This is a genomic window from Spiroplasma chinense (genome assembly GCF_008086545.1).
Lineage (GTDB): Bacteria > Bacillota_I > Bacilli_A > Mycoplasmatales > Mycoplasmataceae > Spiroplasma_A > Spiroplasma_A chinense.
This window is the reverse complement of sequence record NZ_CP043026.1, coordinates 1,153,432-1,211,102: the sequence shown is the minus strand read 5'-3', so window position 1 is coordinate 1,211,102 and position 57,671 is coordinate 1,153,432. Positions and strand designations below refer to the sequence as shown.

Sequence of the window (57,671 nt, the reverse complement as noted above, 5' to 3'; positions counted from 1 at the left end):
CAAAGAATTAGAAATATAAGTAATCCAGCAACACCAAAGCCTCCAATTACATTTGAAGGGTCTCAAGGTATTTCGGGTATATGAATATTCTTATTAGTCTTTTCTATCGTATTAACTGCGGTATTCTTAATCGAAAACATCGTCCTATTATCACTTTCAATTAAGAAAAAGAAAAATAATAATAATTAATAAACTATTCTAAGGAACACTTGTTCCTTTTTTTGTATTAAAAAAATTTATTTCACATTACTTTGCTAAAATAAATATAGAACTAAAAAGCAAGTAGAATGTAAGGGAATTTGGTGAAAAGCCAAAACTGTACCAGCAACTGTAAAGCGGATCTCTTGTCTTGATACCATTGAACTAAATTTAAGTTTGAGAAGGTGACAAGAGAGAAGAAACTAAGTCAGGATACCTATTTTACTAGATAATTATTAATCTTTCACTGGCTATGGAGGATAATATTTATTCATAAGGAAATAAATATTAATTAGCCACGATTTAGATCGTGCTTTTTATTTCTACAAATAAGATAACAGGAGAAAAAAATATGAAAAAAATGCTTAGTATTTTAGTCTCTCTTTCAATGACAAGTGGAATCGTAACACAAGTTATTTCTTGTGGAACACCAAATAATGAAACGTCAAAAACCATTAATACAACTGATGGTTTGATACTAACTAGTTACAACTCTGTAAGTAACGCTAAAGAAACTTATGAGAATGCTTATTTAAAATGAACCACTTTTACACCAAGTGTTGGTTCTTATATAAAAAGTTATATGCTAACAAACTATACAGTTAAAGCTAATAAAGAAAAAGTGGCCAACAAAACTGTAGAATTAAGCGATGTTAAAGAAGAAATATTTGACATATTTAATTCAAATTTAAGAGTATATGGTTTTTTAGATAGTGATTCAAACTTTAATATCAATGATTTTGATTTTACAGAATTTACATTGGTAGGAGATTTAGAATCTCTCTACAATGGTCCTGGTTCAGAAGCGGATTATAGTTATTTGAAATTTAAAGTTAATATAAATTTCAAAGGTAGTGATAAAACTTTTACAGTAAAAGGTGGAATAACAGATTGAAATTTTGATCCAATAAAAGATTTGGATGCAAATAACTTCAAATCAATTATTGATAAAGTTGTTGAAGCTGGATACATAACTGACTGGACATATGGTACTGGTGCACCAATTAATCAAAGTGTATTTATCACTTTGGATTTTAATGGAGCTAAAAAAGATCCTAACAATTGAAGTTGTTTAGAACTTCTTGATGAAGATAAAAACGGTTGTGATTGAGATGAAGATCAATGAATCTCAACAGAAACAGTTAAGAAACTAAATACTGATTTTATTTCTTCAAGATTAAGAACTGCAGGTATCATTGATGAAAAATTAAGTCTAAATTACAATTTTTTAGAACTTGATGTTGCCAGTGCAATGTCAAGTTGAAATACTGGTGGTAAACCAACTTTAAGTAATGATGGAGAAAAAATATGATTTGAAAAAAAATATGATTTTGGAGTTCACTCAGTATTGTTTAAATCATATTTCTATTGACCAAATGTAGAAGATTATAGATTAGAAACTTGAGGATCATACCTAAAGTCAAACATAATTTATTAGGAGGAAATATGAAAAAGCTAAAAATAATAACTAATATTTTAATAGTTTCAAATGTTATTTTAGCTATTTTATTTTCCTTGTTTGTGTATAAATTTTATTCACTTAAAGGACAAATAAGAGAAAGTGCAGTAGGAAGTACTTTGCATTATCAAGCCTATGATTCAGAAAATAATTTGATTCTAGACAAAGAAGTGAATGATGTAGCTGGTCTTAACTTATACGAAGTCTTAAAGAAAGATGAAGAAGTGAAATTTAAGTTTACGATGATAATTGCAATAAAAGGATTAGAGCAAGAAGATGGTCCGGGTGCTAGAGCATGATTCATTTATTCTGAAACGCACTCCGCATGCAAAAACGCAGTAGGTCATTTTTGTGGAGAAGGTGCAGGGACAATGTATTTAGGAATGACAAATTCGTTTGTTTTTAAATATGAGGTTTACGGGACTAGTATAGATGAAGAGTAAGAATTTTTCTCATGCATATTCAATAGCTTTAGTTGCAATGTATGCCTCAATGGTTTTTGCAACAAAAACTATGATAGCTTTCATTCCTAATGTTGAAGTTACAACTCTACTATTATCTTTTTCTGTCATAATTTTTAATTATTGAAAAGCACTTCTAATTACTATTGTATTTTGTACATTAGATGTATTAATGTGAGGTTTTGGTACTTGGTATATTACTTACTTAATTTTATGACCAACCCTAATTACAATGATTTTTATTCTACGAAAAACTAAAACACTAAATTGATTTACCTTTGTTTTAATTAATACTTTGTTTGGTTTTATGTTTGGAACACTTGACGCCACAGTCAATTTAATTTTTTTTGACTGAAGTGTTTTTTACGCATACTGAATTAAAGGATTAATTTTTGATGTAATTCACGGATGTTCAAATTTCTTAGTAGCATACTTTTTATACAAACCCATTTACAATGTATATAGAAATGACTTGGCAAGGTACTTATAATGAAAAATATATTAGAGATTAAAAAGTTATACAAAGATATAAGAAATAAAAAAATTTTACATGATATAAACTTTGAAATTAAGGAAGGTGAGTTTGTGGGCTTTGTTGGTGACAATGGAGCTGGAAAAACCACAACCATCAGATTAATTTTTAATGAATTAAAAATTAATCAAGGAGAAGTTTTGTATTATGGAGAAAGTGTCTTTGAAAATCAAAATCTAAAAAATCTGGCTTTTTTTCCAGATTCAAATAATATACCACTTAACTTTACAGTTAATGAGTATATTAAATATATTTGTGAATTAAGTTTCTTACAAAATTATGAAAAGAAAATAAAAGAGTTATGTGAGTTCTTTAATTTTGAAAAACATGTTGATAAAAAATTTAAAGAACTTTCAGCAGGAATGAAAAAGAAAGCTCTTCTAATTTCAATTTTGGTTATTAAACCAAAAATGATTATTTTAGACGAGCCAACAGCAAATTTAGATGTTAAATCTAAAATCGAATTTATGAATATTTTAAAACTATTGAATGAAAATGGAATAACTATTATGGTTACAAGCCATATCATTGAAGAGTTAGAAAAAAACATAAATAAATTAATTTTAATTGATAAAGGAAAAATCCTTTACAAAGAAAAATACGATCCCAACAAAGAGTCAATTCAACAAATTTACTCTAAGTTGGTACCAAATGAAAAACTAGACATTGAAAAATTAAAGAATATAGTGGAGATAGAAAATGAAAGATAACCTTAAAATAATAAACATAATGTTTAAAGTTAATATGAAAAAGGCTTTGGTTGACTATACAATACTAATTACTATTTCTTTATTGATTTTAAATAATGTTGTTTTTCCAGTCATTATAAATCAAAATTACAGACAAGGTATCATTAGTGGTAACCTTAATGTAAAAATGACTTTTTATATTAAAACTACATTAGACATATTATTTTTAGCGCTTTTAAATTTATTTGTTATAAGTTTATTTTGAAAAAAACAATATGATGATGGAGTTCATAATGTCGAAAAAAGACTAGGTGTAAAAACAAGTTATATGTTTTTCTTGAGAATGGGTCTTTCAAAAATTATCACAGTTACAACAATATTAATAAGTTTTTTAATTTTTTTTACAATCTCTTCAATTATGGATAACACTCCTAAAGAACTTGTAAACACAAAATTTATAAGTGTTTTTGGATTTTATTATCTTGTAGATGTTTTGTTTTTTACAATTACTATGATTAGTATTTTAACAATTCATTATATAGCTGCAATGTTTGTTTCAATTTTTATACCGTTCATTTTAGTTTTAACTCCAATGTTTTATTCAAAAGGTTATACAAGTTCTTATGACAATGTAATGAAATATAGAGATGAACTAAAGTTTGTTGCAGCAAACATCAGAACAAAACTGGGTTTTGATTTTAATGATTTTCTTGAAAAAAACAACGAGTATAGTTTTTTTCAAGAACAATATAATGGTTTAGATATTAGGTGACATAACTCTCAACTTTATACTTGAGATTTATATGAAAGAGAATTTTATTTTGGTGATGTTTATTTCCCAAATATTGCAACTGAGTTAGAAAAGAATTCACCCGATATTTATTCTTTCTTTAAAAGCATAGATGATTCATTATACTCAGGTGAGTGACAAGAAAATTGTAATAAAGTGGATCTAATGTTTAATTATGGTAAAAGACGCGAAAAAGATAACATTTACTCAAAAGGAATTTGTGATATTAGCCGTTTTTCAAACTATCTAATATCAAAAAATATTGAAGATGGTAAATTCAACTCTCTTTTTAAATATATTTCAAATTCTGCTAAGGGAATACAAATCTATAACGAATTGGATGAAATTATAAGTTTTTCTCCAGGAACAAGATCTGGAACCATATTTGCATATGGTCATGTTGATGAGAATCAAGCCACAATAGATACAGTTGTTGCAAATGTTAAAACGCCAATGCAAACTGTTTTCAATTGATACTTTTTAAACCTATTAAAAAGTTCTTATGTATTTGATAATTATCAAGTAAAAGCAGTTGTTAATTTAGACAAAATTTTAGGAGATAAAAACTTAAAAAATAAAGTTGATATATTCAGGCATTTTGAAATTTTATGAGCTGGAAAAAGTTACACAAATCCAAATTATGATGATATTTGAAATCTAAGTGGAGAGTTAAGAAATTCCTTTTTAAATAGTTATTTAAAAATAGAATTACCAGATGCAATTGCAAGAAGAGATACTTCATTGCAAGCTCACAATTTTATTTTTACAAGTGAAACTTCTGAACTATCACAATCAGTTTTAGTAAAACAATCAGTAACTGTTGTTTATGAAGCTATGTTTATTACTTATTTCACTTTATTTTTAGGATTAAATTTTATAACATACTTTATCTATGAAAGGAAATGAAAGTAATGAATAAGAAAGGGTGCTTTCACATTTATTATGGGAATGGAAAAGGTAAAACTTCAGTCTTAAATGGGATGTGTTTAAGAGCGAAGGGTTCTAATATGAATGTGAAATATTTAAGATTCTTAAAAAATATGAAAACCTCTGAAAATGATATGTTAAGCAAAATTGGGGTAGAGGTGGAAAACTTCTATCACTTTTCTAAAAAATTTATCTGGGATATGAATCCTCAAGAGGTGGAAGAATTTAAGGTTGAATCATTAAAGGGTCTCGAAAGATTAGAGCAATTACTTCAAGATGAATCTGTAGATTTAATTTTAGTAGATGAGTTACTTGGAGTAATTGAAAATGGTTTCTTTGATAAAGAACATGTTGTAAAAATAATAAATAACAGAAAAAGCAATATTGAAATTGCAGTTTCAGGTAGAGTTATTTATGAACAAATGAGTGAAATTGCAGATCTTATAAGTGAAGTTAAAGAAATTAAACATTACTATGAAAAAGGTGTAACTGCACGAAAAGGAATTGAATATTAAAAAACGACTTTGAACTAATTCAAAGTCGTTTTTTTTGAAAAATATTTCTTGTATATTTAATAATTATCACACTTTTTAAGTGAAAAATTCAATCTTTTTTAAAAAAATAAGCAAAAAACTTTCAAAAGAATAAAAAAAGCAAAAAAAGTATGAAAAAAATTTTCATAAGTACTATAATTAAAAAGTAAAAGGAGATGCAAAATAATGGAAAACATCAAAGCATTGTTTGACAAAGCAAGAGAAGCTTACGAACAATATTCTACTTTTGACCAAGAAAAAGTAGATGAAATATTTAAAAGAGCTGCATTAGCAGCTAACGAAAATAGAATCTATTTGGCAAAAATGGCAAACGAAGAAACTTCAATGGGAATCGTTGAAGACAAAGTTATCAAAAACCATTTTGCCAGTGAAATCATCTATAACAAATATAGAGATCTTCAAACTGTAGGTACTTTTTACGAAAATAAAGCATTGGGAATTCAAAAAGTTTATGAACCAATCGGGGTTATTGGAGCTGTTATACCAACTACAAACCCAACATCAACAGCTATTTTTAAATGTCTATTGGCATTAAAAACTAGAAACGCAATTATAATTTCACCTCACCCAGGTGCAAAAAAAAGTACTATTGAAGCTGCAAAAATAGTTTTAGAAGCTGCAGTTAAAGCAGGTGCTCCAAAAGACATCATCGGATGAGTTGAAGAACCAAGCTTAGAAGGTACAGATTACGTTATGAAAAACGCAGATATCATTCTAGCAACAGGTGGACCTGGAATGGTTAAAGCTGCATATTCTTCAGGGAATCCAGCTATTGGGGTTGGGGCAGGTAATGCACCAGCACTTATTGATGAATCAGCTAACTTAGATACAGCTACTTCATCAATTATTCAATCAAACACTTTTGATAACGGGGTTGTTTGTGCTACAGAAAACTCATTAGTAGTTTTAGAATCAGTTTATGATAAAGTAATTAAACTATTTGAAAGCAAAAACACTTACATCGTTAGATCAGAAGAAGAAAAAAACAAATTCAGAAAAGCAATGTTTAAAGAAGGAAAATTCGGTCTATTAAACGCTGACTTAGTAGGAAGAAGTGCATTAAAAGTTGCAGAATTAGTTGGAATTACTGTTCCTGAAACTACTCGTTTTATCTTAGTAGAAGCAGAATCTACAGCACATGATGAAGCATTAGCTCACGAAAAATTATCAACTTATGCTGCAATCTTTAAAGCAAAAACTTTTGAAGAAGGAATCCAAAAATCAAGAGATATCTTAAAAATGGGTCCTGGACATACAGCATCATTATGAATTGATGCAGATAAAAACAAAGATAAAGTTGAACAATTTAAAACTTTAAACCCAGGTAGATTATTAATCAACTCACCTTCATCACTTGGAGGAATCGGGGATGTATATAACTTTGGACTAGAACCAAGTTTAACTTTAGGTTGTGGAACACACGGAGGGAACTCATTCTCACAAAACGTTGGACCAATGAACCTATTAAACGTAAAAACAGTAGCAGAAAGAAGGGAAAATATGCAATGATTAAGATTGCCTGAAAGAATTTATCATAAATTTGGTGCGTTAGAATTCGCATTTGACGACTTAAAAGAATGAGGAATCAAAAAAGCATTCATCGTAACAGATAAATTCATTAACCAATTATACGGAAAAAGAGTTACTACTCAATTAGATAAATTAGGAATTCAATACACTATTTATGATGATGTTGAACCAAACCCTATGTTATCAACTACTTCAAGAGGAGCTAAAAAAATGAGAGACTTCGCTCCTGACTTAATTATCGGATTTGGTGGAGGTTCATCAATGGATGCTGCCAAATTAATGTGATTAATGTATGAAAATGATGGAAAAGAAATTGACTTTAAAGACTTAGCAGTTACTTTTGCAGATATTAGAAAAAGAATTGTTAGATATCCAGCAACAAACAAAAAAGCAAAAATGTTATGTATTCCTACAACATCAGGAACTGGATCAGAAGTTACACCATTCTCAGTTATTACAGATGATGAAACTCACAAAAAATACCCATTGGCAGATTACTCATTAACTCCACAAATGGCTATTATTGACCCAGAATTAACATTAACAGTACCAAAAGGTGCAACTAACGCTCCTGCTTTAGATGCATTAACTCACTGTTTAGAAGCTTATGTATCAGTTATGTCAACAGAATACACTGATGGTTATGCTGTTCAAGGTGCAAAAAACATTATGGAATACCTACCAGCTGCTTACCACAATGGTTCAGAAGATAAAGAAGCTAGAGGAAAAGTTATGAATGGGGCTGCATTCGCAGGTATCGCATTTGCTAACGCATTCCTAGGAATAGTTCACTCATTATCTCATAAAGTTGGTGGATACCACGATGTAATCCACGGTGCTGCAAACGCAATTTTATTACCATACGTAATTAGATATAACGCAGCTTGTGTATTAGAAGGTGGAAAACAAGCATACTTCTCACAATACACAACACAAAATTCAATGGAAAAATATGCTCAAATGGCAAAAGAATTAGGATTAAAAGGAAAAACTAATGAAGAATTAGTGGATTCATTAATCGAAGCAGTTCAAAAATTAACTGCAGAAGTTGAATTAAAAGCATCATTCAAAGATTATGGTGTAGATGAAGCTAAATTCATGGAATCACTAGATATGATGGCAGAAGATGCATTTGATGACCAATGTACAGGGGCAAACCCAAGATATCCATTAATCGAAGACATCAAACAAATTTACATTGACGCTTACTACGGTAACGAAATTAAAAAATTTGCAAAATAATTTTTTAAACAAGATCAAACACTCTTTATAAAGAGTGTTTTTTTTGACTAATTTTAATCAAACCTTTTAAAATTAAAAACTATATTTTGTAAGAGTTATTAAAATTACCAATATTGCTATAAAGAACAATTTAAATAACTTTTACTAAAAAATTTGCTGAAAAAAAATACCAAATAAGGATTTGTGTGGTATTTTTTTTCATATTTCAAAATCTTTATTTTTTTTAGAATTTTTTTTAAAAAAGGTGAGAAAATAACTAATGAGGAGAGAGACATATGCGATTTAAACAATGAGACGGATTTGAATCAGGGCAATGAACCGATGAGGTTGATGTTAGAGGATTTATCCAACAAAACTATACACCTTATACTGGGGATGATTCATTCTTAAAAGGCCCAACTGAAAATACAACAAAACTATGAGACATGGTTATGGCTTTAACCAAAAAAGAAAGAGATGCAGGAGGTGTTCTTGATGTGGACACTGATGTTCCTTCAACTATTACTTCTCATGCACCAGGTTATTTAGATAAAAACTTGGAAAAAGTAGTTGGTGTACAAACTGACCAACCATTTAAAAGAGCTCTAATGCCATGAGGTGGAATCAACATGGCTGTTCAAGCTAACGAATCTTATGGATTTACAGTTTCTGATAGAGTAAAAGAAATCTTTACAAAATACAGAAAAACTCACAACCAAGGAGTATTTGATGCTTATACACCAGATATGAGAAAAATTAGAAAAAGTCATATCGTTACTGGTTTACCAGATGCTTATGGTAGAGGAAGAATTATTGGAGATTACAGACGTTTAGCATTATACGGAAGTAACTTCTTAATTGAACAAAAAATTCACGATGCTTCATTAATTGATGGAGAAATGACTGAAGAAAAAATTAGATTACGTGAAGAAATTACAGAACAAATCCTAGCTTTAAAAGACATTACAAAAATGGCTGCAAGTTATGGATTTGACGTAAGTCAACCTGCAGCAAATGCAGTTGAAGCATTTAACTTCACATACTTAGCTTACTTAGCAGCTATTAAACAAAACAATGGTGCTGCAGAATCATTTGGTAGAACTGCAACATTCTTGGATATTTACGTTGAAAGAGATCTAAACAACGGAACTCTTACAGAAGAGGAAGCTCAAGAATTAGTTGACCACTTAGTTATGAAATTAAGAATGGTTAAATTCGCAAGAACTCCTGCATACAACGAAATTTTCTCAGGAGATCCAGTTTGAGCTACAGAATCAATCGGGGGAATGGGAATTGATGGTAGAACTTTAGTTACAAAAAACAGTTTTAGATATATCCATACATTATCAAATATGGGTCCATCACCAGAACCTAACTTAACAATTCTTTGATCTCAAAGCTTACCAGAAGGATTTAAAGAATTCTGTGCTAACTACTCAATTCTATATTCTTCAATGCAATATGAAAACGACGACATTATGCGTGTAACACACGGTGATGATTACGCTATTGCTTGTTGTGTATCACCAATGCAAGTTGGTAAACAAATGCAATTCTTTGGAGCAAGAACAAACCTTGCAAAAACATTACTATACGCTATTAACGGTGGTATTGATGAAATTTCTAAAGAACAAGTATCTCCAAGATTTGAACCAATTCAAACAGGAGATGATGCTATGAACTTTGATGAAGTTTGAGCAAAATTCGACAACATGATGAGCTGAGTTGCAGATAAATATGTAAATACTTTAAATGTAATTCACTACATGCACGATAAATATTACTATGAAAGTGCAGAAATGTGTTTCTATGACACTAACGTGTACAGATTCTTTGCAACTGGAATCGCAGGATTATCAGTTGTTGCTGACTCACTTTCAGCTATTAAATACGCAAAAGTATTCCCTGTAAGAGATGAAAACGGAGTTGTAGTTTCTTATAGAACTGAGGGAGACTTCCCTAAATATGGTAATGATGATGATAGAGTAGATAGTTTAGCAAAAGAAGTTGTTAAAGTATTTATGGATAAAGTAAGATCACACAAAACTTACAGAGATTCACACGCAACATTATCAGTATTAACAATTACTTCAAACGTAGTATATGGAAAATCAACAGGAGATACTCCATGTGGAAGAAGATACCCTGAAGCATTTGCTCCAGGAGCTAACCCAATGCATGGACGTGACTGTTCAGGAGCTGTTGCTTCAATGGCATCAGTTTCAAAATTACCATTCAAACATGCAGCTGATGGAATTTCAAACACATTCTCAGTTATTCCAAACGCACTTGGAAAAGATGATGATATGGTAATCCAAGGTGACTTCTCAGTTTCAGGAGAAATCCCAGAAGATGCAAAAATCAAATAATTGTAGTATAATTAAACTATAAAAATAGTTACACGAAAGGAATGAAAATTATGGAAAATCAAAAAGTTTCAAAACAACAAAAAGAAAACCTAGTTAACATGTTAGACGGATATATGGGACACGGAGGGCACCACTTAAACGTTAACGTTTTAAAACGTGAAGTTTTATTAGATGCTCAAAAAAACCCAGACAACTATCCACAATTAACAATTAGAGTTTCAGGATATGCTGTTAACTTTGTTAAATTGACAAAATCACAACAAGACGAAGTTATCTCAAGAACATTCCACGAAAAAATGTAATTAGGAATTATAAACCAAGAGTGCCTTCAATAGGTGCTCTTTTTTTAAGGAGAAATACTATGAGTGAAAACAACAATAAAATCGGTTATTATAGCAGTATAGAAACCTTTGGAGCAGTTGATGGTCCTGGGGTTAGACTTGTAGTTTTTTTACAAGGATGTCTATTAAGATGTAAATACTGTCACAACCCAGAAACACTAGAATTTAAAAAAGATAAACCTATTACGGTTGATGAAATTATGGCTCTCTACAAAAAAAATCAATCTTTTTATAAAAATGGTGGAATCACTTTATCTGGGGGAGAAGCTACAACACAAATTGATTTTTGTATTGAAGTTTTTAAAGCGGCAAAAGCAAAAGGGATCAATACATGTTTAGACACATGTTTTGGTACTTATCAAGAAGTTGATAAAATCCAAGATAAATGAAAAGAACTTTTAAGTTATACAGACCTAGTTTTGGCTGACTTAAAACATATAGATAATGAAAAACACATCAATTTAACATCAAGACCTAATACAAATATTTTACAAGCTATTAAATTTCTAGATAAAAACGGAGCAAAAATGTGAATTAGACACGTTTTAGTTCCAGGGTGAACCGATGATAAAGAAGATCTTTACAAATTAGGAGAATTTGTAGGTGAACTTAAAAATATGGAACGTTTAGAAATGCTTCCATACCATAACATGATGGTTCCAAAATACGAAAATCTTAAAATGAAGTTCTATTTAAAAGATGTAGAACCTCCAACTAAAGATTATGTAAAAGAATGTAGAAAAATAATAGAACAAGGAATAATGGCAAAAAAATAATGGCGCAAGCCATTATTTTTTTGTAAGTATATGTGATAAACCAAAGAATATTAATTCTTCATCATAAATAAAGTTATTTTCATTCATTTCTTGTTTAAAGTGAATTGCATTTCCTCCGGTTATAACAGTTTTTTCAACTTTAAAGTCCTTGGTTAATTTGTCAATTAAGCCTTTTACCAAACATCAATGCCCATCAAATGCACCAATATCAATTGCATCCACTGTATTTTTTCCAATTAATTTTGAGGTTTTATTATATTCAAACTCTTTTAATAGAGAAGCATTACTTATAAGACCATTTAAAGAAGATTCTAATCCTGGAGCAATTACTGTTCCTACAAATTTCTTGTTTTGGATTAATAATAAGGTTGTTGCAGTTCCCATTGATACAACTATTCCGTTTTCAATGTTGTATTTATCAGTTGCTGCAAAATAATTTGCAATAAAGTCTGCTCCAACTCTATTTACATCATCCACTTCAAATAATTCACAATGTTCAAAGACAAAATCCCTAACATTAACAAGTTTTGCTTCTAAAGCACTTGCTATGGCTCTTATAAGTACGTTTCAATTGGGAACAACTGATGAGTAAACTACTGTGTCAATTTTTAACCCTTTTTGGTTAATTATTTCAATTATTTTTTTATCACTTGTATATTCTTCAGAATAAGTGGCAGGTCTAACTAAAGAGAATAATTCTGAGCCATTTTCCTCACAATATCTAAAGTCAGCTGTTGTATTTCCAATATCTATAAGTAAAATGCTCATTTTTTCATATCTCCACTAGAAATATTTTATCAAAATTTTAATATAAAAAAATTTTTTCTACACAAATATAATAAAATAAAGGGGTACTAGAAATCAGGTGAAGTTGTGATAGCAATATATCCAGGAAGTTTCAATCCCTTTCACCAAGGGCACTTAGAAGTTTTGAAAAAAGGACTTGCTCTTTTTGAGAAGGTTTATGTAGTAGTTACAAAAAACATTCTAAAAGAACAAGAATCTAATTTTGAACAAAGAGTAGAAACTTTAAAACAAATGATCAATGGTTTAGAGGGTTGTGAAGTTTTAATAAACGAAAACAAACTTTCAGCAGAACTTGCAAAAGAGCTAAAAGCAAGCTATATGATCAGAGGTGTTAGAGATGCAAAAGATTTCAATTATGAATTGGAACTTTCTGATGCCAATAAATACTTAAATAAAGAACTAGAAACCATAATCTTTATTGCAGATTCTGAAAGTAGAGAAATCTCTTCTTCAAGAATCAAAGAGATAGAAAGATACAAAAAAGGAGAATAGTTTTATGATGACTATTAATGAAATAAAAAAATCAATATTAAACTCAAATACTAAAAAAACAATCGTTTTTCCAGAAGGAAGAGAAGAAAAAATTGTAGAAGTTGCAAACAAAATGCAAGAAGAAGGGTTGGCTAACATAGTTTTACTTTTTGATAGTGAAGATGAAATAGCTAGCAACATTCACAAAGACATTGAAACAAGAGTTATAAAAGGAAATGTCGACAAAGAAATGTTAGAAACAATTTTAGAAATCAGAAAAGGGAGACTTGAAGAAGCAGAAGCTATTGAACTTGTTCAAAAAAGAAACTACTATGGTAGTTTAATGATGCAACTTGATAGAGCTGATGGTATGGTTTGTGGATTAAATTATACAACAGCAGATACTTTAAGACCTGCACTTCAAATAATAAAAACTGCACCAGATTACTCAATTGCATCTTCAGTTTTTATTATGACAAAAGGAGATCAAAACTTTTTATTCACAGACTGTGCTCTAAACGTAGATCCAAACCCAAAACATTTATCTGACATTGCCTTTATGGCAGCAGAATTTGCAAAACAATTAAATGTTAAAACTGTAGAAACTGTAATGTTAAGTTATTCAACTGCAGGTTCTGGAGCAGGACCTACAGTTGATAAAGTTGCAAAAGCTGTAGACAGATTAAAAGGTATGGAAAATGAGTCAATGATATTTGATGGAGAAATGCAATTCGATTCAGCGTTTGTAAAATCAGTTAGAGATAAAAAATATCCAAACTGTAAATTAACAAAAGAAATACCAGATGTATTTGTGTTCCCAGATTTAAATGCTGGTAACATTGGATACAAAATAGCACAAAGACTTGGTGGCTATGAAGCTGCAGGTCCATTTATTTTAGGTTTAAACAAACCAGTAAATGACTTATCAAGAGGAGCTACTGTTGAAGATATTTATCAAACAGCTATCGTAACAGTATTTCAAAGTTTATGTAAGGGAGGAAAATAATTATGATTTTAATAGTAAACGCAGGAAGTAGTTCAATTAAATTTAAACTATACTCAATAGAAGGTAAAACTCCAAATGCTTTAGTAGAAGGTTTGGCAGAAAGAATTACAGTTGATGGAGCTTTAACAATTAAAGTTGGAGATCAAAAACATGAGTTTGATGACAAGATGTCAGATCACTTAGAAGCTGTAACTTCAATCTTAAATAGATTTAAAGAATTAGAAGTTATTAAAAATGAAGAAGATATTAAAGGTATTGGATTTAGAATTGTTCACGGGGGAGACAAAGTTGTTAAGCCAGTTGAACTAACTGATGAAATGAAAAAAGTTGTAGAAGAAAATATTCGTCTTGCACCTTTACACAATCCTGGAGCATTAACTGCAATTAATGCATTTGAATCAAAAATGCCAAAAGCAAAATTGGTTGGATGTTTTGATACATCATTCCACCAAACAATGCCAAAAGAAAAATTCTTATACCCAACTCCTTACTCATGATACGAAGATCATGCTGTAAGAAAATATGGGATGCACGGAATTAGTTATGACTACATAACTTTAAAAGCAGCAGAAATGTTAAATAAAAAAATTGATGATGTTAATTTAATTATTTGTCACTTAGGAAATGGTGCAAGTATCTGTTGTGTAAAAAATGGAAAATCATTAGACACAACAATGGGACTTACTCCATTGGCTGGAGTTATGATGGGAACAAGAGCTGGAGATATTGATTCATCAATTATCCAATACATTTCAAAAGAAACTGGAATGGATCTAAACCAAGTTACTGATGCTTTAAATAAAGAAAGTGGTTTACTTGGAGTTAGTGGAATTTCAAGTGACATGAGAGATGTAACAACAGCTGTTGAAAAAGGAGATGAAAGAGCAACTCTTGCTCTTGACATGTATGCAACAAGAATCTCTGACTACATTGTTAAATATGCAAACTACTTAGAAAATAAAGTTGATGCAATTATTTTTACAGCAGGAGTTGGTGAAAATTCAGCTGCAGCTAAAAAAGCAGTTATCGATAAAGTTAAATTATTAAATGTAACTTTAGATGATACAAAAAATTCTCAAGGTTATGATGATTACTTAGAAATCTCAACACCAGATTCACAAGTACCAATTTACAAAGTAAGAACTGATGAAGAACTTATGATTTGTAATACTGTTTTAAAATTCTTATAAGAAAAAAACTCTACAACTAAAAAAAGTTGTAGAGTTTTTATTTACAATAGAATTAAATTGTTGAAAGTGATATTATTATAGAAAGGTGGTGGGAATATGAAATTAAATAAAAACTCGGAATTTTCAATTAAGCTAATGGTTTTAATTGTTTTAATTGCGTTTCTAGTTTTTGACTTTATGCTTCAAGTGTATAGTCCAAAAATGAATATGCGTGCAATTCCCACTTTACAAAGATTAAATATCTATTATGCATTTTTTACAACTCAGTCAAATTACATTGTTGTAATTTATTTATTCTTTACATTATTTACAAAACAAAACTATAATAGAAAACCTCCATTTGGAATTGAGTTGGCAGTTACAGTTTACATTACAGTAACAATGTTAGTATTCTGATTTGGATTACTTGGTTCTACAGACGAAATGAATTCATATGGAATAGCTAACTGAATTTCAACAGTAGTTCTTCACTTGTGCATTCCAACAATTATGATTTCAAACTTTATTCTGACTTCTGGTGATTACTACTACTCACCAAGAGAGCATACAAAGTTTGGATTGTTTGGAACTACATTGTATCCATTAGGATACGGGATCTTTGTAATGATTAGAGGTAAATTTAGATACCAAGAATTTGGTCCAGATTTTTTCAAAACAATTTATCACTTAGATGGAACAAACTGAGTGGCTAACTGACCAGAAGGTATGGGTCACGGTACTTTTGCAAACGCTTCACCTTACACAACTCAAATGTGATACCCTTATTGATTTTTAAATTTTAGACACATTACTTTAGAAGATGCTGCAGGAAATGTTTGATACGAAACACCACAACCAGCTTGAATGTTAATCTTAACTTTATTTTTAGCAAGTGTTGCAATCTTTGGATTAGTAATAGGATTACAATTTATTTACTTAAATTGAAACAACAGTAAGTTCTTCAGATGACATGATATCAATGAAAATCTTATTTCAAAAGAAGAACATGACTACAGAAAAAAAATGAGAAAGTTGAAAAAAGTTCAAAGAAGAAATGAAATCAAATTACAGTTTGTTAAAAGACAAACGGAGAGAAAAAGTTGAAGAAAAAGTTTAGCAACTTTAACTAAGGAAGAAAAAAGTTTAGCGATTTCAAAAAGAAAGAATGAACAAATTCTAAAAACGAAATTAGAAATTGCAGAGAAAAAAAATCTTCGACTTGTTGCCAAACAAGAAAGAAGAGATTATCGTTCTCTTATGAACTCGTTGAAAACACAAGATAGAGTTTTTGTTAGAAACAATTTACGTGAAGCTGATAGATACAAAAGACTTGTTTCAAAAGGTGTTCTTGTTTCTAAAAATAAATTTGATTAAAAAAAATTGCCAAGCGGCAATTTTTTTTATCAGATTTTAATTCTTTCATTTTTTGGTTTATACATTTTATCACCTTCACTAGTTTCATAAACTTCGTGGAACTTGTCAACATTAACAAGTACTCCATTACATCTAAACTCTTCTGGTGAATGAGGATCAGTTAATAATCTTGTGTTCAACATTTCAGCTGTTGATTTTCTTCTTCAAACATAAGCGTAGTTTTCAAAAAATAATTTTAAATCATCTGGTGCTTGCTCTAAACAAATATCAAGAGCTGCACTAACTCCACCTAAGTCTCCGATGTTTTCTCCTAAAGTTAATTTTCCATTTACTTTTGAACCATCAACTTCGTAAGCGCTATATTGATCAACTAATTTTTCTGTTCTAGAATTATATTGTTTATAATCTTCTTCTGTTCATCAGTTTGAAAGATTTCCATCTTTATCAAATCTACTTCCTTCATCATCAAAACCATGACTAACTTCATGACCAATAACAGCTCCAATACCTCCAAGATTTTTTGCAAGAGGTTCGTTGATGTCATAGAAAGGTGATTGTAAAATTGCAGCAGGGAAACAAATTTCATTTGCTTGTGGATTGTAATATGCATTTACAGTTTGAGGACTCATATGTCATTTAGTTTTGTCCACTGGTAAATTAATTTCTCTTAAGTTTTTTTCTCTAAAGTGTTTTGCAATGTTAGATCTATTTTCGAAAAGTGATCCACCATCTTCGTAACTTCTAACTTCAATTCCACTATAGTCTTCAAATTTATCTGGGTAACCAATTTTTGTTTCAAAAGTATTTAATTTTTCAATTGCTTTTGCTTTTGTTGTGTCACTCATTCATTCAAGCTGATTAATTCTTTTTGAATAAACTTTAATTAAGTCATCAACAATTTTCAAAACATTTTCTTTTGCTTCTTTTGAAAAATGTAACTTAACATATTCTTGACCAATTAATTCCCCAACTAATCCTTCAGTAAAACTTAAAGCTCTTTCTTTTTCTGGTCTCATTTCTTTTACACCAGAAAAAACTTTTGCAAAGTTAAAATTAATTTTGTGTAATTCAGTTGTAAGAATTCCTGCATATGATGTAATGATATCTAGTTTTAAAATATCTTTAAGATTTTCTAAACCAATTTCTTTTAATTCTTTATTTAAAGCTTTCATAAATTTAGGTTCTAATAAAATAATTTTTTTAGCTTTAGCATGACCTGTTGAAGTTAAATATTTATTTCAATCAATAAAGTCACAGTAACTTGTAAGCTCATCAATTGTTACAACATTATTTATATTGTCAATGTTTCTGAACTCTTCTTTTTTCAACATTGATTGACTTATTCTATATTCAAGATCATAATTCATTTCAAATAAATTATCTGTATTAAATTTTAATTTTGAAGCTTTGATAATATCTTCAATATAAACTTTGTATGCGCTTTTTATTTCTTCGTGTCTTACATGACTTGGATCATAAAAGTCTCTGTCTCCCATTCCAAGTCCCATTGAACCAATCATTAAAGCTCTTAAGTTACTATCTTCAAAATCTGCATCAATGCTTTTTGAATGAAAGAAACCAAAACCATATTTTTTATAAAAATTAATTAAGAACTCAGTAAAGTTTTCTTTACTTTCTAGTTTATCTATTTCTTCAATGAGAGGTAAAATTGGTGTTATTCCTTGTTCATCTCTCATTTTAAAGTTTAAGTAGTTTTCATACACTGTAACAATTTTTCTTTGATCTTCATTTAAATTATTTTTATCTTTAATTAATTTATCAATCAAATCGTTGATGTCATCAACAGATTTTTTGTGCAGCATTTCAAAACTACCTCAAGCAGCATATCCGCTTGGAAGTTCTGCTTTATCAATTCAATCTTTATTTACGTAATCGTAAAAATTGTCTTGAGGTCTTATTTTTGTGCTCATTTTTTAAACAACTCCTATTCTTTTTAATTATAGCACCATTATTAGGGGGTAAAGAGAATATGCAAAACCTTGAAAAATAATATATAATTTTAAATGTCAAGTCTATAAAAAAAGAAGTGACTTTTTACTACTATAAGTTTAAATGTTATATAATTATGGTAGTAAATTAGGGTTAAAATGACTATTTAGAAATGATATAATTATAGAGAATGGAGATACTATGGTACATTTAAGGGCTAGAAATTTACCATCAAAAGGAAAAGTTGTTGAATGACTTTTTAAAGGAGAAAACATCTCTTTTGGAGATGATTTTGCTCTTGTAAAGTTAGATGATGGTGGAGAAGTAAATATAAAATCTAATTACAATGGTGTCATTGTAAAAACCATAAAACTTGGAAGCCCTGTAAAAAATGGAAGTATCCTTGCAAACATTGCAATTGGAGAAAAAGAAATAGCAAAATTTCGAAATCGTCATTTCACAAGAGAAAATGTAGAAGAAGGAAATATTGATGGTATTTTTTTACCTGATTATATTGAAGAGACAAATATGCCCGTTGTCGATTCTCCTGCAGACGAATTTTCTGGTGCAGTAGTTTATGATAGATACAATCAAGCCATAACTCCTTTTTCATCTGGACACGATGATATAATGGATTCAAAAGAGAAATTTGAAAAATTAGAGGAGAAGGAAAAAACTATGCAAGACTCGCCAGTAAAAGATAGATTTGCACAGATGCGTGCAAATATCCAAAATTCCATAAAAAATGCTCCTCAAAATAAAGTTATGGGAGATATGAATCCAGATGAACTTTTAAAAATGAATAATAACGATCTAATGGCAAGTACTGGGGGAAACATCTTTGAAAAACAAGATGGAGTAGGTCCAAGTAAATTTAGACAACTTATTCAAGCAAGAAAAGAAAAATTGTTAGAAGAAAATGATTATAAAGAAGTAAAAGATGTAGACCAATCAATTGATGCTATGTCTAAAACTGATGAAAAAGGTAGACCTTTAATCATGAGAAACATTATCGCTTCAAGAATAGAAAAACTTAATCAAGCAGGAGGAGACCCTTCTGTACTTGAAAGAGATATTGTAGCTACAAAAGATAATGCACTCTTAGATAAAGATAAACCAAAACCAAGTTTGGAGGCCAAACCAATGAGTAAGCCAGAACAAAACTCTAATTGAGAACAAAGAGGAAGTAAAAACCTTGAAGTAACTCAAGATGAAGTATTTATGAGACAAAGAGCCAGTGAAGATGGTGATTTTGGTGTTTCTCTTGGAGGTTACATAGTTGATGAAGAACCAACAGTAATTGATGCAAACGACTTAAGTAAATATGGTGGTTTTGTAATGCCACAAAAAAAACCAGATGAACTTTTAGAGGAAATTAATTCAAAAGGTAAACAAAGTTATGCTGAGTCAAAAATCAAAAGTTTATATGATATTAATAAACGTTGAAATTTAATGAAAGATAGAGATGAAAGAACAGAAATTACCAATAGACGTAAAGCTATTGAATCTGGTCAAATTAGAGAAGTAAGTAAATTTGAACAAACTGTTGAACAAGATAAAATACCAAAACAGTTTACTCAAGAAGTTCCTTACCAAGATGATGTAACTGGAGAAATGCAATTTATACCTTATAATAAAACACCAAGAGGTAAAAAGGAATTTGAATCTTGATTAAGAGCAAGTAACTTATATACTTCATATCTTGAAGCAGAACATGATGCTGAAAGAGAGGGTAGAGAACTTGATATGGGAGGACACAAAACTCCTAAAAAAGTTCAAAAACAAATTAGTAAAAAACTAAACGAACAAGGTGAAGAGTATGCAACAATTAGTGGGGACAAAGAAGATGACACAATAGACTTCTTAAAAAAACAAATTGCTGACTTACAAGATGCTTTAATTCAACAAAATAAATTAAATGAAGCCAGCCAAAGAGTGGGACAGCAAACTCAAATGGGTGCGGGTGGAGGAACTGACACTTTCTCTCAACTAATGCAATACATGTTAATGCAAAGTATAATGCAAAACATGTCTTTAGGTGGAGATAAAATATCGGGTAAAGAAATTAAAGACTTAATAAGATCTGAAATTGAATCATTTAAAAAGGAAGTAAAAACTCCTTCAAAAAATTATGATGAAATGAGAACAGTAAACTTTGAAAACCAAGTTCAAGATGCAAATCTTGGTTATTTAGATTACGAAAGTAATGATGTAAATAAAGAGGTTAGAAGAGAAAAGGTTAATAAGACTAGAAATCCTGCTGTTAAATCAATGATTTTAAGTCAAAACTATATTCCGCCATTAACAATTTCAACAGAAATTGATATGTCTTCAATTTTAAAATTAAAACATATGTTAAAGCAAACTCAAAATCATATTAAATTTTCTACAATTTCATTTATCGCTAAAGCAATTTCAATTGCTTTAGAAGAACATCCAAAAATTAATTCTAGTTATGATCCTGAAAGCGATGAAGTGATAATTAAAAAATATCACAACATTGGTCTTGCAACAGAAACTAGTGAAGGACTTATAATTCCAGTTCTAAAATTTGTTGAAAAACTTTCTGTAAAAGAAGTTGCAATAGACATTCGTGAAATGACACAAAGATTAAGAGCTGGAGAATTATATAATTACGAAACTGAAGGAAGCACCATTACTATTGCAAACTACGGAAATATTGGAGCAATACAAGCTACTCCAACAATTTTCTATCCAAATGCAGCAGTAATTGGAGTGGGTAAAGTTGTTAAAAAACCTGTTGTTGTTAACAACGAAAAACTTGCAATTAAAGCTATTATGAATATGAGTTTAACAGTTGACCAAAGAATTTTGGATGCAGCTGAAGCTGGAAGATTCTTATCTAGAGTAAAAGAGATCCTTGAAAGACCCGAAGTTTTAACAGTATCATAGTTTAAAAAGAGAGCCGCGCTCTCTTTTTTTATGGTGTAAATTTTCAAAAAAAATGATAAAATATTTAAGAAAATGAAGTGATGTAATGAAAGAAAATTTGAACCTAAGGGTAAATTTATGTTTTGAAAAAACAAACATGATTTATTTCAATTAACACATGTTGAATTTTATAAATTTAAAAATTATAAATCCAAGTATTATGAAGAATTAAAATGCAGTTATAAATAGTTGTTTATTATCAATTTATCTGTATCAATCCTATCTTAATATTTGGTTTTTTAATTTGGGTTCAAAACCAATATTTATACTTAAGTCTTGCTGTTTTTTAAAAGTTTTATTTTAAATATTGAAATGTCATCATTCTTTTCATAAAAATTATCAATGATAGTATTTTATGAATTTAGTTTATTCAATATATGGATAAGCTACTACAAAAATTAATATTTAATCATATCAGAATACAAATTTTAGAAAAGTATAAAGTTTTTTAAAAACCGTTTTTTTTAATGAGAACATCATGTTTTACTTCCAACGAGTACTTTACAAAAAAATAATCCTTTATAACCCTAACGGGGAAAAAATAGCCGAAGATTATAATGAACAAGATGCTTTTAACTATTTAAAATCTATTACAAATATAAAAAAAGGATTTGTAAATATTAAAGAACTTAGATATATAGAAAATAACTTTACAGATTTTAACAATATAATTTCTAACGGAAAATATAATGTTTATTACTATTGAATAGATAATCAAAAACTTTACTTTAAAGATTATAAATATGCTTTAGAATCATACAGAAATAATATAAATCTTATTTCTGCTGTTCAAGTAATTTATAAAAAGCATTATATTTATGGTCTTTCGATAAAACAAAAATATTATGAGTTTTATTGGTCAAACTTAGAAGAGATTGATGAAATAGCTAATAAAATTTATAACCTAATTTACAAGGAGGAATAAAAAAATGAAAAAATTACTAAGTATACTGGGAATAACAAGTTTGTTAACAACTACAATCACAAATATTGTGGCTTGCTCAGTGCCTATAAGAAACGGAGATGAAGATCAAATCGAACCCGAGGAAAAATTAACTATAAATAAGTTTAATAGTTTTAGAGACTTCCTATCCAAACAATTGATAATAGATTTTGGAAACGCAGATTATAAACCAGAAGATTTTAAACGCCCTTATACACATTTAGAAAACAGAGAAAATTGGTGATATTCAAATTCTGACGACAAAAAAAATGAAGAAAAATTTTGAGATTATTTTCAAACCACAACACGAAGAAGGATAGATATTTTATTGGGAGAGTTAAATAGAGAAAATGATTATGTTGTTGATCAAGACGGAGTAAATGCAATACCTTATCTTAAAAAAGTGCACCAAGATAATAATGATTGAGATACCTGGGAAAGGTTTTTTGACAATATTTTTGAAATAAGTACTCCAGATATTCCAGATGATTGGGAAGGAAAACCAGAAGCAAGTACAAACTCTATTATTGATGCGAAAAATGCATATAGAACTTATATTCAAAAAGGATATGTTGAGGTAAGGGTATATGAACCAACATTACTTTTTGACTTAAAACCTATTAATGCAAGTGTTATATATGAAAGTTTTTATATAACAGACTATGAAGTAACAAATACAGATGGTTCTTGTATTTGATTTGATGTAGAAGATATTCCTTTACCAGAAATAGAAGAATAAATTTTTAGTATAAAGAAATTACATATTCTAGCTTATGCAGAATATGTTTTTTTTAAAATATAAAGGAAATTAAAAAAAATAAAAAAAATTCAACTTTTTTAGTATAATAATTAAGTTGAATATATGGCGCACGTGGCGAAGTGGTTAACGCATCGGATTGTGGTTCCGACACTCGGGGGTTCAATTCCCCTCGTGCGCCCCATTTATAAAGAAAATAAACTCAAATTTTTGAGTTTTTTTTGTACATTTTTTTTGATTTCATGACGATAGTTTATATGAGGTGAAAAAAAATGAATATTGCAATAGACAATGATATAGATTTAAATTCTAGCGACAGACAAGATACTATTAAAGTTGAAAATAGTTCGCAAGATGTAAACAAAAATTTTGATTTAGATATAGTATTTCAAAATGAAGTTGTTATGAAGAACAACAAAAAGTACTTTAAACTGTTTTTCAGACCAAGTATTTCTGAAAAAAAATGAAATAGTATATGCAGTTATTACTTTGGAAAAAATCCAAATGCACAAAGCATAAGTTTATACTTTAACGGTGGAACTTGCGTATTTTATGCACAAGTTGGGTCAGAATTGAAACAAATTGTATTTGAAGACAAAACTGACAGAGTAGATTTTGGATACTATAGAATCTCTAAAAGTGAAAATAACAAGTATGAGTTCTTAAATTATGAATTTAAAAGTGTACTTATACCTTATGAATATTTTGAAGATAACAATTTTCCAACAATTAGATATACTGCAAGTTATAAATATACAGGAAACTTTGTTGATGAAGGTTCGGTTACAGGACTGATTAATTTAAATAGAAAGCCCCAAATTTATAGAAGTAAAAATAATTTGACTCAATATAATCTTATTTCTTCATATTTAACAAATCAATTCAATGTAAAATATGAAACAGGAAATAGAGATTTAATTACAAGAGAAATAGATTATGAAGTTTTAAATACTTCTGTAAATAGATTGGATTTTGACGTAAGTTTAAAATTTAAAGAATCTTGACTTGGTAAAGTTGAAACTTCAATTTATGGCACTCTTGTAACAAACTTTTTAAACCAATATGTTTCAGGAGTTTCAAAAGTTATTGGAGTTTCTAGTACAAACGAAATTTTATTAAACAACAAAGAAAGTTATTATGATTTAAAACTAAAAGATGATGCCATTTCTTCTAGAAATGACCAATATTTGATAGAAAATCAAAACTTTACAGCTATTGATTGAAAAACCAACAAGGTAAGTGAATCTATTTATGGACAAAAAGGTATTTTATTAAACCCTTTAATTAGTGATAGGGTAGTTTTTAAAAAGACTTTAAAATTAAATGATCTAAATTTAGTGTTTGAAAACGAGTTTTTAGACAGTGATTATACAAACATTTTCAATTCTAGAATAGATTTGAATTTTGAAGCTGTTAAAGTTGAAGAACTTAATTATTTACATGAAGACTATTATGAAGTTGACTGAAACGATAAAGAAAGTGCAATAAAATTTATACATGAAAATCAAAAAAATATTTTATAGACTTTTATTACCGATTTTCACAATAGCTTCGCTAGTTTCAGTAACTACTGTGGTTTTGCTTAAAAACCACACCATTTCTTCAACGCAAATTGAACAAGATGTAGAAAAACCAACAGAAGAGGTGAATGAAGATTTTGTTTCACAAAATCTAGACATTAACCTATCTATTGGCCAAAAAATGCAAATTTTAAGATTTGAAAGTAATAAGGTTTATATAAATTTAGATGAATTTAAGTACCATTTCTTACAAGAGTTCTATAAATTGGGTCCATTAAATGACAAAGCAACTTTTAGGTTTTATGTAGATGATATTTATTTCATAAAGGCCATTTCCATAAAATATATTTTAAATTTCAATCAAGACTATCAATATATTTGAAATTATTCAATTAAGAATATATAATCATTTTGGTGATTTATATGAACTATTTTGAAGAAATTAAAAAATCCCTAGTTGCTAAGGGAGCCAAAGGTTCTATCACAAAAGACAGTGTGTTTAAAGCTATGGGTCTAGATTCTCTAGATCTTATGGACATGATTGTATTATTAGAAGATGAATTAAATATTACATTTTCTGATGAACAGATGAGTGACATTAACACAGTTAATGACCTAATCACTACAATAGAAGAATTGGTAAAATAGATGAGAGATAAGCTTTTCGATGAATATGTAGAAATCTTAAAAGAGAAAAAGATAAAACTTACCGATGTACGTCTAACTATTCTAAAATGTATTGCTACTAGAAAACATTTCACTATTAACGAGTTAATAGCTGAAATAGAAAAGGAAACAAAGTCTTCAGTTAATGTAATGTCAGTGTATAACAATATAGATATGCTGTTAGACTTACATTTGTTGTTTTCAAACACAATAAATGGTAAACAAATTATATATGAGGCAATCACCCCACAATTAATTCATGTTAAGTGTCATGAATGTGAGATGTTTGAACATATTGACAGTTCTTCCTTATCACAAGATTTACTTTCGCAATTTAAAAAAATTGGTGAATCAATAAATTTTGAGTTGGATCATTTCAAGTTAGAAATGCACGGTTTGTGTAACAATTGTCGAAAAAAACTTTCAACTATCGCAAATAAATAAAGATTTCCAAATGGGAATCTTTTTATTTTATTTTTTTAGCAAAATAAGGAACTAAACTCATAGTTGGGAAGTTTCTGGTTACATAAAAAATTGCTCTCTAAAATGGTATAATATAAGTATCGATTTTGGGGAAAAATATTAAGGGGGCAACTATATGAAAAATTTTTTAGTTTATAGAGCAAAAAAATGAAAGTTTTATTTCTTTAGTTTTTTATTTTGTTTAGCAGTAGTTGTCGTTAATGTTGTATTAATTAATACCAAACAAGAATCAAATACAACTTTGGGAGCTATTGTAAATAACGTGAAGATTTTCTCACCTGTAATGTTATTGCTAGTAGTTCCTTTTTTAACAACAATTGAAGGATGATACTTTATTGGTAAATTTACAAGTGAAGAAGATAGTTTTATTGATGATCTTGTAGAAGAGAGGAATAAAGCGTTAGGTGCTTTTAGAGATTACATTCTTTCAATCATTTTTATTGCCTTCTATGTATTTTCAATTTATATTTTAAATACTTTTGTACTTGCAATTAAAATTTCAGATTGATCTGCAAATGGTAAAGTCTTAAGTTCTAATCTTTTAATGAGTACTGTTGCAATTATGATATGACTTCCATTTAGTGTAATTGTTGTAGCTATTTTTAAAGGTAAAAAAACTGTAATTATAGTTTCAATATTATTTTTCTTAGCATCAATTTCAATAAGTTTGGTTTCAAGTTTTTTCTTTTCAAAAGGATATGAAGATAAAGATATTGTTTTGAACTTTAATGAAGCACAAGAAGGCGGTCAAAGTAAAACTAGATCAATTTTATATAAAGACTTTGTGGAAAACACAAGTCTTCAATCATCAGAATTTTATAATAAATATTATGATGGTGTTAATGATGATGAAGAGTTTTTAGCAGCCACAAATAATTTGTTAGAGTTTAATTCAATAAAAGGTGTTGTATTTATTACAAAAAACGAATCAGTTGTAGTTATTGACGAAATAGATGAAAATTTAACAGAAAGAGAAATGGTTGATTATTTCTTTGAAGATGATGAAGTTGATAGATTATTTCAATACTTTATGTTTTCACCAATTTTTAACTCAGAGTTAAAAGAATACGTTGAATTTTTTAAAGAAAGACCAAGTGATTTTGAACATTACAGGGATATGTTTTCTATACAACATTTAAAAAGAATTGACTTTACTTATGTGCCTGATGATATTTATAGAAGTTGAAACGTTAATGACAAAGGTTTTTATACAAGTTTTGATGCAAATGAACCTTTTTTAAATGAAGTATCAATTAAAATTATGAAAGAATTATTCTTATATATGTTTTACAGAACTTCGTATTTTAAAAACACTTTATTAATTGAAATAATTAATTCAATTCTTGAAAAATCTTCAAATGATTTAAATACAATTAAAATCATTGATGATTGAAACTTTATGGGAAAAACTATTACTGAAGAAGGGGTGACTTATACTCCAAATGAATTGTTTGAGAAAAAAGTTTCAGTTATTTACAACAATATGAAATTAGAAAACTCTACAGTTGATGATTCTTCATATAACAGTATTCGTAATAGCGAAAAAACTGAATACTTTGCAAATGCTTTAAATATATCAACTTACTTTGATAAATTAGCTTTATCTTTATTAGATGAAAAAGATCTTGAAATTAATCAAAAACAAGTTACTTTAGGAAGATACACACTTTATAATCAAAGTTTCTTAAGAAAAGTAAACTTTGTAGAAGATGAACAGGGAAGAAAATGAGGGGGATTTGATTTTAGATTAAATGATTATCTAAAAATTATTATGCCTTTCCTTTTCTCAATAATGGCAATATTAAACTCTTGTGCTTTGGCTGCAACTATATTGGTAAGTCGTGAAAACACAGAAGATGTTGGCCTTGAAGAGTTATCTCAAAAATTAATAGCTTTAAGAAAACAAATTTAAAAAAAATTACAATTTTATTTATACATTAATAAAAGTAATGTATAATAATAAAGTTGTAAATAGGGGTATAGTTCAGTTGGTAGAACATCGGACTTCAAATCCGAGTGTCGTGGGTTCAAGTCCTGCTACCCCTGCCAAAAAGAATCAAAACCTGCTATTGGCAGGTTTTTTATATTTAGGGGTATAGTTCAGTTGGTAGAACATCGGACTCCAAATCCGAGTGTCGTGGGTTCAAGTCCTGCTACCCCTGCCAATTTGAATCAAAAAAAGACAATTCTTTAAAAGAATTGTCTTTTTCTATTTTGCTAATAGTTTTTTATCAATTGCAAGGAAACCTACAGTTTCAACTCCTGCATGACAAGTAAATGGAGAAGGAATTTGTTCTTCTGTGTAAGAAATATTTACTTCATTCATTTTATTTCTGATTTGTTCTATAAGTTTTTCAGAAGTAGCTGGTGAATAAACAAATATTAATTTACAGTCTGCACCAGCTGTTGATTTAACAGCTTTTACAACTTTATCATAAAGTGATGCAACAGTTCTTCCCATACCAACTTTTTTAGGTTTTTCACCTCATTGGATTGCTACTTTTGTTTTTAACATTTTAAGGATTGAAATCAATACTGATTTAGCACGCCCACCGCTTGCTAATCTGTCTAAATCTCCAGGTATTACAATTGAACAACTTTTTTTAGATCAAATATTTACCTCTTTTTTGTAATCTTCAATAGTCAGATTTTCATTTTGAGTCATTTGATTCATTTTAAGTGCTAATTCTTTTAAAACATTAGCTGCAAGATAATGTTCAAATACTGTAACTTTACCTTTAAATTCATCATCGTTTGAAACCATAACAGCTGTTTGGTACATTCCTGATAAATTTGGACTAATTGATAAGTGAATTACGTGATCGTATTTTTCTAACATTTCTTGGTACTTTTCAATTAATTCCCCAGGTGAAGCTTGACTAGTTGTTACAGCTCCCTTATCGGCAATAATTTTATATGTATCATGTTTTTCGTGTTCTTTTTTTGTATCTAAGAAGTCTATTTCCCCGTTAATTATGATGTGTAATGGTATGTAACTTATATTTGTTCCTTTGATTAATTCATCAGTTAAACCTGATGAACTATCCATAAGTATTCCTATTTTCATATTTTTTTCATCTCCATTCGATTATTACTTTGTTACAATACTATATTACTTGTCTCATATTCCAAGTGCAAATGTTTCGCGACCTGTATGACAAGTAATAGTGTTTGGCATTTCTTCTAGTAGTCCTAATTCAAAACCTTTTTCTTTTATTAAATCTTTTACCATATCAAGAACCTCGCTATCAACTCTAGAATAAGATAGGTCAATAACTTTTTTATCGTTTGTTGATCTTTTATCTAGTAGTGTAATTGCTTGTTCTATAGCTTTTTTAAAAGTTCTAGTTTTGTCTTCTTTATCAATTTCACCATTATATTTTAAAATTGGTGTAATTTTTAGGATTTTTGCAAGTCCTGCTGCGGCTTTGCTAATTCTTCCACCTCTAACCAATTGGTCTAGAGATTTTGGGATAATGAAACAGTTAAATTTCTTTGTTTCTTCTTCAATGATATTTAATATTTCTTCTCCACTTTTACCTTGTTCTTTTAATTCTAAAGCTCGTAGCACTTGGCGCTTTAGAATAATACTTACTCCATTGGTATCAATTACAAATACTTTTCCTTTGTATTCTTCTTCCTGTGAAAACATTCTAAAAGTATTGTATTGACCTGATAAACCTTTTGAAAGTAGTAAACAAATAACTTGATTATAAGTCTTCAGTAATTCATCTCATTTTCCAAGCATATTACCTGGAACGGTTTGAGAAGTTTTCAGTAATTGAGAGTCATTTAATGCATAAAATTCATCAAAACTAAGATTCTCATCATCTTTAACTTGTTCTCCGTTTTCTTTTGTTATCATTAATGGCACTAAATATAAATCTTTATAATTTTCAACATCTTTAATTCCTGTTGACGAATCTATTACAACTGCAATCTTCATTTGTGTCTCTCCTGCTATCTAATATTAAACTTTATAATTGCATTCTCTTTTTGGGTTTAAAACCAAAATAATACAATTGTTTTAAAACCAGTTTATTGTTTCTTCTTAATAGAAGCACATAAATTTGTGCTACATTTTATAAAAGACATTATTTATTATATAATTGTTTTGAAGTTATTCCAAGTGTTTTAGAGGGGGAATTGAAATGAAACTATATACAAAATACGTTAAAGTGTTTGATACTTTAATGGTTGGTTTTTCAAACAAACCAGTAACAAGTAGTGAAAAAAAAGATAACAAAGAAATTTTATTTAATGATAAAGAAATAATTGGGGTAAACATTTTCAACCCTCAAATAGATAAAGACAAAAAATATCTTTTAGAAGATAGTGAACTTAGTCAATATTGTGTAAGTGAAATAAAAGATATTATTAAAATTGAAAACATTGAAAATCAATTTGTTGTTGCAAAAGTTGAAGAGTGTGAACCAATTGAAGGAACACATTTGTCACTTTGTAAAGTGAATGATGGAAAAGAATTAATACAAATCGTATGTGGAGCTAAAAACGTAAGAAAAGGTTCATTTACTTGTCTTGCAACAATTGGCTCATTCATGCCAAATGGAATGCAAATTTTAAAAGGTAAATTAAAAGGATTTGAATCTTTTGGAATGTTATGCAGTCTAAAAGAGTTAGGTTATGAAAATCCTAAATATAACAATGAAGGAATTGTCGAACTTGAAGTTGATGACAGTCAAATAGGTAAATCTGTTTGGGAGGTATTGTAGTGAGTACAAAATTTAACTTAGACAAAAGAATTTTTGACGATTATTATGGTGCAGATTATTTTAAAAAAACTAAAGAAATTTTAGATAAGTACAAACCTAATCAACAAGTTACTATGCAATGATTTCAAAGAAAAAATAATACAGTTATTTGTGGTATTGAAATGATTTGTGAACTTTTAAGAGATAGTGGTGTTAAAAATTTAATTGTTGAAGGTTTAAATGATGGAGATATTGCAAACGAAAATGAACCAGTATTAAAAATTACTGGAAAATACAGTGATTTTGCATACTTAGAAGGCTTAATTGATGGTATTTTATCAAGAGCTTCAACAGTAGCAACAAACGCTTTTAGAGTTAAAAATGCAGCAAATGGCAAACTAGTTTTAAATATGAACGACAGAATGGATATATACTCAACACAACAAATTGATGGTTATGCATCATATGTTGGGGGTATTTCTTCTCTAGTAACAGCTGCAAGTTTTGAATACATTGATTTAGAAGCTAATTTAAATGGAACAATGCCTCACGCTTTAATAGCTTCATTTGATGGGGACATCATTGAAGCTACAAGAGCATATAAAGAGACATTTCCAAACAATAATCTAGTATCTTTGATTGATTACAATAACGATTGTGTAACTGATGGTTTGAAAGTTGCAAGAGAGTTTAAAGAATCTTTATATGCTGTAAGATTAGACACTTCAAAAGCATTGGTAGATAAGTCTTTACAAGACTTAAGAGAAGAAAAAGATGAATTACATGGTGTAAATCCAACTCTGGTTAAAAAACTAAGAGAAGAGTTGGATAAAGAAGGTTACAATCATGTAAAAATCATTGTATCTTCAGGTTTTGATGAAGAAAAAATTAAATATTTTGAACAACTAAACACACCAGTAGATATTTATGGTGTTGGTGAAGCTTTAACTAAAAATAAAGTGTCTTTCACAGGAGATCTAGTTTTAATTGATGGAAAAAACCAAGCGAAAGTTGGAAGACAAAATATTAGTTCAAATAGAATAAAAAGTATAAAATATATATAATAGCAAAATTTGGGGGGCGAAATTATGGCGGTATTTAAGAAGAAGAAAAACGTTGAGGAATTAAGTGATTATGCAAAACAACAAGAAGATAGGGCACCAAATCACTGAACATATAATGATGATCCACTTTTAAATATGGAACCTGTCTTTACAGATGGTAAAGATGGTCCAGCTCCAAGTATTGAAGAAGTTGCAAAACAATATATGCCTCAAAGTGAAAATAAACAAAATGACGAAGTGGCTGAAAAGTTACAGGCAATGAGAAAAAACATAGGTATCCCAAAAGAACCTAAAGTTGGGGGAGTATTGGGTTCAATTATTAATGGAGCAAGACAAAAATCTAGTTCATTACAAAATGAAATACTTGAAAATGACCCTGTAATTGCAAAATTACATAAAATCGAACAACTTAAGAGAAGTGGTGGGGTTGATGCAGATCTTTATACAGATTTAACAAAGTCTAAAACAGAGAGTTATGCACAAAGAGCTAAAAAGTTTCATAGTGAAAACATAACTAAAAAAATTGTTGAAACTGAATTGGAAAGAAAACTTAGACTCTCAAGAGAAGCACAAGAGAGACGAGAAAGTCTAAGAGCATCTTATACACCACAAATCGTTGAAGAGCAAGAAGAAGTTAAAGAAGAAAATATCTTTTTAGCTCAAAAGAAAAGTGTTTCAAGACTTCAAGAACTTGAAGATAAAGTAAAGGGTAAAATTTTAGATCTAAAAAATATAATGAGCGAAAAGTTAGAAAAGGAAACAGAGTTAAGTATATTAACAATCGAAACTGAAACCTTTGAAACTGATAAACAAAGAGAAGAGTTTCTAGAAAAGAAACTTAAAGAATTTGAAACCTATATTGAAAAATCTCAAAAGAAAATTGCTAACAAATCTGATGATGTAGCAACTCTTGTACCAAGAAAAAGAAAAACAACACCAAAAGTTAAACCAGTTGAAGGTGAAGAAAAAATTATTAAACCTAGAAGAAAAACTTCTACAACAAAAAAAGATTAATTAAAGGAGGTTAAATTATGAGTGATTTAAAAGAAAAACAAAATTTACTTAGTGATGATGCAAAAAAAAGACTTGAAGAAATCAAAAGAAGTGATGATTTAGTAAAGGCAAATAGTGCAACAAACTACTTTGTTCCAAAAAGAAAAGTCGTAGAAGAACAAGTAATTTCTGAAGCTCACGAAGTAATTAAACCAAGAAAAAGAAAAAATCTACCTTTTAGTGAGGATGAAAAAACTCATATAAAAGAGGTTGTTGAAGAAGTAAAACAAGAATTAAAAACCAGAGAAGTTACTTTACAAAAAGACCAAAAAAAATTATTTAAAGAAGGTCACAAAATTAGTAAAATGGTTTCAAAAGTTAATAAAAAAATTGAAGTTATGAAAACCAAAGGTTATGATGAAGAAGTTATTGAAAGAACTTTAGAATTAAAAGAAGATTATGTAAATAAACTAAAACAAATTCATGAAGAAATTGAAGTAATTAACTCTTCTTATGACCCAAATATGAGTCTTAAAGATAGAAGAAGACAAATATATAACAATGCATATAGTGCAGAAACTGAAAGAGCTAGAAAATTAATTAAAAATGCTGGTTCTAATAAAATGAGCTGATCTGATCACAAAAATGATTCTGATTTTGTACAACCAGATAAAGATGCATATCTTCCAGAAAGAAAAAGAACAAAATCTTGAGAAGAAGAAGTGGAAGATATTGATTAATAGACCTATTAAAGGTCCTTTTTTTTGGCCAAAATGTATCAATTATTGTTCAATTTCCAATTGTTAAAAACAAATTTGTTTTTATGGTAGAGAGTATTGTATAATTTATATGATTTATTAAAGGAGACCGAACAATGACACCAATATTATTTTATGCAACAGAAGGGTTAAACACTACTCAAACAGCTTTAGTTATAGTTTTATTAATTGTGGCTATAATTCTTTCATTATATACAATTATAACTATGAGAAAAGTTGGAATAGCTGCAAAAAAAGTTGACTATTTCTTTGAAGATTTAACTTATAAATCAGAAATGTTAAATGCAACAGTCGATACTGTTGCTCGTATCTCAAATTACGTTGATATTTTTGATGCTTTTGCAAAAAGAAACGTAAAATCATGAGTTAAAGTTGCCACAAAAAACAAAGATATTGTATATAAAATGGTAGAAAAACTTAGAGATTTTGCCAATTCAGAAAATTAGTGGGGTATTTGAAAAATGTTCAAATTATTTAAATTAGTCAGTTGAATGGCGTTGGGTATGATGTTAGCTCCTAAAAAAGGTATAGAACTTAGAAGTGATTTTGTAGATTACTTAAAAAAATATCGTCCTCAAATTAATAAATTTATCAACACAATGGATGAAGCTTGAAAAAAATCACAAGGTAACGAAAGTGATGAAGTTGTAACAAGTGTTGAAATGAAATTAGATAAAGTAAAACAAGCAAGTGATGAACTTGATGCTGCAAAAACAAAAGAATTAGCTTACAAAGCATTATTAAAAATTGGAGACATTTCTTTAAAAATAGGTAAAGAAATTGTTAAATCAGATAACATGAAAGAAATTGCAAAAGATCTTGCAATTATCACAGTGGATGTTATTGATAAGGCTGATGAAGTTTATGCACAAGTAAAAGATGTATCAACAAGTATGAGTGAAGATGTTCACGAAAAAGGAGATACAAAAAAAGCTATTGAAATAGCTAAGGAGAAAAAATAATGAAGTTTATTTTGGAAGAACTAAAAGATAGGGGTTTGCTTAAACAAGTCACTAATGAAGAAAAAGTTAAAAATGCCCAAGAAACAAATGCTGGAGTTTATTGTGGATTTGATCCAACAGCAGATTCATTACATATTGGTCATTTAATTCAATTAATAAACTTAAAAAGATTTGGTGAACATGGATTTTCTCCAATTGCCATAATTGGTGGAGCAACTGGAATGATTGGTGATCCAAGTTTTAAAAGTCAAGAAAGACAATTATTGACTCTAGAACAAGTTGGAGAAAATGTTAAAGCAATTGAAAAACAAATTAAAGGACTAGTTCCAAATGTTAAAATTGCAAATAATGCTGACTGATTATCTACTATGTCACTTATCGATTTTTTAAGAATTATTGGTAAAGACTTTAACTTAGCATATTTATTAGCAAAAGATAATATTGCTTCTAGAATAGAGAAAGGTTTAAGTATTACCGAATTCTCTTACACAATGTTACAAGGATATGATTTTTTCAATTTATATGAAAAATTTAATTGTACAGTACAAATTGGTGGTTCTGATCAATGAGGTAACATAACAAGTGGAACTGATTATATTGCTTCAAAAATTGGAAGAGAAAATTCAAAAGCTTGTGGGATAACTATGAATCTTTTAACAAAAAAAGATGGAGTTAAATTTGGTAAAACTGAAGGTGGAGCTATTTGATTAGATGCAAATAAAACTAATGAATATGAATTCTACCAATTTTTCATAAATCAAGAAGACCAAGATTTAGAAACTTTATTTAATTATTTAACTGTTTTACCAGTTGAAGAAATAAAATCAATTTTAGAAGAACATAACAAAGAACCTTTTAAAAGATTGGGACAAAAAAGATTGGCGCAAGAAGTGACAACTTGAGTTCACGGACAAAAAGGTTATGAAAGAGCAATATATATTACACAAGCAATCTTTAGTGGTAAATTGGCAGAATTAAACTCTGAAGATTTAAAAATAGTAATTCAAGCTATTCCTAATTCAAAAGCAAAAGCAGATCTTTCTATTATAGAATTTTTAGTAGAATCAAAAATAGCTTCATCTAATAGAGAAGCTAGAGAATTAATTAGAGATAAAGCGATAACAATTTTAGAACAAAATGAATTTACAGAGCAAGATAGTGTTGGAAAAAAATTTTCATCTTTGGAAAATATTGTCATAGTGAAAAAAGGAAAAAGAAAATATTATAGTGTAGAATTAATTTAGTGAGGGACGAATAATGGTTTTAGAAATTTTTAAAAGAACATTTGAAGATATCACTAACTACTACAACAATGATTGATTTAAAAGAATCAAAATAGAAGGTCAAGAGGCAGAAGTTATTTATGATGAAAAACATTTTTGACAAATCAATGATGTTGAACATTTAAGAGAATTTTTTGAAGCAGTTGTGAAAAAAGTTCATGTCTTAAGACAAGCAAACCAATCACAATTAAGCACTGAAGGAGAACAAGTGCGTGATTTTGCAAGAAACGAAGTTATATTAGCATCAGCTAATGTTGCTTACGAAAGTCTTTTAGATTGTTTAAATGATATTAATTATTTAATCAGTAAAAATGGTGACAGACCTGGTTTCGAAATAAACCAGAAGTTTGCAGTTAGAAAAGTTTTAACAATTGGGTTGAATGTACAAGCAAAATACGAACAATTACCAAATAGATTAAAAAAATCAAAAGACTTAGAAAACATTATTGAGGACATAAACAAAATGTCAACAATGGAAAACATTGATGATATTGTAGAAGTTTCAAAAGGTATTCTTGATAAATACAATGATATTTTAAATCTAGATAAACTTATTAACTATGAAGATTGTGTTGAGGAGTATGGTTGAATACACGATGTAGTTAGAATTTCAAAAATTAATGCTGGAGTAGTTGGGTTTTTGGTTAACCTAGACCTATACGACAACATTTTGAATGAAAATGTCTATAAAAATAGCAAAGTAAAAGCTATTTAAAAATGGTGCACTATTGTGCACCATTTTTTTTCATTTTTTCAAGTGATTTAAAGTAAGAGTCAGTAAATGGATAATAAATAGTTCCACTTTTAAATCTGTTTAAAATTTCTTTATCTATTTTTGTTTGATAAAGAGCATTTTTTTCTGAATCAGGATTATTGTAGAAAGTATATACCACATGATCCAAAACGTCTGCAAACCTAATTACATCAGTTAATTTACTTGATAAGTAATAGGTTGTAATATTGAATGGTTTTTCAATAAAATTAGTTTTTAAAAGATTTTCTAGCTGGTTTAAATCTGTTTTTTTAAGATTTCTTTCATCCATCAATACAAATATATCCTTAAAGTGTTCTTTAAAATTATATTTTTTTGAATAATAACGAATCAAGTTATTTACGAAAAAATCGTAAGCTAACATTTCGTTAACAGTAAAGTGTTCTGGAAGTTCATTTCTTGCAATTACAGAAAAAACAGGTTTTATTTTGTTTCCCAATTCTGCAAAAACTTCATTTATAAAATCTATTGTTGCCATTTCATTAGATTTGTTACCTTTAAGTTCATAATCCTTGGGGATATTGTATTTATTTTTTATATCTAACTCTACTTTTCTTATTGTTGATTTTACAAGTTCTTTATCACTGTAAAGAAACCCACCAACAATAAAATAATTACCTATATCGTTTCGATTAAGCTTGCCACTCTCATCTAAAGCGATATAAAGTTTGTCTGAAAAGATTTGCTCCATGTATTTTAAGTCCCCTTATTGCTTTATAATACCACATTTAAGTAGCAAATTTTGACTTAAAACAACCAATATGGGGTTTAATAGAGTGAAAAAATAGGGGTTATATTTGATTAAAAAACAAAAAAGATTATAATAATTAAAGTATTTTAAAGGAGAAATAAACATGAACTGAGCAAATAGAATTACTATGGTAAGAATTATGTTAATTCCAGTTATTGTAGTACTTATGATCTTATTTAGTTTTGGAGGAAACACAACTTTATTTAATGTTTTTGACACAACTATAGACTTTAAACAATATAGCTTACCTGTAACATATTTAATTGCAGGAATATTATTTGTTATAGCTTGTTTAACTGATGCACTTGATGGTTATGTTGCAAGACATTACAACCAAGTTACAACTTTTGGGAAGTTTTTTGACTCAATAGCTGACAAGCTATTAACAAATGCAGTATTAATAGTTTTTGCAGTTGCAGGTATTATTCCAGTTTGAATGGTTGTTATCTTAATTTGTAGAGACTTTATAATTGATGTTGTTAGACAAATTTTGGCAACAGAAACTGTCGTTATGTCTGCAAACAAATTAGGAAAATATAGAGCAGCATCAGAAATGATTGGAATGACAATTTTATTCTTTGCAGGATTTAGAATGTTTGGTGGACAAACAAATGCTAGTGGTTTTTGAGATGAATATGGCATTGTAAACCAATTAATTATGATTCCAATGTACTTAACAACAATTCTTTCAATCGTATCTGCATTTAACTATATTTACTTAAATAGAAAAGTTCTGTTAGATACATCAAACAGAAAAAAAGATTAATATGGGAAAAATAAAAGTTCAACCAAATAGATATGCAATTGTAACTGGAGCTAGTAAAGGTCTTGGTTATGCATATTGTGAAGAATTGTTAAAAATAGGTTACAACATAATTGGTGTAGCAAGAGATTGTTCTAGTTTAAAACAACTAGAAGAAAAATATCCTAACCTTAAAATAGAGGCTTGAAATATGGATATGAGTATTTTTGAAAATAACCAAAAGTTATTTGATAAAGCTAAAGAATTTGATGTAGAAATAGTTATAAATAATGCAGGTTATGGAGTTTGAGGTTATTTCCAAGATAGTAGTTTAGAGAGCGAAATGAATATGGTAGATTTAAATATTAAATCACTTCATGCTCTAACAAAACTATTTGTACAAGAATTTCAAAGAAAAGGTTATGGAAGAGTTTTAAATGTAGGTTCAATGGCTTCATTTACACCAGCTCCAGTTTTTGCTTCATATTATGCTTCAAAAGCATATGTATGAAGTTTAGGAGTGGCTGTAAATACAGAACTTAAAAAAACTAAATCTAAAGTAAGAGTAATTACTTTATGTCCAGGGCCATTAAAAACTGATTTTTGAAACAGAAGTAGTGATCAAAAAGATGCAAAATATAAATCTACAGTAAAAGTTATGAAAACTAGTGTTTATGCTAGAAAAAGTTTAAAATCAGGATTAAAAACTAAGAAAAAGAACTTTATCATCACTGGTGCTACAAACAAATTTGTTAAAAAATTAACTTCATTTGCACCACAATCTATTGTTCTAAGTTCAGTTTATAATTATCAAAGAAAAAGAAAATAATATAACAAAATTATAAAAACACCAGCTAATGTAGCTGGTGTTTTTGTTTTTTAAACTATTCGTTTTTTAAATAATAAAGAGGGTGTAATAAATTTGTTGGTTCATAGTAAGAATCTTGAAAATACTGAAAATTCATTTTCTTTAATAAGTTTTTAGAAGCATCATTTAAGGGGTGATGTCCAGCTCTTAATTCTTTTGCTTTTAACTTATTAAAACTGTATTCTATAATTGCTCCAAAAGCTTCTTTAGCTAAACCTTTATGTCAAAATTCTTTTTTTAAGTAGAATCCTGTTTCATAGATTTTGTTTTCTATATTAAAAGGTTTTAAACCACAGCAACCAATAAACTCTTCTGTTTCTAGATCAAAAAAGGGGAAATATTGGATTTTATAGTTTTCAAAGTTACTCATTTCAAACTTTAATCGCTCTTCAATCTCTTCGTTACTAAATTTCCCACTAACAGAAACATATTGACTTACTTCTGGTTGCCCTCATAAAGAGAGGGCTAAAGGTAAGTCTTTTTCTTTTCATGTAGAAAATCCTATTCTTGAAGTTGTTAAAAAATACTTTCTCATAAAAATACCTCTCTTATTAGTGTAATAAAAAAGCATCTAATTTTAGATGCTTTTAATCAAAATTTTAATTATTTAATTAAACGGTTGTATCATTCAACGATTAATGCATCGTTAATTTCTTGGTTTAATTCTTTTCTTTCTGGTAATCTAACAAAAGTACCTTCGAATTTTGCTTTATCAAATTTAACAAATTCAACTGTTGATGCGTTTGATGTTAATGCTTCAACCACTTTGTCATTTTTTTGCATTTTATCTTTTAATGCAATAGTTTCACCAGGTTTAACAATGTATGAAGGAATGTCTAATTTTTTACCATTAACTAAAATGTGACCGTGACTTACTAATTGTCTTGCACCTTGTCTAGTTAAAGATAATCCCATTCTGTAAACTACGTTGTCTAATCTTGATTCTAATAATTGTAAAAAGTTAGTACCTGTAATTCCTGAAAGTTTTTTAGCTCTTGCGTAAGTATTTCTAAATTGTCTTTCAGTTAAACCATACATGAATTTAACTTTTTGTTTTTCTTGCATTTGTTGTCCGTAACCAGATAATTTAGTTCTTCTAGCTCCGTGTTGACCAGGAGCTGTAGTTCTTTTTTTACCTTTTGAAAATTCTTTACCATTTTCTAAGATTGAAAAACCATATCTTCTAGCCTTTTTAAATGTAGATCCTGTATATCTTGACATATAAAATTTCTCCTGTTTTTCTTTAGTTTTTTATTAAATATATGTGGAAAATCATTAAAAAATTATAAGTTCTAATAAAGGAAGTTTATGTTCGCTCCATTCTGCAAGAGTTACTGGTGTAAATTCATAAACTAATTTTTTTATTATACTTATTTGCAGATTTACCAAGATTAATTATATATGTTTTTTGAGCTAATTTGAAATAAATTTGCTTTTTTACTAACTTTTTTTAGTAAAAAAGACCTGGTAGTTCAATATTATCGATTGATTCTTGGAAGTTATTATTTCAACCATTAGTTTGTAACGCTCTAATTATTTCTGTAAATTTTTGTTTATCTAAAGTTTCTAAAACAAGTTCTTTGTCTTCATCAATTATATTTAAATCAAGTGAATAAACATAATTCAATTCTGGTAAAGAAACATATTTTACACCATCTTGATTAGAAATAATTGTTGTATCTTCATAAGCAATTAAACCATTAAATTGACTCATATCAAGGATTAAATCATTTGGTTTTAATTCGATGTAATAAGAATTTCCTTGTCCGTCAACTGAAGAAAATTGTACAGCTAAAGCTTTATCCTCATTAATTGAAAGTAATAAGAAAGGAACAATGTGTTTTTCATCATTGTTGTTGTATTCTATACCTAAAATTTGACCTATTTTCATAAAAATCACCACAATCTCTCTATATACTTAAATAATAACATTTTTAAGTACTCTCTTGCTTTTTTCTATTAATTTGAAATAATTTAAATAACTTTTAAGTTAAAAAGGGGGATAAAATATGAAAAAATTATTAGGATTATTTGCAGCAACAAGTTTGTCTGCAATAAGTGTTTCACAAGTTGTGTCATGTGAAACAAAATATGAAAGCTTAACTTGATTACAAGAAGGACAAAATAAAGACTTTGTAAAAGCTGCTAAACTGGATGAAGATGGTGATGGAAAGTTAGATAGAAGTTATTCAGAAGAAAGTTCTGAAGGAAGTTGAGGAATTACAGTAAAAGGAAAAGTTTTGGGTGAACCAATTCAAATGATTGGTGGATTTGATGGTGATGGAGTGTTTGTACAAAGAGAAGTGAGTCAATTCTTTAAACAAACCAAAGATTTGACAGGGACTAAAACAGAATTTTATCTTATAACAGTATATGGTAGTAAGGGCGAAACTTCAGTTGATGTTTATTTAGTAGAAGTTGTATTAACAAATGCACTTTTTGAAATTGATGAAGAGGATGGAAAAGAGTATCTTGCTGGAGGAGAAATTGATCTAAAAACTTTAAATCAATTAAAAGTAAGTTTAGTTTAAAAAAATGTGTGGTGATTTACCACACTTTTTAATTCATAAAATTTTATTAAAATTTAAAAGGTTTTTTATATGACATTTTTTGTAAAAACCCATATAAAAAGGGTTCGAACACAGAATATACACTTTTTACTTTTAAAAGCAATGTTGAACACATTTTTTCATAAATATATAATCAAAACAAGCACTTTTTAGTGTAGAAAGAAGGAAATATCAATGAAAAAATTATTAGGAATTTTTGCAGCTACAGGACTTGTAGCTACAACTAGCGCTACAGTAGTTGCTTGTGGAGATAAAGTTAATGATTTATCTCTAGTTGGTGGAGATGATTTTAATCTTGAAACTTTAGTATCAAAATTAAAAATTGATGAAGATGGAGACGGAAAATTAGACAAAGATTATAACGAGGTAGATGAAACATATGCTGCACAATTTAAAATGGGTTCAGTAAAGGTTACTGGAACACTTAAAGGAACTGCGGTTAATACAAATACAAATGAATTCTTTATGCAAACTAAGGAACTTAAAGATGATTTGCAAATGGGTGAAAATTCAATGACAGGGCCTTTATATGTTACAACTTTAATAGGAGTTAAAGGTGAAAGCAAGGCTGTTATGTACATTTCTTGTCTTACTTATAACGTTAGCGGGGACTCTGTAGAAAATGTTTCAGGAACTATTAAAATAAAAACAGTTGGTAAATATGAATTAACATTACCTACACCCGAATCTAAACCAGATACTAATGAAGAAACTCCATCAGGAACAGAATAAATTTTACAAAAACAATCTTTAATATAAGGTTGTTTTTTTGTAGTCTGAATTGCTTTTTTCTTTTTTTTTGTAATATTCAAGACATCTTAGTCAAGATAAGAAAGGAAAACAATATGAAAAAATTATTAAGTTTATTTGCAGCTACAGGACTTGTAGCAACAACTAGTGCTACAGTAGTAGCTTGTGGTGATAAAGTAGAAACCTTAACTATTATAAACGGAGAAGATAACTTAAAAAAACTAGTAAAACTTTTAAGTGTCGATAAAGATGGAGATGGAAAGATTGATAGAGATACTAAAGCTGAAGAATGGGATAAAGATTATAAAATAGATGATGTAAAAACAACTGGAAGTATCGAGGGAGAAACAGTAGATGAGTGAGGATTTATCACAGCGTATTTCAATGAAACTAAGGATTTGAAAAATGATAAGAAAAAGGATGATTCAGGTATCCAAGGTAACACTTACACTACAACAGTTGTTGGTAAGAAAGATGCTACAAAAGTAACAGTTTATGTTAATAAAGTAAATTTTGATGTAAAGATTCAAGATGGTAAACAATCGGGGAGTGTAACAGGTTCTGTTATTGGTAAAATAGTGATCACTTTACCAGTGACAAAATAAGGTTAATTTTAGCAAGAAATTACACTTTTAGAGTGTAATATCTTGCCTTTTTTTTTGTATTATTTTAATACCTTGCAATTTGCGAGATGAAAGGAAAACAATATGAAAAAATTATTAAGTTTATTTGCAGCTACAGGACTTGTAGCAACAACTAGTGCTACAGTAGTAGCTTGTGGTGATAAAGTAGAAACTCTTACATGAGCTGATGATAAAAAAATCGAAGATTTTGTAAAAGAAGCATCTTTAGATACAAATGCTGATGGAAAATTAGATTTAGACTTTAAAACTCCAGAAATGCCAAAAATTGATGGTGTAACTATTAAAGGATCTATAAAAGGTCAAATTATAGACTCATTGGATAAAGAAAAAGGTGGACTTGGAACTTACTTTAAAGAAACTAAAGAACTAGTTTCTAATGAAGAAACTAGCTATGTTTTAACAGCTGAAGGGAATAAAGATGATAAAACAGTTACAATTTATGTTATTAAAATTGTTGGTAAAGATGTAAAGTATGAAGATGCTGTGCCTACAAGTGGAAAAATAACTTACTCTACTCTTAATAAAATAAAATTAGACTTACCTCAACCAAAAGCTGAATAGGATATGATCAAAATAATTCTATAACTAGAATTATTTTTTTTATTGCCAAATAGTGAAAAAAATTAACAATATTGCCATTTTTATTGACTTTTAACCAAATTTGCATTGCTATTTTCTTTTCATTTGAAATAATTAAATAGACTTTAAAAAAGTTGAATGAAAGATGTGAAAATTTATGAAGAAATTATTAAGTCTTTTTGTTGCAACTAGCTTAGTTGCAACATCAAGTTCTATAACAATAGCTTGTGCTCAAAAAATTAAAAACTTAACTATGGTTGAAGAAAAAAGTGAAAGTGATTTACTTTTAAATTTGCATGAATTAATTGAAAATAAAAAAGTGGAAAGAGATTTAAATGATACAAAGGTTGGAGACTTTACTATAGGTCCTATTCAAGTCAAAACAAAGGGAAAGATTCAAGGTGAATTAATAGCTTTATTGGGAGTGGAACTCGAAGGTGTTAACGATAATATTTCAATCAATGAAGAATTATTTACATTTTTTCAAGAATCTAAAGATCTAAAACCAGAAGTTTCTTTACAAACTTTTGAAAGTACTACTTACTTTTTTAGCGCTAAAGGAAAAAAAGAAGCTACAAGTTTTGAATTATTTTTAGGAAAAATGAGCAGTTCATTTAAAGGAAGTAATCTTTTGAATGTAGTTATAACTTATAAAACTTTAAATAAGTTTAAAGTAAATATTTCACAATAAAAATTTACAGAAAAAGAAAGGATTAAAATGAGATGAAAAAACTAATTAGTCTATTTGCCATATCAAGTACCTTAACAACTACAGCAACACTTATACAATCTTGCGCTCAAAAAAATATAACTTCATTACAAGATAAAGGAAATGTTGAAAGTTTAGAAAAAGAAATTGATGGTGAAAAAATAATAAAACAAAACGGATGTACTTGTGGTCGTGTACATAATTAAAATTTCTAAATTCAAATATATAAAATAACCAAAAAGATTTTCTATATTGCTGTTTTTTTTCAATAACTTGTCTATATTGCCATTTTTATTGACTTTTTCAGGAATTTTTGTTGCAATTTTCTTTTAATTTGGAATAATCATTTTATCTTACAAGAGTAAGAAGAAAGGGATAGAATGGTATGAAAAAATTATTAAGTATATTTGCAGCTACAAGTGTGGTTGCAACAACTAGTGCTACAGTAGTAGCATGCGGGAATGTAGCTTCGTTGTCATTTGAGGCAGAAAAAAAAGATGCAGATGTAGTTTCAAATCTTAGTGACTATATAGCAGAAAAAAAACTTAAAGCAGATATGAAAGACCTAACATTACCAACAGAGATTAAAGGGGAACCTACAATTACAAATAAAGGTAAAATGGATGGAAAAGATGTTGCTTACATAGGTTTGGATTCAAGTTTAGAAAAAAATAAAGCACTTTTTGCTTTATTTAAACAATCAAAAGATCTTAAAGCTTCAGAATCTACAGATAAATTAACTGTAACTGAATATTACTTTAGTCTTAAAGGTGACAAGGACGCTACTAGCTTTGAGTTATTTTTAGGTAAATTTGAAAAAAAATATACTGAAGAGAAAAAAGCAGTAACATTTACTTATACTTCAATTAATAAAAAAACTATTAAAATAGCACAATAATAAAAAATACCAACTTAATAATTTACTAACCTACTAATTCTAAATCTAGCCAATGGCTAGATTTTTTAGTTTTAAGTGCTATACAAAATAACTTTTTCTAATTATATCCATAAATTTATGTATAAAACTTACATATGCTATAATTAATTTGATTTATAGGGGTAAAAATATGCTAATGAAATGAAACATAAATACAATGTTTTCAGAAACTGTAACACTGATTTGTTTTAGTGTATTTTTTGCTTGTCTTGCAATAGCGTTTATTATTTTAATTTTATTAACAATTTACAGAAAAATTACACAGACAATTGCTTCAACTATTGATCTAATTGACAGTATCAAAAAGTCACCTTTAAGAGACATGCTTAAAAGGGTAGCAATTGTTTATGAAGAATCTGGTGCTTTAGAAAAAGAATATGCTATTTGAAGAACAAAATATGAAATACTTTATGAAATCGAACTTCAAAAAGTTATGGTAAAACTTGTAACAAGAATTAAAAAAAGTTCTTCAACAAGTCCTTTAATAAGTAATCTAAAAGCGTACAAAGAAATTTATGAAACTACATCTGATATTAACCAAAGATTACACACTATATTTATGGAAATTAAAACAGCTTTTGAAATAGAAACAGTACAAAGAGATTTTGTAACAAGTCAAAAAGAAATTTTTGCAAAATTAAGAGATGAATTTACTATTTTAACTTTAAATAATTTTGAAATTGATGAAAATCATTTGAATAAAACTTTAGGAATGATAGAAAATTTATTTGAAGAATTCTATGTTTTAATTCAGGATGGTATTTATAAAGAGAGTTTAGATACTTTAGACAAAATTCAACAAGCTTTAAAATTTTTAATCGAGTTATTAGACGCAATACCTTATATTGTTTCTTCAATTTCTGACGTTATTCCTCAGAAATTGGTAGATTTAAAAAATAAATATATCATTTTCTCAAGCAATATAAAGAAAATAAATACATATGCTCAAAAATTTGGTGTATTAGAATCAAAAATCGAATCAATAAGATTTGATTTAAAAAATCAAATTAAAAAATTGCAATATAAAAGAGCTGGTAAGTTACTTTCTAAAGCCTTTGAATTGATAGAAGATTTCAGAACAGAGGCAGAACATAATGATACATTAAAGAACTTCTTTGAAATTAATGGTGAATCTATTAGAGCCAATTTTGCAAGTATTAAACAATCAACAAGAGCTATAGAAATAGCCTTTGAAAAAGTTAATGCATTTAGTAAACCAAGTTCAAGAGAATGATACGAATTTGAAACAGTAAGAGCTCATGCTATTAGAACTCAGAATAGAGCTGATGCAATTTTTGCAGAGCTTGATTTAGCAAGTCAAAATAACAAAGATATAAACTTAAATGAAATTAAAGACAAAATGATCCAAGTTATGAATGAGGGTATCCAGGACGTAATAGCGCTTGCAAAATCTGCAAAAGCAGTTGAAAATCAAAGCGATAACAAAGATACTATGTTAAATAATGTTGTATTTTTACAAAGTGTTTTAAATCAATGTGATGTTAAAATAAATCAATACAAGTCTATTTCAGAATTAGAAAGATTTATTCCGCCAATTAATGAAATGTATTCACAGTTGGCTAAATTCTCAAAAGAGAATTTAGCCAAGGTAGAATCTAATGAGCAAAAAGAACTTATATCCAAAGATTTAGCGATTTTGGGTGAAAGAATTTGAAGTCTAGTTTCTGGATTAAATGATGCAATATTCTTAGATTATATTTCACAAGAAATAATCACTTACATGGAAAGATATGTAGGTAAAGTTCCAAAAATTGAAGAAGTGATTATTAGATGTGAAAAACTTTTCGAAGAAAGACATTTAGAAGCGCTTTTAAGTTTTGCTTTGGAAAACTTAACAATCATCAAAAAAGCTAGATAAGAGGTAAAAAATGAAAAGTATTTTAGTAAGATATGGGGAGCTAACTTTAAAAGGTAACAATAGAAGTGTTTTTATCACTAAACTAGTTCAAAATATTAAGTTTAAATTAAAACATTTAAAAGAATTTGTTGAATATAAAAAAGACAACAATTCTTTAACAATTGAGGTAAAAGAAGAAAAATTAGAAGAAGTTTTAAAAATTCTTACAAGAATTTTTGGTATTTACTCTGTTTCAATAGTAGATATTGTTGAAAAAAATGAACAAAAAATTTTAGACAAGACTTTAGAGATCGCACAAGCTTTAAAAGAACATACTTTTAAAGTTGAAGTGGAAAGAAAAGACAAAAGTTTTGATGCAAATTCAATGGATTTAAAAATCAAAATTGCTTCAAACATTTTAAGAAACACAAACCATTTAAAAGTTGATGTACACAATCCTGAAAACAAAATAAATGTAGTTATTAAATCTGATGGAGTCTATATATTTACTTCAAGAATTAGTGCAGCAAAAGGATTGCCAGTTGGAGTAAGTGGAAAAGGGCTTTCAATGCTAAGTGGAGGTATTGATTCTCCAGTTGCAAGTTATTTAACTATGAAACGTGGAATGCAAGTGGATTTCTTACACTTCATGACCCCACCACACACAACTCCAGAAGCTTTAGATAAAGTTTTTCAACTTGCAAAAAGATTAGAAAGATATAATCAGTCAAGTTTCTCTTTATATGTTTGTGATTTTTCAATGATATTAAGAGAGTTAATGCATATTAAAGAAGAATCATACAGAATTACTTTAATGAGAAGAATTTTTATGAGAATTGGTAATGAAATTTCAAACATAATTGGTGCTAAAGCTATCATTACTGGAGAAAGTTTAGGACAAGTGGCATCTCAAACTATTGAGTCTATTAATGTTATTAATAGAACCTCACAGTTACCAATTTTAAGACCGGTAATTACTTTTGATAAAGAAGAAATAATCAAAATTTCAAAAGAAATAGAAACTTATGAAATTTCAATTCTTCCTTTTGATGATGTTTGTTCTTTATATGTTCCAAGAAATCCAGTTACAAAACCAAAAGTTTTTGTAGCAGAAGAACAAGAAAAAGATTTAATGTTAGAAGAAATGATACAATATGCTATAGATAACAGTGTAACACGTTACGTTTATAGAGATGGTGATTTAGTTGAAAAAGAATGACTCCACAAAGAAAATTAAAGGTAAAAACAAGTTTGGTGTTTTTAACGGTAATGTTGTAAATAGTGAAACTTTAGCTTATGAAAATGAGTTTGTTATTGAAGAATATCAAGACGATTCACTTACAATTTCTGAAATCAAAGCTTCTAAACCAAGAACTAAGAAGGAAGAAAGAAAACAAGAACTTGCAAATAAACCCAAGAGAAAAGTAAATGCCCTTATCTATAAAATAATAGCTGGGCTTATAATTTTATTAACGATTATTTTACTAATCGTTGTAGTAGCTGTAAAATAAAGGTAAAGGAAAGTGATTTAAATGGAAGATTTATTTAGACTATTAGGAAGATTACTAAACTTTCTTCTTTTCTTCTTTATAATTGATATGTTTTTCAATAGAGGAAGATCTAGAGCAAGAAATTATGGAAGATTTCAACAAAACAGTGAAGAGGGACACGAAGAACAAAGCAGTCAATCTTACTGGTCTAATTCAGCTTCTCATATTGATGAAGCATACTCAGCTCTTGGAGCTACAAGAGCAATGTCGGATAATGACATAAAAAAACTATACAGAAAACTTGCTAAAAAGTATCATCCAGATGTTAATAACAGTCTAGAAGCACAAGCTGAAATGACAAAAATTAATAATGCATATGAAACTATTATGGAAAGTAGAAAAGTTGTTCACTAGGATTGCTATCAAGCAATCTTTTTTATTCTATTTTGTGTAAAATAGAAATAGAGTAAATAATTTAGGAGGTTTAATGTGAAGTATTCAAGTTTAGTTAATGTACAATCTTGCTACAACTTTTTAAAATCAGTTATTAAACCTGAAGATTATGTTGGTTTTTTACAAAAAAATGAAATTAAAGTAGGATTTTATTCTGATCTATATTCAATGTATGGTGCAGCTGAATTTGCAAAACTTGCAAGTTCAAGAGGAGTTAAACCAATAATTGGTGCAGCATTTGATGTTTCATTTGGAAGAATAATTTTATATGCAAAAAATAATAAAGGTTTTAAAAGAATCTCATACCTATCAAGTAGTGTTTTAAATGAAGACAAAATTGATTTGCAAAAATTAGAACAAGAAATATTTACAAAAGCAGGAGATGATGTTTTTGTTATTTTTATTTCTAGTGTAGAGAATCTTGATAACTATAAAGATAAATTAAAAAAAGTATTTAATGATAATCTTTTTTTTGGAATAACAAAAACAAACTTTCATTTCTTTAAAAATGAAAGTAATTTAATTTTTGCAAATGAAGTTAATTATCTTTATGAAGATGATTATTTTCAATACAAAGTGTTGAGAGCAATTGGAGAAGCTAAATTATTAACAGAAACTGAAAATATAGAAAAAAACTTTTATGTTTCAAATGCACAAATGCAAAACTATATTGATGTACAAAAACATAATGAAAATATTTCAAAAATTATTGAACAAGTTGAAGATGATGTTATTAATGATAATCAAGTACACTTTATAAAATTTAAAGATGCCAAAAACGATTCATCTTCAACTTATATTGAAAAACTTTGTAAAAATAAATTGGTTGAATTGGGGTTAAGTGAAAACCAACAATATAGTGAAAGATTAGTTTATGAATTAGAAGTAATTAAAAAAATGGGATTTGAAGATTACTTTTTAATAGTAAGTGACATGATAAATGCAGCAGAAGAAAAAAATATTTTAGTTGGACCTGGTAGGGGTTCTGCTTCTGGAAGTTTAGTTTCTTACTTGTTAAACATTACAAAGTTAGATCCAATTAAATGAGATTTACTGTTTGAAAGATTTTTGAATGTTGACAGAATAACATTACCAGATATAGATATAGACTTTGAAGATGAGAGACGTGAAGAAGTTTTAGAATACTTGTACAAAAAGTATGGAAGAGAACACTTTGCAACAATTACAACCTTTCAAACAATTGGTATAAAGAATGCTATTCGAGATTGTGGAAGGGTTTTTGATTTACCAAATGATGATGTAACTCACATGACAAGATTAATTGGTGATAAGAATGTTAAAGATTTAGATAAAGCTTTAGAAGAATCTAGAAATCTTACAAAATATAAAGAAAAGTATCCTCAAGTTTTTGAAGTTATAAAAAAAATAATAGGATTACCAAGACAGACAGGAACTCATGCAGCTGGAGTTGTTTTTTGTGATGTTCCTTTATGAGAAGTTGTTCCAACCAAAGTTGGAATTAATGGTATTTTACAAACACAATTTTCAATGAATTTTTTAGAAGAAATAGGACTTATTAAAACAGATATTTTAGGTTTAAGAAACCTTTCAATTATTCAACAAGTAATTTCTTCTGTAGAAAAATTAAATCAAACTAAAATTGACTTAAAATCTTTACCATTAAATGATAAAGATACTTTTGAACTATTAAGAAATAGACAAACAAGTGGGATTTTTCAACTTGAGTCACAAGGGATGACCGAAGTATTGACAAGTATGAAAGTAAATTCAATTGAAGACATTGCAGTTACAAGTGCCTTGTTTAGACCGGGACCTCAGGAAAATATACCAACCTATATTGCAAGAAAAAATGATAACAACAGAGAATTTTCGATCGATAAAAGTCTTACAGATATTTTAGGAGATACTTATGGGATTATTGTTTATCAAGAACAAGTAATGAAAATTCTTCAAAAAGTTGCAAACTTTGAATTGAGTAAAGCAGATATCGTAAGAAGAGCTATTGGTAAAAAAGACCAAAAGTTAATGGCAGAATTTAAAAAAGAATTTGTTCAAGGAGCTTTAGAAAATAAATATAATGAAGGAAGAGCAAATGAACTTTGACATTATATTGAAAAATTTGCAGAGTATGGTTTTAATAAATCTCATGCTATAGCATATTCAATAATAAGTTATTGAATGGCTTATTTAAAAACTCATTTCAAAGCAGAATTTTATTGTGCATTATTGAATGGAAGTATAAAAAACGAAGTTAAAACTTCTCAATATTTATATGAAATTAAAACTGCTGGAATAAGAATGAATGGACCAAGTATTAAAAATCCAAACTCAACTTATTATTATGGAAATCAAATGATAAATATGCCATTAAACGTTATTAAAGGCATAGGACAAGATTTGGTCAAAACTATAAGAGCAATTCATAAAAAAGCTAAAAATGCTTTTGAATCATTTGCAAAAGTTGTTGCAATACTTGTTTCAGAAGGTCTAACTGATAAAAAATTTGAAGCCTTAGCATATGCAGGAGCATTTGATGCTTATGGATATAGTAGAAAAGATCTTGCAAATAATCAAAAGGAAATCTTTAACTTAGCTCAAATTTTAAAATATTCATCAACCAAAGACTTAGAGGTTGATTTACCTATAAAAAAAGATAAACCTGAATTGATAGCAAGTTATGAAAAAGAGTTTTTCGGTTTTTATGTAACAACTCATCCTCTTTCAATATTTAGACAAAAAATGTTAAACAGTGAAAAATTGTTATATCTTTCAAGTTTACAAAGAGAAGACATTACATGTGATGTTTTTGTAACTGTTGACAACATAGTTACAAAAACAGATAAAAATGGTGGTCAAATGTGTTTCTTGGATGTTTCTGACGAAACAGGTTCAATTATGGTAACAATTTTTGCTTCAACTTTTGAAAAAATTAAGAGTCAAATTGAAATAAGCCAAAATATTATAATTAAAGTAAAAACACAACTATATAACAACAAGATTTCAGCATTATTAATTGATTTCAAAAAAACAATCAAGTAATTTTTTCTAAAAATATCTTGTTGTTTTTTTGTTAAGATTAAAAGGATTATTGGAGAAACGTTTTATGAAAAAGAAAATTTTACTAGTCGATGGAAATGCTTTAATATTTAGAGCCTTTTATAGCTCTTTTGGAAGAGTTACATTAACTACAAAAAGTGGGATACCCACAAATGCTGTTTATTCTTTTATTAATATGTTATTTAATATCATTCAAAAGAATGATTATTATGATATAAAAATAGCATTTGATAAAGGTAAAAAAACCTTTAGACATGATAAATTAGAAGATTATAAAGGTGGAAGAAAGAAAACCCCAGACGAATTAGTAAAACAATTTCCAATTGTAAGAGAATTTTTAACCCAAGCAAAAATAGATTGATTTGAGTTAGATGGTTTTGAAGCTGATGATATTATTGGAACTATCTCAGAAATGTATAATAATAACCAAGACTTTGAAGTAGAAATACTTACAAGTGACCAAGATATGTATCAGTTAATTTCTGATAATGTTTTTGTTTTGTCACCTCAAACTGGAACAAGTGACATGTTAGTTTATGACAAAGAAAAATTATTTGAAAAATGAGGAATTAAACCAGAACAAGTTATTGACTACAAAGGTTTAAGAGGAGATAGTTCAGATAACATTAAAGGAGTAGCTGGAATTGGTGAAAAAACTGCAAAAGAACTTTTGCAAAGTTACAATGATCTAGAAAATTTATATGCAAACATTGAACAAATAACTGGAGCTAAAAAACAAAAGTTAATTGACGGTAAAGATGATGCATTTCTTTCAAGAGAAATTGCAACAATTCACAAAGCAGTACCTTTAGAAGGATTTGAATTAAGAAAAACCAACGTTGATTTTTCAATGTTAAAAGATTTTTTTATTAAATATGAGATGAATTCACTTATAAGAAAATATGCTTTTGAAATGGACTCTAGTGAAGAGCCTGTTATAGAACAAGTTGTAATTAAAAATGAATTAAAAGAAGTTAAAACTTGAGAAAATGCTTTCAATGGTGAAAAAAACTTTCTTTATTTAGAAATTTTAAATGATAATTACCACAATCCAGATGTAATTGGTTTGGGTATTTCAAATGAAAAAGGTAATTTCTTTTATATTCCTGGAGAATCACAAGAAATAAGTATTTTTAATTGACAAGATTCTGGAACAGAAGAAAATTTCCAACACTTTTTAGATACAAGTAAGTTCTATACATATGATGTTAAAAAAACTATATATGCTTTAAAAAAACTTGGTTACAACGTAAAAGAAGAAAACTTTGTTTATGACATGATGATTGCCTGTTACGTAATCAATTCAAATGTTAAATCAAATTTTGAATCACATTTAAATTTAATTGACCCTGAACTGGAAATAGAAACATTTGAAGAGGTTTTTGGTAAAGGTGTTAAAAAAACAAAACAAATTGATCAAGTAAAGAAAAGCAATTACATAGTATCAAAAGCTGTTTATATTAAAGACACAATGCCTAAAATTTATGAGTTATTGCAAGAATCTGGACAAACTAGTTTATATGAAAATATTGAACTACCTTTTTGCTTTGTTTTGTTAAACATGGAAGAACAAGGGGTATTAATTGACAGAGAAGAGTTAAAAGTTCAAACACAAAATGTGTTAGAACTTTTAAATAATTACGAAATAGAGGCAAACGAAATTCTTGCAAAAGAAGGAATTGAACCTATAAATTATGCAAGTCCTAAACAATTAAAAGAGACTTTATTTGATAAAATGAACCTTCCAAATACAAGTAAAGGAAGTACTGATAAAGAAGCTCTTGAAGCTCTTGAAGACAAACACCCATTAATTGAAAAAGTATTAAAAATTAGAAAATACTCAAAACTTTATTCAACTTATTTGAAAGGTTTTGAAAAGTATATTGATAGAACAAATAAAGTTCATACAATTTACAATCAAACTTTAACAAATACTGGAAGACTAAGTTCTTCAGAGCCTAATTTACAAAACATCTCTGTTAGAGATGAAGACCAAAGAAACGTTAGAAAGATATTTATTGCTCCAAACGGTTATAAATACATAAGTTTAGATTATTCTCAAATTGAACTTAGAGTTTTAGCAGATATTGCTAATGAAAAAGTGCTAATAAATGCTTATGCAAACAATATAGATATTCATGAATTGGCTGCAAGAAACATTTTTAGCCTAAAAGAGGATGAAAAAGTAACTTCAGAACAGAGAAGAATCGCAAAGGTTTTTAACTTTGGAATACTTTATGGACTTACAAAATTTGGGCTCTCTAAGGACTTAAAAATCAGTCATAAAGAGGCAGAAGAGTACATAAAAGCTTATAATAAATCTTTCCCGGAGATAGAAAACTTCAAAAAAGAGATAATTGACTTTGGTGAAAAGAATGGGTATGTTGAAACTCAAGCAAATAGACGTAGATACATTTATGAATTGCAAAATTCTAACTATATGGTTAGAGAATTTGGTAAAAGAGCTGCTGTAAATGCACCAGTTCAAGGAACTGCTGCAGATATTTTAAAAGTTGCAATGATAGAGTTGTATCAAAACCTTAAAGATAAAGGTTTTGAAGCAAAAATGGTCTCTCAAATACACGATGAGATCATAATTTTAGCACCAGAAAATGAAGTACAAAAAGCAAAGGAATTGGCTATTGAAATTATGAACAAAGCTTATAATAAATTATTTGAAATTGTTGGAAAAGACAAAGAATCAAGAGTTTTATTAGAAGTTAATGAAGCTGTAGGAAATAATTGATTTGAATTAAAATAGAGGTGAATTTGAATGCCAGAACTACCAGAAGTTGAAACAGTTATTAGGGTATTGAATGAGAAACTTAAGAATTTAAAAGTAACAAAGGTAGAAATGTTTTATCCTAAACTTTTAAAGTCTTCAATTAGTATTGAAGACTTTTCGCAAGACTTAAAGGGAAGGGTTATTGAAAAAGTAGATAGAATAGCTAAACATATTCTCTTTATTTTGGGTGATAAAGTTCTTATAAGTCATTTGAGAATGGAAGGTAAATGATTTGTCTTTGATAAAGACAATGAACAAGATATTAAACATACTTTAGCAAGATTTGAGTTATCAGAAAATAAAGTAATGATTTATTCAGACACTAGAAAATTTGGAACTCTTCATTATCAAGATATTAAAGAGTTTAAAAAATTAAAACCAATAGTAACTGTAGGACCAGAACCTTTTGACCCAATAGTTAATGGTAATTTTTTACACGAAAAAATCAAAAAATCAACAAAAGCTATAAAAACAATATTGTTAGACCAAACTATAATTTCAGGAATTGGAAACATTTATGCTAATGAAATTATGTTTGATGCCAAAATAAGCCCATTTAGAGCTGGGAAAGATATTTCCCCAGAAGAAGCACAAAGAATTGTAGATTCTTCAGTTAAGATACTAAATAGAGCTATTGAACTGGGAGGTTCAACAATAGATACTTATCAACCTGAACAAGGTATTGATGGAAAATTTCAAAATGAATTAAAAGTTCATATGAAAAATAAAACAACATGTTTAGTTTGCGGTGGAGAGATCAAAAAAGTTCAACTGAACGGAAGAGGAACTTACTACTGTGAATTGTGTCAAAAATAATTAATATGTGGATAACTTTGAAAAAACCAGTTTCTTAGTGGTTCTTTCAATTTGTTTTTTCAACATTTTTGAACCTAATTATTAAATTTTATGAAATGACTTTAAAATTTTCTTATTTGCAATAAGATATAAAAACAGGCGACAAGGAGTGACAATATGAAAAATTTCAGCTATAAAGTTATTCTAAAGAATCGCATTGATTCTTCAGATGACAAAATCCTATCTTACCTATATCAACCAATTATTGGCTTACGAAGCATATCAATCTATAAATTATTAATTTTTGAAGCTGAAGTTTTAAAAGAGTTCAAAAAAGCTGAATTTAGAGAAGAAAGATTGTTAACACTTTGTAAGTTAAATGCTGATCAATTTCAAAGACAGTTGAAAAAACTGGAAGGAATTGGATTATTAACAAAAATGGTTAATGAACAAAAAAATTCAGTAATTTTAAATGTATATGCCCCCCTTGAACCATGCGATTTCTTTAATAATGCATTGTTCAATAAAGCTTTAATTAAAAAAATTGGTGAAAAAGACTATGAAATGGCAAGATTTGTTTTTAGAGATGAAGGAGAAATTCCTTCAGATAGTGGATATAAAAATGCTACTTCAAAATTCTTAGAAGTATTTGAAGAATTTAACAACTCTCTTGGAGATATCAAAGTGAATTCTTTAAAAACTAAACCAAAAAGAACAAACGCTTTATTAAAAGGATTTGATTTTGAAAAAATAGTTTTAGATCTTGAAAAAGAAGATATATACATTTCAAAATCAGATACAACTTTAAAAAACAAACTTGAAGAAATCTATTCTGGTCATAATTTTGAATTAGATAAAATCATTGAAGCTGTAAAAGAATCTTATGATAAAGAAAGTCTATTTTTAGACGTTAAAAAAATTTATAGAGTATTAAGTAATAATTACTTTGAAGATGAACAATTCAACACTTCTGAAGAGATTTTTGACCCTAAAGTAAACATGCAAAACTACACAAATAAAAAAATTAAAGAAATGGAAACTATTGAACCAACTCAATATTTACAACTTTTAATGAATATTGAAAATTTAGAGTTACCTGAATTGGAATTAATTAGTAAACTTTCAAAAGATTACAAATTAAGAAATGGTGTAATTAACTGTTTATTAGAGTTTTCATACTTAAAAAATGATGAAAAAATCGTTGCAAATTACCTTTACAAGATTGCTTCAACAATTAATGAAAGACAAATTGTTGATGCAAAAGAAACTATGGAATATCTAAAAGTTGCTCACAAAAAAGGTGCAAAAGGTAAAAAATTCATACCAGATCAATTTTCTCCTTGAGAAGAGGTTAAAAGTAATAAAGGTTACATGGAAAAAACAAGTTCAAATGGTAGCGGATTTGATGAAACGTTATGAGGTAAATTATAATGGAATCAAATTTAAGTAAACTAAAAGAACACGAAATGGTAAAAGCATTTATTGAAAAATACAAAATTGATGATGAAACTCTCTTGAAAAACCAGTTAGTACTAGAGAGGTTTATTTCTCAATTTGTTTTTTGTAATACAAATGAAAAAATGGCTTTATGTAAACAAATTATTCCAGGTGTACAACAAAAATTAAGTTATAAAAACAAACAATTCTACATAACAAGTAGTAATTGTAACCATTGAATTTTTGAAAACCAAGATTATAAACTTGAAAAAAATATAGTATATGCAGATTATGATATTTTTGAAAATACACAAACATTAGATGAGTTTGTTAAAGCAAATAAAGATAAGTTAGTAGAAAATGCAAACTTCTTTAATGCAGCTAAAAAAATATTAATGGAAAAAGAAAAAACAAAAGGTCTTTATCTTTATGGATTACCTGGAATTGGTAAAACATTCTATATGAAAATATTGGCAAATACATTTGCTAAAATGGATAGAAAAGTAGTTTTAGTAACTGTAAACAAGTTAATAAAAATAGTAAAAGATACTTTTAACCAAAATTCTTCTGAAGAAAATAATAGGTTTTTTGATCAATGTTGTAAAGTTGATGTATTAATTTTGGATGATATTGGTGCTGAAATGGTAACTGATTGAAGTCGTGATGAATTGTTATTCGGTCTTTTAAATACAAGAATGGAAAATAATAAGCTAACTTTCTTTACATCAAACTTTCCAATTCATCAATTGGAAGA

57 protein-coding genes, 3 tRNA genes and 1 riboswitch (2 of these 61 only partly in view) are annotated in these 57,671 nt (G+C 28.2%); of the genes, 52 read left to right on the top strand and 8 right to left on the bottom strand.

Annotation, left to right across the window (positions count from 1 at the left end; genetic code table 4):
• The 11 genes from SCHIN_RS05510 to pflA form a co-directional block, all read left to right on the top strand.
• On the top strand, window positions 1-189 hold the 3' end of the coding sequence (locus SCHIN_RS05510; RefSeq protein ID WP_166508626.1) for a hypothetical protein. The gene continues 2,166 nt to the left of window position 1, outside the view; only the last 189 of its 2,355 coding nucleotides appear in the window; the start codon falls outside the window, past its left edge; its stop codon occupies window positions 187-189.
• A gap of 79 nt (window positions 190-268) precedes the next feature.
• Window positions 269-437: riboswitch (cobalamin riboswitch) on the top strand.
• Window positions 438-550: 113 nt separating this feature from the next.
• Window positions 551-1,636 (top strand): hypothetical protein, encoded by a 1,086-nt coding sequence (locus SCHIN_RS05505; protein WP_166508625.1) that lies wholly within the window; start codon window positions 551-553, stop codon window positions 1,634-1,636.
• A gap of 8 nt (window positions 1,637-1,644) precedes the next feature.
• On the top strand, window positions 1,645-2,100 hold the full coding sequence (locus tag SCHIN_RS05500; protein WP_166508624.1) for a hypothetical protein: 456 nt from the start codon (window positions 1,645-1,647) through the stop codon (window positions 2,098-2,100).
• Window positions 2,090-2,608: a hypothetical protein gene (locus SCHIN_RS05495; protein ID WP_166508623.1), complete on the top strand. Its 519-nt coding sequence runs from the start codon at window positions 2,090-2,092 to the stop codon at window positions 2,606-2,608. Before SCHIN_RS05500 ends, SCHIN_RS05495 begins: the two co-directional genes overlap by 11 nt.
• Window positions 2,608-3,360 carry an ABC transporter ATP-binding protein gene (locus tag SCHIN_RS05490; RefSeq protein WP_166508622.1) on the top strand — a complete coding sequence of 251 codons (753 nt, stop codon included), beginning with the start codon at window positions 2,608-2,610 and terminating at the stop codon, window positions 3,358-3,360. The genes SCHIN_RS05495 and SCHIN_RS05490 overlap by 1 nt, the downstream gene beginning before the upstream one ends.
• Window positions 3,350-5,041: a hypothetical protein gene (locus SCHIN_RS05485; protein ID WP_166508621.1), complete on the top strand. Its 1,692-nt coding sequence runs from the start codon at window positions 3,350-3,352 to the stop codon at window positions 5,039-5,041. Before SCHIN_RS05490 ends, SCHIN_RS05485 begins: the two co-directional genes overlap by 11 nt.
• Complete coding sequence (locus tag SCHIN_RS05480) at window positions 5,041-5,571, top strand: cob(I)yrinic acid a,c-diamide adenosyltransferase (protein ID WP_166508620.1); 531 nt, start codon at window positions 5,041-5,043, stop codon at window positions 5,569-5,571. Before SCHIN_RS05485 ends, SCHIN_RS05480 begins: the two co-directional genes overlap by 1 nt.
• A gap of 177 nt (window positions 5,572-5,748) precedes the next feature.
• Window positions 5,749-8,382: a bifunctional acetaldehyde-CoA/alcohol dehydrogenase gene (gene adhE / locus SCHIN_RS05475; protein WP_341785899.1), complete on the top strand. Its 2,634-nt coding sequence runs from the start codon at window positions 5,749-5,751 to the stop codon at window positions 8,380-8,382.
• Between the two features lie 275 nt (window positions 8,383-8,657).
• Complete coding sequence (gene pflB / locus SCHIN_RS05470; protein WP_166508618.1) at window positions 8,658-10,730, top strand: formate C-acetyltransferase; 2,073 nt, start codon at window positions 8,658-8,660, stop codon at window positions 10,728-10,730.
• A 50-nt stretch (window positions 10,731-10,780) separates the two neighbouring features.
• The gene (locus SCHIN_RS05465; RefSeq protein WP_166508617.1) at window positions 10,781-11,032 is read left to right on the top strand and encodes a glycine radical domain-containing protein; all 252 of its coding nucleotides are present in this window, start codon (window positions 10,781-10,783) and stop codon (window positions 11,030-11,032) included.
• A 59-nt stretch (window positions 11,033-11,091) separates the two neighbouring features.
• Window positions 11,092-11,847: a pyruvate formate-lyase-activating protein gene (gene pflA / locus SCHIN_RS05460; protein ID WP_166508616.1), complete on the top strand. Its 756-nt coding sequence runs from the start codon at window positions 11,092-11,094 to the stop codon at window positions 11,845-11,847.
• 12 nt (window positions 11,848-11,859) lie between these two features.
• Here pflA and SCHIN_RS05455 read toward each other — a convergent pair whose 3' ends face one another.
• Window positions 11,860-12,615, bottom strand: coding sequence for a type III pantothenate kinase (locus SCHIN_RS05455; protein ID WP_166508615.1), 756 nt, complete (start codon window positions 12,613-12,615; stop codon window positions 11,860-11,862).
• 105 nt (window positions 12,616-12,720) lie between these two features.
• On the opposite strand from SCHIN_RS05455, the gene coaD reads away from it, so the two are divergent.
• The 4 genes from coaD to SCHIN_RS05435 all read left to right on the top strand — a co-directional run bounded on the left by coaD (window position 12,721) and on the right by SCHIN_RS05435 (window position 16,674).
• On the top strand, window positions 12,721-13,146 hold the full coding sequence (gene coaD / locus SCHIN_RS05450) for a pantetheine-phosphate adenylyltransferase (protein ID WP_166508614.1): 426 nt from the start codon (window positions 12,721-12,723) through the stop codon (window positions 13,144-13,146).
• Between the two features lie 4 nt (window positions 13,147-13,150).
• The gene (gene pta, locus SCHIN_RS05445) at window positions 13,151-14,131 is read left to right on the top strand and encodes a phosphate acetyltransferase (protein ID WP_166508613.1); all 981 of its coding nucleotides are present in this window, start codon (window positions 13,151-13,153) and stop codon (window positions 14,129-14,131) included.
• Between the two features lie 2 nt (window positions 14,132-14,133).
• Window positions 14,134-15,321, top strand: a complete 1,188-nt coding sequence (locus SCHIN_RS05440) for an acetate kinase (RefSeq protein WP_166508612.1) — start codon at window positions 14,134-14,136, stop codon at window positions 15,319-15,321.
• 96 nt (window positions 15,322-15,417) lie between these two features.
• Complete coding sequence (locus SCHIN_RS05435) at window positions 15,418-16,674, top strand: Pr6Pr family membrane protein (RefSeq protein WP_166508611.1); 1,257 nt, start codon at window positions 15,418-15,420, stop codon at window positions 16,672-16,674.
• 26 nt (window positions 16,675-16,700) lie between these two features.
• Here the strand turns inward: SCHIN_RS05435 and SCHIN_RS05430 are convergent, their stop codons facing one another.
• Window positions 16,701-18,605 (bottom strand): M13 family metallopeptidase, encoded by a 1,905-nt coding sequence (locus SCHIN_RS05430; RefSeq protein ID WP_166508610.1) that lies wholly within the window; start codon window positions 18,603-18,605, stop codon window positions 16,701-16,703.
• 220 nt (window positions 18,606-18,825) lie between these two features.
• Between SCHIN_RS05430 and SCHIN_RS05425 the strand changes: the two genes are divergently transcribed.
• The 11 genes from SCHIN_RS05425 (at window position 18,826) to SCHIN_RS05375 (ending at window position 28,110) form a co-directional block, all read left to right on the top strand.
• A complete protein-coding gene (locus SCHIN_RS05425) occupies window positions 18,826-21,537 on the top strand; it encodes a 2-oxo acid dehydrogenase subunit E2 (protein ID WP_166508609.1) in 2,712 nt (903 codons plus the stop codon).
• A 517-nt stretch (window positions 21,538-22,054) separates the two neighbouring features.
• The gene (locus SCHIN_RS05420; RefSeq protein ID WP_166508608.1) at window positions 22,055-22,501 is read left to right on the top strand and encodes a hypothetical protein; all 447 of its coding nucleotides are present in this window, start codon (window positions 22,055-22,057) and stop codon (window positions 22,499-22,501) included.
• A gap of 4 nt (window positions 22,502-22,505) precedes the next feature.
• Window positions 22,506-23,258 (top strand): lipoprotein, encoded by a 753-nt coding sequence (locus tag SCHIN_RS05415; RefSeq protein WP_166508607.1) that lies wholly within the window; start codon window positions 22,506-22,508, stop codon window positions 23,256-23,258.
• Window positions 23,259-23,384: 126 nt separating this feature from the next.
• Window positions 23,385-23,460, top strand: a tRNA-His gene (locus SCHIN_RS05410).
• 88 nt (window positions 23,461-23,548) lie between these two features.
• Window positions 23,549-24,799, top strand: a complete 1,251-nt coding sequence (locus tag SCHIN_RS05405) for a hypothetical protein (RefSeq protein WP_166508606.1) — start codon at window positions 23,549-23,551, stop codon at window positions 24,797-24,799.
• Window positions 24,774-25,202, top strand: a complete 429-nt coding sequence (locus SCHIN_RS05400) for a hypothetical protein (protein ID WP_166508605.1) — start codon at window positions 24,774-24,776, stop codon at window positions 25,200-25,202. Before SCHIN_RS05405 ends, SCHIN_RS05400 begins: the two co-directional genes overlap by 26 nt.
• A 17-nt stretch (window positions 25,203-25,219) precedes the next feature.
• Window positions 25,220-25,444 carry an acyl carrier protein gene (locus SCHIN_RS05395; RefSeq protein ID WP_166508604.1) on the top strand — a complete coding sequence of 75 codons (225 nt, stop codon included), beginning with the start codon at window positions 25,220-25,222 and terminating at the stop codon, window positions 25,442-25,444.
• On the top strand, window positions 25,445-25,906 hold the full coding sequence (locus tag SCHIN_RS05390) for a Fur family transcriptional regulator (protein WP_166508603.1): 462 nt from the start codon (window positions 25,445-25,447) through the stop codon (window positions 25,904-25,906).
• A 154-nt stretch (window positions 25,907-26,060) separates the two neighbouring features.
• Window positions 26,061-27,857 carry a hypothetical protein gene (locus SCHIN_RS05385; RefSeq protein WP_166508602.1) on the top strand — a complete coding sequence of 599 codons (1,797 nt, stop codon included), beginning with the start codon at window positions 26,061-26,063 and terminating at the stop codon, window positions 27,855-27,857.
• A gap of 61 nt (window positions 27,858-27,918) precedes the next feature.
• Window positions 27,919-27,994: transfer RNA gene (locus SCHIN_RS05380), tRNA-Trp, on the top strand.
• Window positions 27,995-28,034: 40 nt separating this feature from the next.
• Window positions 28,035-28,110: transfer RNA gene (locus SCHIN_RS05375), tRNA-Trp, on the top strand.
• A gap of 44 nt (window positions 28,111-28,154) precedes the next feature.
• Here the strand turns inward: SCHIN_RS05375 and SCHIN_RS05370 are convergent.
• Both SCHIN_RS05370 and SCHIN_RS05365 read right to left on the bottom strand, forming a co-directional pair.
• Window positions 28,155-29,012 (bottom strand): DegV family protein, encoded by an 858-nt coding sequence (locus SCHIN_RS05370; RefSeq protein WP_166508601.1) that lies wholly within the window; start codon window positions 29,010-29,012, stop codon window positions 28,155-28,157.
• 45 nt (window positions 29,013-29,057) lie between these two features.
• Complete coding sequence (locus tag SCHIN_RS05365) at window positions 29,058-29,891, bottom strand: DegV family protein (protein WP_166508600.1); 834 nt, start codon at window positions 29,889-29,891, stop codon at window positions 29,058-29,060.
• A 205-nt stretch (window positions 29,892-30,096) separates the two neighbouring features.
• Between SCHIN_RS05365 and ytpR the strand changes: the two genes are divergently transcribed.
• From ytpR to SCHIN_RS05325, 8 genes are all read left to right on the top strand, one after another.
• The gene (gene ytpR, locus SCHIN_RS05360; RefSeq protein ID WP_166508599.1) at window positions 30,097-30,678 is read left to right on the top strand and encodes a YtpR family tRNA-binding protein; all 582 of its coding nucleotides are present in this window, start codon (window positions 30,097-30,099) and stop codon (window positions 30,676-30,678) included.
• Entirely contained in the window at window positions 30,672-31,721 is a 1,050-nt protein-coding gene (locus SCHIN_RS05355) for a nicotinate phosphoribosyltransferase (protein WP_166508798.1), read from the top strand. The genes ytpR and SCHIN_RS05355 overlap by 7 nt, the downstream gene beginning before the upstream one ends.
• Before the next feature lie 24 nt (window positions 31,722-31,745).
• Window positions 31,746-32,735, top strand: a complete 990-nt coding sequence (locus tag SCHIN_RS05350) for a hypothetical protein (protein WP_166508598.1) — start codon at window positions 31,746-31,748, stop codon at window positions 32,733-32,735.
• A gap of 17 nt (window positions 32,736-32,752) precedes the next feature.
• The gene (locus SCHIN_RS05345; protein WP_166508597.1) at window positions 32,753-33,454 is read left to right on the top strand and encodes a hypothetical protein; all 702 of its coding nucleotides are present in this window, start codon (window positions 32,753-32,755) and stop codon (window positions 33,452-33,454) included.
• Between the two features lie 134 nt (window positions 33,455-33,588).
• Window positions 33,589-33,939, top strand: a complete 351-nt coding sequence (locus tag SCHIN_RS05340; RefSeq protein ID WP_166508596.1) for a hypothetical protein — start codon at window positions 33,589-33,591, stop codon at window positions 33,937-33,939.
• A gap of 15 nt (window positions 33,940-33,954) precedes the next feature.
• Window positions 33,955-34,455 (top strand): YtxH domain-containing protein, encoded by a 501-nt coding sequence (locus SCHIN_RS05335; protein WP_166508595.1) that lies wholly within the window; start codon window positions 33,955-33,957, stop codon window positions 34,453-34,455.
• A complete protein-coding gene (tyrS, locus tag SCHIN_RS05330; RefSeq protein WP_208057183.1) occupies window positions 34,455-35,699 on the top strand; it encodes a tyrosine--tRNA ligase in 1,245 nt (414 codons plus the stop codon). Before SCHIN_RS05335 ends, tyrS begins: the two co-directional genes overlap by 1 nt.
• Before the next feature lie 13 nt (window positions 35,700-35,712).
• Window positions 35,713-36,453 carry a hypothetical protein gene (locus SCHIN_RS05325; RefSeq protein WP_166508594.1) on the top strand — a complete coding sequence of 247 codons (741 nt, stop codon included), beginning with the start codon at window positions 35,713-35,715 and terminating at the stop codon, window positions 36,451-36,453.
• A 10-nt stretch (window positions 36,454-36,463) separates the two neighbouring features.
• On the opposite strand, the gene SCHIN_RS05320 is transcribed toward SCHIN_RS05325, so the two are convergent.
• The gene (locus SCHIN_RS05320; protein WP_166508593.1) at window positions 36,464-37,201 is read right to left on the bottom strand and encodes a DUF3800 domain-containing protein; all 738 of its coding nucleotides are present in this window, start codon (window positions 37,199-37,201) and stop codon (window positions 36,464-36,466) included.
• 163 nt (window positions 37,202-37,364) lie between these two features.
• Here SCHIN_RS05320 and pgsA point away from each other — a divergent pair, with 163 nt between their 5' ends.
• Window positions 37,365-38,027 (top strand): CDP-diacylglycerol--glycerol-3-phosphate 3-phosphatidyltransferase, encoded by a 663-nt coding sequence (gene pgsA / locus SCHIN_RS05315; protein WP_166508592.1) that lies wholly within the window; start codon window positions 37,365-37,367, stop codon window positions 38,025-38,027.
• A 1-nt stretch (window position 38,028) separates the two neighbouring features.
• Window positions 38,029-38,832: an SDR family NAD(P)-dependent oxidoreductase gene (locus SCHIN_RS05310; protein ID WP_166508591.1), complete on the top strand. Its 804-nt coding sequence runs from the start codon at window positions 38,029-38,031 to the stop codon at window positions 38,830-38,832.
• 55 nt (window positions 38,833-38,887) lie between these two features.
• Here SCHIN_RS05310 and SCHIN_RS05305 read toward each other — a convergent pair whose 3' ends face one another.
• The 3 genes from SCHIN_RS05305 to SCHIN_RS05295 form a co-directional block, all read right to left on the bottom strand.
• Window positions 38,888-39,406, bottom strand: coding sequence for a GNAT family N-acetyltransferase (locus tag SCHIN_RS05305; protein WP_166508590.1), 519 nt, complete (start codon window positions 39,404-39,406; stop codon window positions 38,888-38,890).
• A gap of 68 nt (window positions 39,407-39,474) precedes the next feature.
• Entirely contained in the window at window positions 39,475-40,092 is a 618-nt protein-coding gene (gene rpsD / locus SCHIN_RS05300) for a 30S ribosomal protein S4 (protein ID WP_166508589.1), read from the bottom strand.
• A gap of 229 nt (window positions 40,093-40,321) precedes the next feature.
• Entirely contained in the window at window positions 40,322-40,762 is a 441-nt protein-coding gene (locus SCHIN_RS05295; protein WP_166508588.1) for a hypothetical protein, read from the bottom strand.
• 118 nt (window positions 40,763-40,880) lie between these two features.
• Here SCHIN_RS05295 and SCHIN_RS05290 point away from each other — a divergent pair, with 118 nt between their 5' ends.
• From SCHIN_RS05290 to SCHIN_RS05215, 16 genes are all read left to right on the top strand, one after another.
• The gene (locus tag SCHIN_RS05290; protein WP_166508587.1) at window positions 40,881-41,402 is read left to right on the top strand and encodes a lipoprotein; all 522 of its coding nucleotides are present in this window, start codon (window positions 40,881-40,883) and stop codon (window positions 41,400-41,402) included.
• Between the two features lie 213 nt (window positions 41,403-41,615).
• Entirely contained in the window at window positions 41,616-42,173 is a 558-nt protein-coding gene (locus tag SCHIN_RS05285; RefSeq protein WP_166508586.1) for a lipoprotein, read from the top strand.
• Between the two features lie 113 nt (window positions 42,174-42,286).
• Window positions 42,287-42,796: a lipoprotein gene (locus SCHIN_RS05280; RefSeq protein WP_166508585.1), complete on the top strand. Its 510-nt coding sequence runs from the start codon at window positions 42,287-42,289 to the stop codon at window positions 42,794-42,796.
• 102 nt (window positions 42,797-42,898) lie between these two features.
• Window positions 42,899-43,396: a lipoprotein gene (locus SCHIN_RS05275; protein WP_166508584.1), complete on the top strand. Its 498-nt coding sequence runs from the start codon at window positions 42,899-42,901 to the stop codon at window positions 43,394-43,396.
• Window positions 43,397-43,571: 175 nt separating this feature from the next.
• Window positions 43,572-44,105 (top strand): lipoprotein, encoded by a 534-nt coding sequence (locus SCHIN_RS05270; protein WP_166508583.1) that lies wholly within the window; start codon window positions 43,572-43,574, stop codon window positions 44,103-44,105.
• A gap of 32 nt (window positions 44,106-44,137) precedes the next feature.
• Complete coding sequence (locus SCHIN_RS05265) at window positions 44,138-44,329, top strand: hypothetical protein (protein ID WP_166508582.1); 192 nt, start codon at window positions 44,138-44,140, stop codon at window positions 44,327-44,329.
• Between the two features lie 179 nt (window positions 44,330-44,508).
• Window positions 44,509-45,021 carry a lipoprotein gene (locus SCHIN_RS05260; protein WP_166508581.1) on the top strand — a complete coding sequence of 171 codons (513 nt, stop codon included), beginning with the start codon at window positions 44,509-44,511 and terminating at the stop codon, window positions 45,019-45,021.
• Between the two features lie 169 nt (window positions 45,022-45,190).
• Entirely contained in the window at window positions 45,191-46,939 is a 1,749-nt protein-coding gene (locus SCHIN_RS05255; protein ID WP_166508580.1) for a septation ring formation regulator EzrA, read from the top strand.
• Between the two features lie 10 nt (window positions 46,940-46,949).
• The gene (gene thiI / locus SCHIN_RS05250) at window positions 46,950-48,155 is read left to right on the top strand and encodes a tRNA uracil 4-sulfurtransferase ThiI (protein WP_166508579.1); all 1,206 of its coding nucleotides are present in this window, start codon (window positions 46,950-46,952) and stop codon (window positions 48,153-48,155) included.
• Complete coding sequence (locus SCHIN_RS05245) at window positions 48,124-48,429, top strand: hypothetical protein (protein ID WP_166508578.1); 306 nt, start codon at window positions 48,124-48,126, stop codon at window positions 48,427-48,429. The genes thiI and SCHIN_RS05245 overlap by 32 nt, the downstream gene beginning before the upstream one ends.
• A 21-nt stretch (window positions 48,430-48,450) precedes the next feature.
• A complete protein-coding gene (locus tag SCHIN_RS06405) occupies window positions 48,451-48,822 on the top strand; it encodes a DnaJ domain-containing protein (protein WP_166508577.1) in 372 nt (123 codons plus the stop codon).
• A gap of 75 nt (window positions 48,823-48,897) precedes the next feature.
• Entirely contained in the window at window positions 48,898-51,882 is a 2,985-nt protein-coding gene (gene dnaE, locus SCHIN_RS05235; RefSeq protein ID WP_166508576.1) for a DNA polymerase III subunit alpha, read from the top strand.
• A gap of 64 nt (window positions 51,883-51,946) precedes the next feature.
• A complete protein-coding gene (gene polA, locus SCHIN_RS05230; RefSeq protein ID WP_166508575.1) occupies window positions 51,947-54,661 on the top strand; it encodes a DNA polymerase I in 2,715 nt (904 codons plus the stop codon).
• A 12-nt stretch (window positions 54,662-54,673) separates the two neighbouring features.
• Complete coding sequence (mutM, locus tag SCHIN_RS05225) at window positions 54,674-55,501, top strand: DNA-formamidopyrimidine glycosylase (RefSeq protein ID WP_166508574.1); 828 nt, start codon at window positions 54,674-54,676, stop codon at window positions 55,499-55,501.
• Between the two features lie 156 nt (window positions 55,502-55,657).
• On the top strand, window positions 55,658-56,911 hold the full coding sequence (locus SCHIN_RS05220) for a DnaD domain protein (RefSeq protein WP_166508573.1): 1,254 nt from the start codon (window positions 55,658-55,660) through the stop codon (window positions 56,909-56,911).
• Window positions 56,911-57,671, top strand: partial view of a DnaA ATPase domain-containing protein gene (locus SCHIN_RS05215; RefSeq protein ID WP_166508572.1) — the 5' portion only. The gene runs 130 nt beyond the window's last position; only the first 761 of its 891 coding nucleotides appear in the window; the start codon lies at window positions 56,911-56,913; its stop codon lies off the right edge, out of view. The genes SCHIN_RS05220 and SCHIN_RS05215 overlap by 1 nt, the downstream gene beginning before the upstream one ends.